At 69.8% G+C, this 56594-nt stretch carries 52 protein-coding genes, 1 tRNA gene and 3 pseudogenes (2 of these 56 only partly in view); 26 read left to right on the forward strand and 30 right to left on the reverse strand.

Translation table 11 applies throughout. The features are described from left to right. Nucleotides 1-300 carry the 5' portion of a (2Fe-2S)-binding protein gene (locus OG408_RS18570; protein WP_266780205.1) on the reverse strand. It extends 21 nt beyond the left edge of the window, so only the first 300 of its 321 coding nucleotides appear in the window; it begins with the start codon at nt 298-300; its stop codon lies off the left edge, out of view. 485 nt (nt 301-785) lie between these two features. On the opposite strand from OG408_RS18570, the gene OG408_RS18575 reads away from it, so the two are divergent. The 3 genes from OG408_RS18575 to OG408_RS18585 all read left to right on the forward strand — a co-directional run bounded on the left by OG408_RS18575 (nt 786) and on the right by OG408_RS18585 (nt 3803). Next, nucleotides 786-1634, forward strand: a complete 849-nt coding sequence (locus tag OG408_RS18575; protein WP_266786255.1) for a helix-turn-helix transcriptional regulator — start codon at nt 786-788, stop codon at nt 1632-1634. A gap of 181 nt (nt 1635-1815) precedes the next feature. Beyond that, on the forward strand, nt 1816-2796 hold the full coding sequence (locus OG408_RS18580; protein WP_266780206.1) for a helix-turn-helix transcriptional regulator: 981 nt from the start codon (nt 1816-1818) through the stop codon (nt 2794-2796). Continuing rightward, the gene (locus tag OG408_RS18585) at nt 2793-3803 is read left to right on the forward strand and encodes a helix-turn-helix transcriptional regulator (protein ID WP_285567342.1); all 1011 of its coding nucleotides are present in this window, start codon (nt 2793-2795) and stop codon (nt 3801-3803) included. Before OG408_RS18580 ends, OG408_RS18585 begins: the two co-directional genes overlap by 4 nt. A 30-nt stretch (nt 3804-3833) precedes the next feature. Here the strand turns inward: OG408_RS18585 and OG408_RS18590 are convergent, their stop codons facing one another. The 4 genes from OG408_RS18590 to dnaK all read right to left on the reverse strand — a co-directional run bounded on the left by OG408_RS18590 (nt 3834) and on the right by dnaK (nt 8102). Continuing rightward, nucleotides 3834-4280, reverse strand: coding sequence for a heat shock protein transcriptional repressor HspR (locus OG408_RS18590; RefSeq protein WP_250968879.1), 447 nt, complete (start codon nt 4278-4280; stop codon nt 3834-3836). A 1-nt stretch (nt 4281) separates the two neighbouring features. Then, the gene (gene dnaJ / locus OG408_RS18595) at nt 4282-5472 is read right to left on the reverse strand and encodes a molecular chaperone DnaJ (protein ID WP_266780208.1); all 1191 of its coding nucleotides are present in this window, start codon (nt 5470-5472) and stop codon (nt 4282-4284) included. A 123-nt stretch (nt 5473-5595) separates the two neighbouring features. Beyond that, complete coding sequence (gene grpE / locus OG408_RS18600) at nt 5596-6246, reverse strand: nucleotide exchange factor GrpE (protein ID WP_266780209.1); 651 nt, start codon at nt 6244-6246, stop codon at nt 5596-5598. Continuing rightward, nucleotides 6243-8102: a molecular chaperone DnaK gene (dnaK, locus tag OG408_RS18605; protein WP_266780210.1), complete on the reverse strand. Its 1860-nt coding sequence runs from the start codon at nt 8100-8102 to the stop codon at nt 6243-6245. The genes grpE and dnaK overlap by 4 nt, the downstream gene beginning before the upstream one ends. A 313-nt stretch (nt 8103-8415) precedes the next feature. Between dnaK and OG408_RS18610 the strand changes: the two genes are divergently transcribed. The 4 genes from OG408_RS18610 to OG408_RS18625 all read left to right on the forward strand — a co-directional run bounded on the left by OG408_RS18610 (nt 8416) and on the right by OG408_RS18625 (nt 13913). Beyond that, nucleotides 8416-9132 carry a sugar transferase gene (locus tag OG408_RS18610; RefSeq protein ID WP_326670869.1) on the forward strand — a complete coding sequence of 239 codons (717 nt, stop codon included), beginning with the start codon at nt 8416-8418 and terminating at the stop codon, nt 9130-9132. A gap of 104 nt (nt 9133-9236) precedes the next feature. After that, the gene (locus OG408_RS18615; RefSeq protein ID WP_326670871.1) at nt 9237-11504 is read left to right on the forward strand and encodes a (Fe-S)-binding protein; all 2268 of its coding nucleotides are present in this window, start codon (nt 9237-9239) and stop codon (nt 11502-11504) included. A gap of 200 nt (nt 11505-11704) precedes the next feature. Next, nucleotides 11705-12880, forward strand: coding sequence for an FG-GAP repeat domain-containing protein (locus tag OG408_RS18620; protein ID WP_326674558.1), 1176 nt, complete (start codon nt 11705-11707; stop codon nt 12878-12880). Between the two features lie 109 nt (nt 12881-12989). Then, nucleotides 12990-13913: a Yip1 family protein gene (locus tag OG408_RS18625; protein ID WP_266780213.1), complete on the forward strand. Its 924-nt coding sequence runs from the start codon at nt 12990-12992 to the stop codon at nt 13911-13913. A gap of 135 nt (nt 13914-14048) precedes the next feature. Here OG408_RS18625 and OG408_RS18630 read toward each other — a convergent pair whose 3' ends face one another. Both OG408_RS18630 and dcd read right to left on the reverse strand, forming a co-directional pair. After that, entirely contained in the window at nt 14049-14549 is a 501-nt protein-coding gene (locus OG408_RS18630; protein ID WP_266780214.1) for a phosphoribosyltransferase, read from the reverse strand. A 6-nt stretch (nt 14550-14555) separates the two neighbouring features. Continuing rightward, nucleotides 14556-15131: a dCTP deaminase gene (gene dcd, locus OG408_RS18635; RefSeq protein WP_266780215.1), complete on the reverse strand. Its 576-nt coding sequence runs from the start codon at nt 15129-15131 to the stop codon at nt 14556-14558. 487 nt (nt 15132-15618) lie between these two features. Here dcd and OG408_RS18640 point away from each other — a divergent pair. Together OG408_RS18640 and OG408_RS18645 are read left to right on the forward strand one after the other, a co-directional pair. Continuing rightward, nucleotides 15619-15692, forward strand: a tRNA-Gly gene (locus tag OG408_RS18640). Between the two features lie 231 nt (nt 15693-15923). Continuing rightward, nucleotides 15924-16220 carry a hypothetical protein gene (locus OG408_RS18645; RefSeq protein ID WP_326670874.1) on the forward strand — a complete coding sequence of 99 codons (297 nt, stop codon included), beginning with the start codon at nt 15924-15926 and terminating at the stop codon, nt 16218-16220. A gap of 109 nt (nt 16221-16329) precedes the next feature. Here OG408_RS18645 and OG408_RS18650 read toward each other — a convergent pair. Beyond that, nucleotides 16330-16643, reverse strand: a pseudogene (locus OG408_RS18650) (tyrosine-type recombinase/integrase); the annotation flags it as partial. On the opposite strand from OG408_RS18650, the gene OG408_RS18655 reads away from it, so the two are divergent. Further along, the gene (locus tag OG408_RS18655) at nt 16643-17008 is read left to right on the forward strand and encodes an NUDIX domain-containing protein (protein WP_326674559.1); all 366 of its coding nucleotides are present in this window, start codon (nt 16643-16645) and stop codon (nt 17006-17008) included. The pseudogene OG408_RS18650 and the gene OG408_RS18655 overlap by 1 nt on opposite strands. 686 nt (nt 17009-17694) lie before the next feature. Here the strand turns inward: OG408_RS18655 and OG408_RS18660 are convergent. Then, nucleotides 17695-18258: a hypothetical protein gene (locus OG408_RS18660; RefSeq protein WP_326670875.1), complete on the reverse strand. Its 564-nt coding sequence runs from the start codon at nt 18256-18258 to the stop codon at nt 17695-17697. Nucleotides 18259-18339: 81 nt separating this feature from the next. Between OG408_RS18660 and OG408_RS18665 the strand changes: the two genes are divergently transcribed. Beyond that, entirely contained in the window at nt 18340-19455 is a 1116-nt protein-coding gene (locus OG408_RS18665) for a toll/interleukin-1 receptor domain-containing protein (protein ID WP_326670876.1), read from the forward strand. Between the two features lie 256 nt (nt 19456-19711). Here OG408_RS18665 and OG408_RS18670 read toward each other — a convergent pair. The 5 genes and pseudogenes from OG408_RS18670 to OG408_RS18690 form a co-directional block, all read right to left on the reverse strand. Continuing rightward, a pseudogene (locus OG408_RS18670) lies at nt 19712-19999 on the reverse strand (hypothetical protein); the annotation flags it as partial. 32 nt (nt 20000-20031) lie between these two features. Further along, nucleotides 20032-20472, reverse strand: a complete 441-nt coding sequence (locus tag OG408_RS18675; protein ID WP_266780221.1) for a DoxX family protein — start codon at nt 20470-20472, stop codon at nt 20032-20034. 81 nt (nt 20473-20553) lie between these two features. Then, nucleotides 20554-20988 (reverse strand): YdeI/OmpD-associated family protein, encoded by a 435-nt coding sequence (locus tag OG408_RS18680; RefSeq protein ID WP_285567359.1) that lies wholly within the window; start codon nt 20986-20988, stop codon nt 20554-20556. Between the two features lie 328 nt (nt 20989-21316). After that, nucleotides 21317-21961, reverse strand: a complete 645-nt coding sequence (locus OG408_RS18685; protein WP_442806135.1) for a glyoxalase — start codon at nt 21959-21961, stop codon at nt 21317-21319. Further along, nucleotides 21961-22152: pseudogene (locus OG408_RS18690) on the reverse strand (AraC family transcriptional regulator); the annotation flags it as partial. The gene OG408_RS18685 and the pseudogene OG408_RS18690, both read right to left, overlap by 1 nt. Before the next feature lie 432 nt (nt 22153-22584). Between OG408_RS18690 and OG408_RS18695 the strand changes: the two are divergent. The 3 genes from OG408_RS18695 to OG408_RS18705 are packed head-to-tail and all read left to right on the forward strand — an operon-like array spanning nt 22585 to nt 23482. Next, the gene (locus tag OG408_RS18695; protein ID WP_285567363.1) at nt 22585-22767 is read left to right on the forward strand and encodes a type II toxin-antitoxin system prevent-host-death family antitoxin; all 183 of its coding nucleotides are present in this window, start codon (nt 22585-22587) and stop codon (nt 22765-22767) included. Nucleotides 22768-22796: 29 nt separating this feature from the next. After that, a complete protein-coding gene (locus OG408_RS18700; RefSeq protein WP_326670881.1) occupies nt 22797-23162 on the forward strand; it encodes a hypothetical protein in 366 nt (121 codons plus the stop codon). Then, on the forward strand, nt 23159-23482 hold the full coding sequence (locus OG408_RS18705) for a hypothetical protein (RefSeq protein WP_326670883.1): 324 nt from the start codon (nt 23159-23161) through the stop codon (nt 23480-23482). Before OG408_RS18700 ends, OG408_RS18705 begins: the two co-directional genes overlap by 4 nt. A gap of 536 nt (nt 23483-24018) precedes the next feature. On the opposite strand, the gene OG408_RS18710 is transcribed toward OG408_RS18705, so the two are convergent. Continuing rightward, nucleotides 24019-25659, reverse strand: a complete 1641-nt coding sequence (locus tag OG408_RS18710; protein WP_326670885.1) for an FG-GAP repeat domain-containing protein — start codon at nt 25657-25659, stop codon at nt 24019-24021. Beyond that, on the reverse strand, nt 25640-26278 hold the full coding sequence (locus OG408_RS18715; protein ID WP_326670887.1) for an SMI1/KNR4 family protein: 639 nt from the start codon (nt 26276-26278) through the stop codon (nt 25640-25642). The genes OG408_RS18710 and OG408_RS18715 overlap by 20 nt, the downstream gene beginning before the upstream one ends. Before the next feature lie 270 nt (nt 26279-26548). Between OG408_RS18715 and OG408_RS18720 the strand changes: the two genes are divergently transcribed. Together OG408_RS18720 and OG408_RS18725 are read left to right on the forward strand one after the other, a co-directional pair. Further along, nucleotides 26549-28324 (forward strand): PP2C family protein-serine/threonine phosphatase, encoded by a 1776-nt coding sequence (locus OG408_RS18720; RefSeq protein WP_326670889.1) that lies wholly within the window; start codon nt 26549-26551, stop codon nt 28322-28324. After that, nucleotides 28321-28785, forward strand: a complete 465-nt coding sequence (locus tag OG408_RS18725) for a response regulator (RefSeq protein WP_266780229.1) — start codon at nt 28321-28323, stop codon at nt 28783-28785. Before OG408_RS18720 ends, OG408_RS18725 begins: the two co-directional genes overlap by 4 nt. Here OG408_RS18725 and OG408_RS18730 read toward each other — a convergent pair. After that, entirely contained in the window at nt 28770-31079 is a 2310-nt protein-coding gene (locus OG408_RS18730) for an ATP-binding protein (RefSeq protein ID WP_326670890.1), read from the reverse strand. The two genes, OG408_RS18725 and OG408_RS18730, sit on opposite strands and share 16 nt — an antisense overlap. A gap of 357 nt (nt 31080-31436) precedes the next feature. Here OG408_RS18730 and OG408_RS18735 point away from each other — a divergent pair, with 357 nt between their 5' ends. From OG408_RS18735 to OG408_RS18745, 3 genes are all read left to right on the forward strand, one after another. Then, nucleotides 31437-31982, forward strand: coding sequence for a hypothetical protein (locus OG408_RS18735; protein ID WP_266780231.1), 546 nt, complete (start codon nt 31437-31439; stop codon nt 31980-31982). A 143-nt stretch (nt 31983-32125) separates the two neighbouring features. Next, nucleotides 32126-33232, forward strand: a complete 1107-nt coding sequence (locus tag OG408_RS18740; RefSeq protein WP_442806038.1) for a sensor histidine kinase — start codon at nt 32126-32128, stop codon at nt 33230-33232. Further along, nucleotides 33229-33903, forward strand: coding sequence for a response regulator transcription factor (locus OG408_RS18745; RefSeq protein ID WP_326670891.1), 675 nt, complete (start codon nt 33229-33231; stop codon nt 33901-33903). Before OG408_RS18740 ends, OG408_RS18745 begins: the two co-directional genes overlap by 4 nt. A gap of 56 nt (nt 33904-33959) precedes the next feature. Here the strand turns inward: OG408_RS18745 and OG408_RS18750 are convergent, their stop codons facing one another. The 3 genes from OG408_RS18750 to OG408_RS18760 are packed head-to-tail and all read right to left on the reverse strand — an operon-like array spanning nt 33960 to nt 39331. Beyond that, nucleotides 33960-34355, reverse strand: coding sequence for a DUF5979 domain-containing protein (locus OG408_RS18750; RefSeq protein WP_326670893.1), 396 nt, complete (start codon nt 34353-34355; stop codon nt 33960-33962). A gap of 58 nt (nt 34356-34413) precedes the next feature. After that, nucleotides 34414-36756 (reverse strand): protein kinase domain-containing protein, encoded by a 2343-nt coding sequence (locus OG408_RS18755; protein ID WP_326670895.1) that lies wholly within the window; start codon nt 36754-36756, stop codon nt 34414-34416. Between the two features lie 31 nt (nt 36757-36787). After that, complete coding sequence (locus tag OG408_RS18760; RefSeq protein ID WP_326670897.1) at nt 36788-39331, reverse strand: protein kinase domain-containing protein; 2544 nt, start codon at nt 39329-39331, stop codon at nt 36788-36790. A 283-nt stretch (nt 39332-39614) separates the two neighbouring features. Here OG408_RS18760 and OG408_RS18765 point away from each other — a divergent pair, with 283 nt between their 5' ends. The 5 genes from OG408_RS18765 (at nt 39615) to OG408_RS18785 (ending at nt 45011) form a co-directional block, all read left to right on the forward strand. Beyond that, on the forward strand, nt 39615-39959 hold the full coding sequence (locus OG408_RS18765; protein WP_326670899.1) for a hypothetical protein: 345 nt from the start codon (nt 39615-39617) through the stop codon (nt 39957-39959). 393 nt (nt 39960-40352) lie between these two features. Continuing rightward, on the forward strand, nt 40353-41933 hold the full coding sequence (gene dacB / locus OG408_RS18770) for a D-alanyl-D-alanine carboxypeptidase/D-alanyl-D-alanine endopeptidase (RefSeq protein WP_266780237.1): 1581 nt from the start codon (nt 40353-40355) through the stop codon (nt 41931-41933). Between the two features lie 229 nt (nt 41934-42162). Continuing rightward, a complete protein-coding gene (locus OG408_RS18775) occupies nt 42163-42747 on the forward strand; it encodes a TetR/AcrR family transcriptional regulator (RefSeq protein ID WP_266780238.1) in 585 nt (194 codons plus the stop codon). Between the two features lie 108 nt (nt 42748-42855). Continuing rightward, entirely contained in the window at nt 42856-44202 is a 1347-nt protein-coding gene (locus OG408_RS18780) for an MFS transporter (RefSeq protein WP_326670902.1), read from the forward strand. A 50-nt stretch (nt 44203-44252) separates the two neighbouring features. Next, nucleotides 44253-45011, forward strand: a complete 759-nt coding sequence (locus tag OG408_RS18785; protein WP_326670904.1) for an SDR family NAD(P)-dependent oxidoreductase — start codon at nt 44253-44255, stop codon at nt 45009-45011. On the opposite strand, the gene OG408_RS18790 is transcribed toward OG408_RS18785, so the two are convergent. Then, nucleotides 44939-46069: a protein kinase family protein gene (locus OG408_RS18790; protein WP_326674560.1), complete on the reverse strand. Its 1131-nt coding sequence runs from the start codon at nt 46067-46069 to the stop codon at nt 44939-44941. The genes OG408_RS18785 and OG408_RS18790 overlap by 73 nt on opposite strands. 335 nt (nt 46070-46404) lie before the next feature. On the opposite strand from OG408_RS18790, the gene OG408_RS18795 reads away from it, so the two are divergent. Beyond that, entirely contained in the window at nt 46405-47241 is an 837-nt protein-coding gene (locus tag OG408_RS18795; RefSeq protein WP_326670906.1) for a methyltransferase domain-containing protein, read from the forward strand. A gap of 71 nt (nt 47242-47312) precedes the next feature. On the opposite strand, the gene OG408_RS18800 is transcribed toward OG408_RS18795, so the two are convergent. From OG408_RS18800 to OG408_RS18820, 5 genes are all read right to left on the reverse strand, one after another. After that, the gene (locus tag OG408_RS18800; RefSeq protein ID WP_326670908.1) at nt 47313-48506 is read right to left on the reverse strand and encodes a serine hydrolase domain-containing protein; all 1194 of its coding nucleotides are present in this window, start codon (nt 48504-48506) and stop codon (nt 47313-47315) included. 136 nt (nt 48507-48642) lie between these two features. Beyond that, nucleotides 48643-49212 (reverse strand): ATP-binding protein, encoded by a 570-nt coding sequence (locus OG408_RS18805; RefSeq protein ID WP_326670909.1) that lies wholly within the window; start codon nt 49210-49212, stop codon nt 48643-48645. Next, nucleotides 49209-49415 carry a hypothetical protein gene (locus OG408_RS18810; RefSeq protein ID WP_326674684.1) on the reverse strand — a complete coding sequence of 69 codons (207 nt, stop codon included), beginning with the start codon at nt 49413-49415 and terminating at the stop codon, nt 49209-49211. The genes OG408_RS18805 and OG408_RS18810 overlap by 4 nt, the downstream gene beginning before the upstream one ends. A gap of 9 nt (nt 49416-49424) precedes the next feature. Next, entirely contained in the window at nt 49425-49934 is a 510-nt protein-coding gene (locus OG408_RS18815) for a GNAT family N-acetyltransferase (protein ID WP_266780245.1), read from the reverse strand. A 127-nt stretch (nt 49935-50061) separates the two neighbouring features. Further along, a complete protein-coding gene (locus OG408_RS18820; RefSeq protein ID WP_326670912.1) occupies nt 50062-51966 on the reverse strand; it encodes an alkyl/aryl-sulfatase in 1905 nt (634 codons plus the stop codon). A gap of 146 nt (nt 51967-52112) precedes the next feature. Between OG408_RS18820 and OG408_RS18825 the strand changes: the two genes are divergently transcribed. Continuing rightward, nucleotides 52113-52853 carry an HAD family hydrolase gene (locus OG408_RS18825; protein WP_266780247.1) on the forward strand — a complete coding sequence of 247 codons (741 nt, stop codon included), beginning with the start codon at nt 52113-52115 and terminating at the stop codon, nt 52851-52853. A 34-nt stretch (nt 52854-52887) separates the two neighbouring features. Here the strand turns inward: OG408_RS18825 and OG408_RS18830 are convergent, their stop codons facing one another. The 4 genes from OG408_RS18830 to OG408_RS18845 form a co-directional block, all read right to left on the reverse strand. Further along, nucleotides 52888-53691 carry a hypothetical protein gene (locus tag OG408_RS18830; RefSeq protein ID WP_326670914.1) on the reverse strand — a complete coding sequence of 268 codons (804 nt, stop codon included), beginning with the start codon at nt 53689-53691 and terminating at the stop codon, nt 52888-52890. 143 nt (nt 53692-53834) lie between these two features. Beyond that, nucleotides 53835-55253 carry a serine/threonine-protein kinase gene (locus OG408_RS18835; protein WP_326670916.1) on the reverse strand — a complete coding sequence of 473 codons (1419 nt, stop codon included), beginning with the start codon at nt 55251-55253 and terminating at the stop codon, nt 53835-53837. Next, on the reverse strand, nt 55250-56074 hold the full coding sequence (locus tag OG408_RS18840) for an FHA domain-containing protein (RefSeq protein ID WP_285567434.1): 825 nt from the start codon (nt 56072-56074) through the stop codon (nt 55250-55252). The genes OG408_RS18835 and OG408_RS18840 overlap by 4 nt, the downstream gene beginning before the upstream one ends. Before the next feature lie 193 nt (nt 56075-56267). Continuing rightward, nucleotides 56268-56594, reverse strand: the 3' portion of a protein-coding gene (locus OG408_RS18845) for a polysaccharide deacetylase family protein (protein ID WP_266780251.1). It continues 453 nt past the right edge of the window; only the last 327 of its 780 coding nucleotides appear in the window; its start codon lies beyond the right edge, outside the window; the stop codon is at nt 56268-56270.

Here is a 56594-nt window from a genome sequence, read left to right on the forward strand (position 1 = left end):
GGCGATGGTCTCGGGTTCGAACAACTGGTGGTCACGCTGTGCGAGGTTCACGAAAATCATGTCGTACCGGATGGTGCAGCGGACGGGCTGCGGTGCTCCACGCGGCTTGCGGAGGCACCGGTAGGCGCGCAGTTCCCCGTCGTCCTCGCGGGCGACGACGACGGGATCACCGAACAGAGTGACCATCAACGAATCACCACGATGGGGGAGTGCCGTGACGAGGTCGATGAAATGCCACCCTGAGCGGTAAGCGGTCGCCATCTCGCGTCTGAAGGTCCGGTCGTCCGGCGGGGTGGTCATGTCAGGAGCCCGCCGAAGTCGGCGTGAAGGACCACGTGATGTCACCCTTGGCATCCTTCGGCGCAACGCCGCCCCACGTGATGTCACCGGCGGGGATTGCCGCGACGTGACTCGATGCCGAGGGAGCGCCCCCCCACGTAATGTCCGTGGCACCCAGCACGCCGTAGGCCAAGGCCCCCGCAAACGCAGTGGCAAGCACCGAGCGAAGCATTCGCTTATACATTTCGGCTTCGTCCTCACTTGATGGGTCATCTCCCCCGCACGTAAGACGATGTCTCACCCAAGGACGCGAACACCACTGGGTCGATGCATCATGTTCCTGCTGGTTCAAGAACATGGGGGGTGGAGATATGGCCACAAGTAGACCCAATACCGGACATCCTCATGGGATCACCGACCTGTGCGAAGCAGGGCAGCGCCTTTACGCCAGTGCACTGCGATCCGGACGAATACCTCGCTCAGACGTGGCACCCGCACCCTGCCTGATGGACTTCGCCCTGCTGCACCCGGACCCCGACGACCCCGAGTGGCTCCGTCCCGTGCCGCCGTCGGCCGCGCTCGCCCAGCGTCTCCACCCCATCGAGCGGGAGATCCAGGACCGGCGCAGACGCTCCCTCGAACTGGCCGAATCCTTCGAACCGTTCATGGACATCAGCGCTCAGGACGCGCCGACCACGCACGCCATCACCGTGCTGGAAGGCAACGCCAGAATCAATGCCGCCATCGATGTCGCAACGGCAGAGTGCACCACCGAAGTACTCACCATCCAGCCGGGCGGTGGTCGCAGCGAGCTCATTCTGAGCAAGGGCGTCGAACGCGGACAGGCCGTGATCGACCGCGGCGTCAGCATCCGCACGCTCTATCAGCACACCGTCCGGCACCATCACGGAACGTACGCCTACGCCGAACGCCTGGCGGAGGGAAAGGTCGAGATCCGCACCCTCGAAGAACTCGTCGAGCGCATGCTCGTCTTCGACCACACGGTGGCCTTCATCCCGGCACAGGAAGATGGCGAAGTGGCACTGGAGTTGCGCCACCCGGGGCTCGTCGCATACCTGACCAGGGTCTTCGAACAACTCTGGCAGCGCGCCACCCCACTCCTCGAAGACGTGCGGTACGACCCCACCCCCGAAGGCATCAGCGGTGTCCAGCGCTCCATCGCACAACTCCTCGTAGAGGGACACGTCGACGACTCGATAGCCCGGCGCCTCGGCATGAACGTGCGCACCTGCCGGACTCATATCGCCAAACTCAACGCCGCCCTCGGCACCAAGAGCCGGGCGCAACTCGGCTATCTGATCGCCCGGTCAGGAATCCTGGAACAGGACTCCTGACCGGCCGGCACCCAAAGTCCCCACCCCCGGGCCGGGGGCACCGCCACGCAAGGGGGAGAGCATGGCCGTGCCCTGGATCAGCCGGGAGAGTTCCCGGCTCCCCCGACACGTCAACACTCCCTCGGTCGCTAGGGTTTCACCACCGTCATCTTGTTGCACTGCAAAGAATGGGGGGGTCCAGATGGGCACGGAAACGGGCATACCAGATCACCCGCACAGCGACTTCGAACTGTGCGAGCCGGCAATCCGGCTCTACTCCGAATCCCTGCGCCGAGGGCGTCTCCCACGAGCCGAGGTCGCACCGGCCCCCTGCCTCATCGAGATGGCACTGCTCCACCCGGACCCGCGTGATCCGGCGATGCTGCGCCCGGCAACACCTTCGGCCGTGCTCGCCCATCTGCTGCAGCCCATCACGCGCAACGTCCATGAACAGGTACGCCGCAGCGCCGCACTGGTCGAGTCCCTGGCACCCTTGGCGGCCATCGCGAGCGAGGACCCCAACCTCTCCATCACCGTGCTCGAAGGCAAACGGCTGATCGACTCCGCCCTGCACGAGGCGGCTGCCGCCGCCGAAACGGAGGTCCTGACCGCTCAGCCGGGCGGTCACCGATCACCCGAGCAGATCGAGCAGGGACTCGCCAACGGCCTGTCAGCTGTGGAAAGAGGTGCCAGGCTCCGCCACATCTACCAGCACCCGGCCCGCTACAGCGCCCCCGTCCGGAACTACCTGGAGCAGATGCCGCCAGGGCAGGTACAGGTCAGAACGATGGAGCTGACCATCGACCGGCTCATCATCTTCGACCACGCGGTGGCGTTCATCCCCGCGACGGCCGACCGCGATGTGGCTCTCCAGATCCGGCATCCGGCACTGGTCCGCTACCTGGTACAGGTGTACGAAGTCCTGTGGGCGCAGGCAACCCCGATCGCCGAACACCTGCAGACGGCCGCCCCAGGCACTCCCGTCACCGCCGTCCAGCACAGCATCGCCCGCCTCCTCGTCGAGGGACACCACGACGAGGCAGTGGCACGGAAGCTGGGCTTCAGCGTCCGCACCTGCCGCACCCACATCGCCAAGCTGATGCAGACCCTCGACGCCACCAGCCGCACCCACCTCGGCGCCCTCCTCGTCCAGTCCGGCATCGCCGGAGGCACCCAGGCATGACGGCGCCGCCCGTGCACGAACACAGCGACCGCGGACTGTGCGACGCGGCTGTCAGCCTCTACGCCGAAGCACTGGGCAAAGGCAGCCTCGCCCGGTCAGCCACCGAAGCAACGCCCTGTCTCGTCGATACGGCGCTCCTCCTGCCCGACCCGCACGACAGCGGGCTCCTGCGCCCCGTACCGCATTCGGTGGCCCTCGCCCGCCTGCTGGGCCCCCTGGCCCAGGGCCTGGTGGACCAGGTCCGGGCCTCCGACCTGCTGGCGAGGGCGCTGGTACCGCTGACGTCCTTCGGTGACGCCCCGCATCGCAGCATCGACGTCATCGTCGGGCCACCGGCCATCCAGGCGGGCATCGCCCGTTCACTGAGTGAGACACACGCCGAGATCCTGACGATTCAGCCCGGCAGCACGCGGTCGCCCGAAGAGCTCCGGACAGCGCTGGCCGGCACCCTGCCCACTGTTGAGCGAGATGTCCGGCTGCGCCACATCTACCAGCACTCCGCGCGCTACAGCCCCGCGCTCAAGGCGTACATGGGCCAACTGCCAAGCAGCCTCCTCCAGGTACGCACCATGGAGCAGGTCGTCGACCGCCTCCTCATCTTCGACCGCAAGGTGGCCTACCTCCCGGCCAGCCCCGACCGCAGCGCCGCCCTGGAGATCCGCCACCCCGCACTCGTCGGCTTCCTGGCCGGGATCTACGAGACGCTGTGGGAAGGGGCCACCCCGTTCACCCAGCAGCTCCCCACCACGCTGCCCGGCGTCCCGGTCACCGCCGTCCAGCACAGCATCGCGCGCCTCCTGATCGAGGGAAAACAGGACGAGGCCGTCGCCCGCACCCTCGGCATCAGCGTCCGCACCTGCCGCGCCCACATCGCCAAGCTCATGCAGATCCTCGGCGCCACCAGCCGCACCCACCTCGGCGCCCTGCTCGTCCGCTCAGGCATCGCCGAGCCCGTGCCGCCGGTCACGACGACGGAGAAGCCCGCCGCCCCTGACGTTCCGGGATGACGGGCTTCTCCGTGGCGGGGACGAATCCCCTCAGTCCTTCGGCCTCTTCGGCCGCCAGACCACCAGGGCGCTGGTCTGCTGCACGTCCTGGTAGGGCACCAGGTCGCGCCGGTACGAGGCGTGGACCTGCGCCTCGCGCTGCTGCAGCGCCGCATCGGCCCCGTCGACGGCCGCCGAGAGCTCGGCGATCCGCTGCTGGAGGGCCGCGACCTGGTTCTCCAGCTCGATGATGCGCTTGATACCGGCCAGGTTGATGCCCTCGTCCTGCGACAACTGCTGCACGGTGCGCAGCAGTTCGATGTCACGGGCCGAGTAGCGCCGGCCGCGCCCGGCCGTGCGGTCGGGCGAGACCAGGCCGAGGCGGTCGTACTGGCGCAGCGTCTGCGGATGCAGGCCCGAGAGCTGGGCCGCGATCGAGATCACGTACACCGGGGATTCATCGGTCAGTTGGTACGGATTACGTCTCCGGCCGTCCACCTCAAGCTCCCTTCGCTGCCTGGAACAGCTCCGCCCGCGGGTCCTGGTCCGCGGTCGCCTTCCGGTAGGTCTCCAGGGCCTCCCGGGCCTCGGGGCCCAGGTCCGTGGGGACCGTCACCTCGACGGTGACGAGCAGGTCGCCGCGGGTGCCGTCCTTGCGGACCGCGCCCTTGCCGCGGGCCCGCATGGTGCGCCCGCCGGGCGTACCGGCCGGAAGCTTCAGGGTGACCGGCGGTCCGCCGAGCGTGGGCACCTTCACCTCGCCGCCGAGCGCCGCCTCCGTGAAGGTGACGGGCACGGTGACCGTGAGGTTGTCGCCCTTGCGGCCGAAGACCGGGTGGGCGTCGACGTGGACGACGACGTAGAGGTCGCCGGCCGGTCCGCCGCGCTCGCCCTGGGTGCCCTTGCCGCGCAGCCGGATCCGCTGGCCGTCGGAGACGCCCGCCGGAATCCTGACCTGCATGGTGCGGGACGACTTCGCCCGGCCGCTGCCCTTGCAGACGTCGCAGGGGTCCTGGGCGATGAGGCCCCGGCCCTTGCAGTCCACGCAGGGATCGGTGAGCGAGAACCCGCCGCCGCTGCCGCGCGAGACCTGTCCGGTGCCGACGCAGGTGGGGCAGACCCTCGGGGTGCCGTTCTTGTCGCCGGTGCCGGAGCACGCCTTGCAGGGCGCCTGGCTGGACATCCGCAGCGGGACCGTGGCCCCGTCGACCGCCTCGGTGAAGCTGAGCGTCACCTCGGACTCGATGTCCTGGCCGCGGCGCGGCTGCACGCGTGTGCCTGCGCCGCCTCCGCCGCGGTTGAAGAGGCCGCCGAAGACGTCTCCCAGACCGCCGCCGCCGAAACCGCCGGCACCGCCGCCCTGGCCGCCGCCCGGGGCGCCTCCGAAGAGGTCTCCGAGGTCGAAGTTGAAGTTGCCCTGGGCCCCGCCGGGTCCGGCGCGGAACCCGCCGTTGCCGAAGAGGGCGCGGGCCTCGTCGTACTCCTTACGCTTCTTGGTGTCACCGAGGACGTCGTTCGCCTCGGAGATCTCCTTGAAGCGCTCCTCCGCCTTGTCGTCGCCCTTGTTGGCGTCCGGGTGGAACTCGCGGGCGAGCTTCCGGTACGCCTTCTTGATCTCGGCGTCGGTGGCGTCCTTCGGGACGCCGAGAACCTTGTAGTAGTCCTTCTCGACGAAGTCCTTCGTACTCATCGACGTCCCTCCTTCCGGACGACCGGCCGGGGGCCTCCCGTACGGATCAGGCCGGTGTGCGGCGTGCTCCGTACGCGAGGCCCGGTGGCCGGGCGATGTACTGCCAGGTGGTCGGACAGAATGTCAGACCTCCTCGCCGCCACCGCTCTCCTCGTCGTCTGTCTTCTCTTCCTTCGCGGTCGCGGGTGCCGCCCCCGGCTGGGGTTCGGCCACCGCCACCCGCGCGGGACGGATGGTGCGCTCGCCGATCCGGTACCCAGGCTGCAGGATCGCCACGCAGGTGTCCTCGGTGACGTCCGGCGCATACGAGTGCATCAGGGCCTCGTGGATCGTCGGGTCGAAGGGCTCGCCCTCCTTGCCGAACTGCTGCAGTCCGAGCTTGGCGACGACCGTCTCCAGCGATTCGGCCACCGACTTGAACCCGCCCACGAGCTCACCGTGCTCACGGGCCCGGCCGACGTCGTCGAGCACGGGCAGGAGCTCGGACAGGAGACCCGCGACAGCGATCTCCTTGACCGTGACCCGGTCCCGCTCCACACGGCGGCGGTAGTTCTGGTACTCGGCCTGGAGCCGCTGGAGGTCGCCCGTGCGCTCGGAGAGCGCCGTGCGGACCTGGTCCAGCTGAGCGGTCAGACCGGCTGTCAGGTTCGCGTCCCCGGCCGGGGCCGCCTCCTCCTCCGAAGAGGGGGTGGCGGCCTTCGGCTCGGCGTCGTCAGGGGTGGCGCCGGAGGGGACGTCGGGCTTCTCCTCGAAGCCCGGAGTCTCCTCGGTCACGCCGCACCGCCCTTGGAGTCCTTCTCGTCGTCGACGATCTCGGCGTCGACGACATCGTCCTGGGCGTCGGCCTGGGCCTGCTCGGCACCCGGCTGGCCCTCGGCCTGCGGTCCGCCCTCGGCCTGGGCGTTGGCGTACATCGCCTGGCCCAGCTTCTGGGAGACGGCCGCGACCTTCTCGGTGGCCGTGCGGATCTCGGCGGTGTCCTCGCCCTTGAGCTTCTCCTTCAGCTCGGTGAGCGCGGTCTCCACCTCCGTCTTCACGTCACCGGGGACCTTGTCCTCGTTGTCCTTGAGGAACTTCTCCGTCTGGTAGACGAGCTGCTCGCCCTGGTTACGGGACTCGGCGGCCTCGCGACGGCGGTGGTCCTCGTCCGCGTACTGCTCGGCCTCTTCGCGCATCCGGTTGACCTCGTCCTTCGGCAGCGAGGAGCCACCGGTGACGGTCATCTTCTGCTCCTTGCCGGTGCCGAGGTCCTTGGCAGCGACGTGCATGATGCCGTTGGCGTCGATGTCGAACGCGACCTCGATCTGCGGCACACCGCGCGGGGCCGGCGGCAGACCGGTCAGCTCGAACATCCCGAGCTTCTTGTTGTACGCCGCGATCTCGCGCTCGCCCTGGTAGACCTGGATCTGCACGGACGGCTGGTTGTCCTCGGCCGTCGTGAAGATCTCGGAGCGCTTGGTCGGGATCGTGGTGTTGCGCTCGATGAGCTTGGTCATGATCCCTCCCTTGGTCTCGATACCGAGGGACAGCGGGGTGACGTCGAGGAGCAGGACGTCCTTGACCTCGCCCTTGAGGACACCGGCCTGGAGCGAGGCGCCGATGGCGACGACCTCGTCCGGGTTCACACCCTTGTTGGCGTCCTGGCCGCCCGTGAGCTCCTTGACGAGCTCGGCGACGGCCGGCATACGGGTCGAGCCACCGACGAGAACGACGTGGTCGATCTCGGAGAGCTGGATGCCCGCGTCCTTGATGACGTTGTGGAACGGGTTCTTGCAGCGGTCCAGGAGGTCAGCGGTGAGCTGCTGGAACTGCGAGCGCGTGAGCTTCTCGTCCAGGTGCAGCGGGCCCTCGGCCGACGCCGTGATGTACGGCAGGTTGATCGAGGTCTCCGTCGAGGACGACAGCTCGATCTTCGCCTTCTCCGCGGCCTCGCGGAGACGCTGGAGAGCCATCTTGTCCTTGGACAGGTCCACGCCGTGCCCGTTGGCGAACTGCTTCACCAGGTAGTCGACGACGCGCTGGTCCCAGTCGTCACCACCGAGGTGGTTGTCACCGTTGGTGGCCTTCACCTCGACGACGCCGTCGCCGATCTCCAGGAGGGACACGTCGAAGGTGCCGCCACCGAGGTCGAAGACGAGGATCGTCTGGTCGTCCTTGTCGAGCCCGTACGCCAGCGCGGCGGCCGTCGGCTCGTTGACGATACGCAGGACGTTCAGGCCCGCGATCTCGCCGGCCTCCTTCGTCGCCTGACGCTCGGAGTCGTTGAAGTACGCCGGGACGGTGATGACCGCGTCGGCCACCTTCTCGCCCAGGTAGGACTCGGCGTCACGCTTGAGCTTCTGCAGGATGAAGGCGCTCATCTGCTGCGGGTTGAAGCCCTTGCCGTCGATCTCGATCTTCCAGTCAGTGCCCATGTGGCGCTTGACCGAACGGATCGTCCTGTCGACGTTCGTCACTGCCTGGCGCTTGGCGACCTCGCCGACCAGCACCTCGCCGTTCTTCGCGAAAGCGACGACGGACGGCGTGGTCCTGGCGCCTTCGGCGTTGGTGATGACGGTGGGCTCGCCGCCTTCGAGAACGCTGACGACGGAGTTAGTCGTGCCCAGGTCGATGCCGACCGCACGTGCCATTTCAATTCCTCCAACTGACTACTTGAGTGGATCTGACTCAAGGATGCATGACACCCGCCCCAGAGTCAACAGACCTGAGTCGAGTCGACTCAACTATTGTGCACGCACCGGCCGCCACCAGCGAAAACACCGCCATGCGTGACGGCGGACACACGCCGTTCGGCCCACTTACGGGCGGCACCCGGGCGACACCGACCCGCCCCACGGGCCACACGGCCCTCCCCATCATCGCCTCATGGGATCGTTCTGTCACAAAATGCCGTGAGCCGCGCAAAACCGGCACACGAACCGCCGAACCAGGCAGGTGCGAACGATGCAGACGCAGAGGCAAGGCCGGCATCACGGGCCGCGGCAACGACGAGGCCCGGCAAGGCGCGGCAGCCGCCCGTACCTCGCGGGAACACTCAGGACGCCCAGGGCTTCCGAAGCACTCAGGGCACTCAAGCGGCTCGCCCCACTGACGCGCCTGCCCCGCCCCACGGCCGGACGAACCCTGGACCTGGCCCTCGGCTCGGCCCTGCTGCTCCTGGCCGCCCCCCTGCTCGCCGCGGCCGCCCTGGTCCTCGCCGTGCAGCGCGGCCCCGGGGGCGTACTGACCCGATCCACCCGGGTGGGAGCGGGCGGCCGGCCCTTCGTGCTGCGGTCGCTGCGCACCCGGCGGCTGCGGCTGCACGTCATCTCCCGGCTGCCCCATGTCGTACGCGGAGAGCTGGCGCTGGTCGGACCGGCGCCGCTCACGCCGGCCGAGGTACGGAAACGGGCGACCGGTGCGCGAGACTGGCGGCAGGAACTGAAGCCCGGCCTGACCGGCCTGGCCCAGGTGCGCCACCGTTCGACGATGCCGTGGGACGAACCGGCCCTCCTCGACCAGCACTACGCCGAGCACCACCGCCCGGCGCTGGACCTGGCGATCCTCGCGGAAGCCGTCGGCGCACCCCTGCGCGAAGCGGCCCGTGGCCTTGTGCGGCACGGCAAGGCAGACCTGAGCGACACAGATCACCGCCTGCCCGGCTACAGGACGGCGGAATAAGTGGATAGTGTCAGCACAGACTGATTAAGTTACTGCTTAGTAATCACCTGAGTAATCAGCGACCACCGCTGAATCCCACCCTCGCAGGCCCGAGGAGCCCCCAAATGCAACTCGCCGCGATCATCGTGTCGCTGGTGCTGACCGTCGTCGGCGTTGCGCTCATCGCCCGAGCCGTCGCGCAGATCTACCGGTTCGTCCGCCTCGGACAGCCGGTACCGGCAGGCAGTCGCACCGACGACCCCAAGCAGCGCACGATCACCCTGGTCAAGGAGTTCCTCGGCCACACCCGGATGAACCGGTGGGGCATCGTGGGCTTCGCGCACTGGTTCGTCGCGATCGGCTTCCTGACGCTGCCGCCGACGCTGCTCCAGGCGTACGGACAGCTCTTCAAGGCCGACTGGGTGCTGCCGATCATCGGCGAATGGCTGCCGTTCGAGCTGTACATCGAGTTCATCGGCCTGATGACGACGGTCGGCATCCTCGTGCTGATCGCCATCCGGCTGCTGAACCTCCCCTCCCGGGCCGGCCGCAAGTCCCGGTTCGCGGGCTCGAAGGCCTGGCAGGCGTACTTCGTCGAGTACGTCATCCTCGTCATCGGCCTGGCCATCCTGACCCTGCGCGGTCTCGAGGGTGCGATCCACCACGTCGGCGGCTACGAGGCCGCGTACTTCGTCTCGTACCCGCTGGTCCTCGCCTTCAAGGGACTCGCGCTCGGCACCCTGCAGAACCTCATCTACTTCACCGCGATGATCAAGATCGGCGTCTCGCTGATCTGGATGATCACGGTCTCGCTCAACACCAACATGGGTGTCGCCTGGCACCGCTTCCTCGGCTTCCCGAACATCTGGTTCAAGAGGAACGCGGACGGCGCGGTCGCGCTGGGCGCGCTGCAGCCGATGACGACGGGCGGCCAGGAGATCGACTGGGAGGACCCGGCCGAGGACGCCGTCTTCGGTGTCTCCCAGGTCGAGCAGTTCTCCTGGAAGGGCATCCTCGACTTCTCCACGTGCACGGAGTGCGGCCGCTGCCAGTCGCAGTGCCCCGCCTGGAACACGGGCAAGCCGCTCTCCCCGAAGCTCCTGATCATGTCCCTGCGCGACCACGCGCACGCCAAGGCCCCGTACCTGCTGGCCGGCGGCGGCAAGGACATGGAGGGCAACGAGAAGGCGACGGAGGAGCAGCTCAAGGACGTCCCCGCGGCCGCCCTCGCGGAGGCCGAGCGCCCGCTGATCGGCACGGCCGAGGAGAACGGCGTCATCGACCCGGACGTCCTCTGGTCCTGCACCACCTGCGGTGCGTGCGTGGAGCAGTGCCCGGTCGACATCGAGCACATCGACCACATCGTCGACATGCGCCGCTACCAGGTGATGATCGAGTCCGCGTTCCCGTCCGAGGCGGGCACGATGCTCAAGAACCTGGAGAAGAAGGGCAACCCCTGGGGTCTCGCCAAGAAGCAGCGCGTCGAGTGGACCAAGGAGGTCGACTTCGAGGTCCCGATCGTCGGCAAGGACGTCGAGGACCTCACCGAGGTCGACTACCTCTACTGGGTCGGCTGCGCCGGCGCCCTGGAGGACCGCGCGAAGAAGACCACCAAGGCCTTCGCCGAGCTGCTCCACATCGCGGGCGTCAAGTTCGCGATCATGGGCGGCGACGAGAAGTGCACGGGTGACTCGGCCCGCCGCCTGGGCAACGAGCCGCTGTTCCAGCAGCTCGGCCAGGAGAACGTCGCGATGCTGAACATGGCCTTCGGCGAGGACGACGAGGACGACTCGACGAAGAAGGCGAAGGCGACGAAGAAGATCGTCGCGACCTGCCCGCACTGCTTCAACACCATCGCGAACGAGTACCCGCAGCTCGGCGGCGAGTACGAGGTCATCCACCACACGCAGCTGCTCCAGCACCTCATCGACGAGGGCAAGCTGATCCCGGTGACGCCGGTCGAGGGTCTGATCACGTACCACGACCCCTGCTACCTGGGCCGTCACAACAAGATCTACACGCCCCCGCGCGAGATCATCGCGAAGGTGCCGGGTCTGCGGAACGAGGAGATGCACCGCCACAAGGAGCGCGGCTTCTGCTGCGGTGCCGGTGGCGCCCGGATGTGGATGGAGGAGCGGATCGGCAAGCGCATCAACAACGAGCGCGTCGACGAAGCCCTCTCCCTCAACCCGGACATCGTCTCCACCGCCTGCCCGTTCTGCCTCGTCATGCTGACCGACTCGGTCAACGGCAAGAAGAACGACGGCAAGGCGAAGGAGTCGATCCAGGTGGTCGACGTGTCGCAGCTGCTGCTCGACTCGGTGCGTACCCCGGCTGACCCGGCGGGCGAGCCGGATACGGCGGACGCGCCGGAGCCGGAACCGGTGAAGTAACGGGTAACCCGTCACGCGCCACCGCGTTGCACAAGCGGCCGGACCTGCCTCGGGGGCAGGACCGGCCGCTTCTGTTGTACGGCCCCGGTGGCGCATCATGTGGGACGGCCGTGGGGCGCGTGAGCCCCGCCGGACGGCCGAGACCGACGAGACGTACGAGGTGTCCCCACGGGGATACGCATCGGAGGTATCCCGTGCGGATACGCATCGCCAGGACACGCGCGAGAACGGCGGCGGGCCCCCGGGGCGCGGCCGGACCGACGGCGGCCACCGCGCTCGGCTGCCTCTGCGCGCTCCTGCTGACGGCCTGCGCGGGCTCCCCGGACCCCGCGTCCCCGAAGAACGGCGACGCCCCGCCCACCGCGCTCTCCGGCCTGGCGGGCGCCGAGCGCCACGCCGTCCCGCACGGCACCGGCAGCCACACCCCGGACGACTTCAACGGCGACGGCCTCCGCGACCTGGTCCTCGACGACCTGGTGAAGCCGGCCGCCGACAGCCACGGCGACGACGCCGGCATAGGCATCGTGTACGGCTCCGCCACCCGCGGCCTCGACCCCTCCGTACGCCAGCTCCTCAGCGCGCGGGCGAACGCCGCCAAGAGCGGTGACACCCTCCCGTCGGCGTTCGACGCCGAGGCGTCGTGCGACCTCGACCGGGACGGCTTCACCGATCTGATCGTGGCCACCGACCCCCCGTACAACGGCATCGGCCGCCCGCCCGTCCCGCTGCAGATCCTCTTCGGCTCCCCCGCGGGCCTCACCGGCAAGGCCGTCACGCTCCGCATCCCGGACCGGGCCCGCTTCGGCAACGAGTGGCCCGACCACCCCGTCTGCGGCGACTTCGACGGCGACCGGAAACCGGACCTGGCCGTGACGGCGAGCGCCGGCCGGCTCAGCTTCCTGCGGGGCCCCTTCACCCGCGACGGCCGCCCGCACGCCGCCGGCGGCACCATCCCCGGCGCGGGCCCCGCCCTGTCCGCCCCCGAGCCCCGGGCGGACACGGACAAGGACGGCTACGACGACCTGGTGTACACCACCCTCCCCCACGAGCCGGGCACCGCGGGCAAGGGCACGCTGCTGCTCGGCACCCCCGACGGACCGGCCCGCCCGGGCGGCGCGTACCGCTTCCGCGCACCGGCCGGAAAGCTCCCGGCAGCACCGCTGCGCACGGCGAAGGGCAGCGGATCGCCCGCGGCGACGACCGGTGCGGAAACGACCCTCCTCCAGCGGTACGGGGACTTCGACGGCGACAAGAAGCCGGACACGGTGGTCCGTACGCACCGGGGCGAGACGGCGGACCTGATCGCGCTGTACCCGGCCGCCACGCCGGACCGCCCGCTGATCACCTTCACCAGCGCGCTGTTCACGGCGGGCTGAGGACAACCCCCCAGGGTTCCCTTAGGGGATGTCACAGCTAGGCCGCAAAGGCGGTCCAGTTCCCCCGCCCCTCCCACCCGACCCGCGCGGACCAGGTACGTTCGATTACGTGGCTGGATTCAGGATCGGACGCGGCCGGGACAACCGCACCCCGCAGCAAGCGCGACAACCGCGGCAGCAGCCGTACGGCACTCAGGCACCACCGCCGTACGGACAGCAGCAATGGCCGCCGACGGGAGGCAACACGGGCCCGCCCAACGGCGGCCACCACAACAACTACAACGGTGGCGGCGGCTACCAAGGCGGCGGGCCGGACGAGCCCGAGTACTTCGCCGACCCGTACCCGCAGCAGCAGGGCCACGCCCCGTACCCCCAGCAGGGCGACCCGTACGCGAACAGCCCCGGACACACCCAGGCCTTCAGCATCAACGAGGACCCGTACGGAGACGGCAACACCTACCGCGCCGGCCAGGCCCCCGCCCAGCCCACGGGCCCTCGCCTGCACTGGAAGCAGCTGCTGAGCGGCATCGTGACGCGCCCCGGCCCGACGTTCTGGCAGATGCGCGACTACCCGGTCTGGGGCCCGGCCCTGATCGTCACGTTCCTCTACGGCCTGCTGGCGCTCTTCGGCTTCGACCAGGCCCGCGACGACGCGATCCACGCGCCGGTCTCCTCGGCCGTCCCCTACGTCATCCTCACGGGCGCGTGCTTCGTGCTCGGCGGCCTGGTGCTCGGCGCGGTCACCCACACCCTCGCCCGCCAGCTCGGCGGCGACGGGGCGTGGCAGCCGACCGTGGGCCTCTCCATGCTGATCATGTCGATCACGGACGCCCCGCGCCTGATCTTCGCGCTCTTCCTGGGCGGCGAGAACTCCCTGGTCCAGATCCTCGGCTGGATCACCTGGCTGGCGGCGGCTGCCCTGTTCACCTCGATGGTGAGCAAGTCCCACGACCTGCCGTGGCCGAAGGCCCTGGGCGCGTCCGCGATCCAGCTCCTGGCCCTGGTCTCGATCCTCAAACTGGGCACGATCTGAGCACAGCACCACAGCACCACAGCACCAGGAACGACAGAACCCCCGGGCCGCCCTCACCAGGGCCCGGGGGTTCTTCTCTGCACGCACACGCACACGCACACGCGACCGGCACGCACCCGATCGCCACCCGACCGCTCAGGCGTCGAGAACCTGTCCGCTGCGCCGCACGACGGGCTTCTCCACACTCCACGGGAAGTTGATCCAGCTATCGGTCTTCTTCCACACGTACTCGCACTTCACGAGCGAATGCGACTTCTCGTAGATGACGGCTGAGCGCACCTCGGCGACATGATCGATACAGAAGTCGCGGACCAGCTTCAGCGTCTTCCCGGTATCGGCGACATCGTCGGCGATCAGAACCTTCTTGTCGGAGAAGTCGATGGCATTGGGCACGGGCGCCAGCATGACGGGCATTTCGAGTGTGGTGCCCACCCCGGTATAGAACTCCACATTCACCAGGTGGATGTTCTTGCAGTCCAGCGCGTACGCCAGCCCGCCCGCGACGAACACCCCGCCGCGCGCGATGCTCAGCACCACGTCCGGCTCGTACCCGTCATCGGCGACGGCCTGCGCCAGCTCCCGCACGGCGTGCCCGAAACCGTCGTACGTCAGATTCTCCCGCACGTCATCACTCACCCGGCATCACACCTGCGTCCGGTGGAAGTTCATGAAGGACCGCGACGCGGTGGGCCCGCGCTGCCCCTGGTACCGCGACCCGTACCGCTCGGAGCCGTAAGGGAACTCGGACGGAGAACTCAGCCGGAACATGCACAGCTGCCCGATCTTCATCCCCGGCCACAGCTTTATCGGCAGCGTGGCGAGGTTCGACAGCTCCAGGGTCACGTGCCCGGAGAACCCGGGATCGATGAACCCGGCGGTCGAATGCGTCACCAACCCGAGCCGGCCGAGCGAACTCTTGCCCTCCAGCCGCGAGGCGAGATCGGCGGGCAGCGAGATGACCTCGTACGTCGAGGCGAGCACGAACTCACCGGGGTGCAGGATGAACGCCTCGTCCCCGTCCGGCTCGACGGTACGGGTCAGATCGGCCTGTTCGACGGCCGGATCGATATGCGGATAGCGGTGGTTCTCGAACACCCGGAAATAGCGGTCGAGCCTCACATCAATGCTCGACGGCTGCACCATCGACGCATCGAACGGATCAATACGTACGCGTCCGGCGTCGATCTCGGCCCGGATGTCCTTGTCTGAGAGAAGCACCCACCGAGGATACGCAGAACGCGCGGGCCCACCCTCATCGGGCCGCCCGCGCGCCTGTCGCCACCTGCCCGGAAGCCCTACCGCTCCTCGAACACCACGGGCACGGCATGCCGCAACCGGGCGCAGCGAGGACAGCGGATAAGCCGCCCGGGACCGATCCGCCCGGACCCGAGCTGCTGCATCGGGAACGAGGCGGTAGCGAAAACGTGCCCTTCGGCACAGCGGACGACAGTGCGCTCCATGGAGTCCATCAAGTCCCTTCCCCATCAAGCCGTGGACGAGAAAGCCACATTAGGGGATGAACAGGACGCCACTCCACGCGGCACTCCGACCACTCACGCTACGCCCCCAACTCCCGCCCACCACAACCGCGTCCACCCCCCGACACACCCCACGTCCATCACGACCCGCACCGGGCCGCGGCCTCGGGGGATCGGCGATGGGGTACAGTGTGGGACGATGCGTCGCTGGTCAGCCAGTGCGTTGTGCGGGTGTAGTTTAATGGTAGAACATGAGCTTCCCAAGCTCAGAGCGCGAGTTCGATTCTCGTCACCCGCTCCATGAAAAAGCCCCAGGCCAGCGGCCGGGGGCTTCTTTGTTGTCTGGACCAGTTCAGGGGTCCCGCACCAGATCCGTGCCAGAAGGCTTCACCTCTGCCCTTTCACGGCGCTGCGGCCCTGCTACACCGGAGCTCCTTGAGATCTTCCTCGCGGCACGCGCGACTGCCACGGTTAACCCCATGAGCCGGGCGAGCGGGATCGACACAGCGGACTCTGAGCAAAGAGGAATCTGATGATCAATATGCAGGTGCGAGGAGAGACCGGTGACATCGTGGTGAACGGTTCGTCCAGACTGGACTGGATGAGCGCGCTTCAGCATGTGGATGCTGACAGGTATCCCTTTCTTGGAAGTCTGCTGCCGTACGCGGACACAATGTTCAATTCGCGCCAGACGGTGAAGCTTCGACAGGAAGTTTCCGACCAGTCCGTGCGTGAGCTCCTTGGGCATGAAGCAACGGCGGAGATCGAAAGGCTCTGTCTCCAGGTGGAGGGCGGGTCGCACCTCTACCTTTGGTTCCTCGGGGACTAACACTCCAGCCAAGCTCGGAGCGCGAGTTCGGTTCTCGTCACCGACTCCATGAAAGAGCCCCAGGCCAGCGGCCCGGGGCTTCGTTGCTGTCTGGACCAGTTCAAGCGCCCTACGCCAGATCCGTACCAGAAGGCGTCTCCTCGGCCTTCTCGCGGGCGGTGCGCACAAGGCCGTCCAGACCGCTCGCGACCCCCTGCCGTCGCTCAAGGTCCGAGTGCTGGTAGATCAGCGCGGCCTTCTCCGACGACCGGCCGGCGCGGACCATTATGTCCTTGAGCGTGGCCCGGGCCGGGTCGTCAGCGTGTGCCCGGTGTGACGAAGATCGTAGAAGCGGAAGCCGTCCGGCAGGCCAACGAGCACGCGGGCCTTTCGCTACTTCCGTCCGAAGGTGGAGCGTCGGAACGGCTTGCCTTTCTCCCCCAATCCGCCGAGCGGACAACGGGACATGGGAACTGCCGGGCGGAGTGCTGGAACTGGAGGAGTCCCCGGAACAGGGCGTCAGCCGCGAGGTCTGGGAAGAGACCGGCATCCGCGTCGAGGTCGCCGAGCTCACGGGCGTCTACAAGAACACGGCCAGAGGCATCGTCGCCATGGTCTTCCGGTGCAAGCCCGCTGGGGGCACCGAGCGCACATCAACCGAATCAACCGCGGTCGACTGGCTCACCCCGGAGCAGATCACCGAGCGCATGTCCGAGGTCTACGCAATCCGCCTACTCGACGCCTTGGACGGGGCCGGCCCCCACGTGCGGAGCCACGACGGTCACTGCTTGGTAGAGGCATCAGCATGACCAGCGGTAGAAAACTCCCCCAAGCCCAGACCACTGGATGAGCTCGACAGCGTGCACGACTTCCTCGACGACGTGCGCCTACGGCCAAGCATGTACGTGCGAGGCCGTTCCGTCCTGCACCTCCAGTCGATCCTGTTCAGGTACAGCGTCGCCTGTGAGATCCATGGAGTTCCGGCGATGACACACTTCGTCACACCGGGCCGTTCAGCGAGTGGCTGTGGCCTCGACTCGACATGCAGTACCCAAGCGCGCTCGGCTGGGCTGTTGAGATCGAGCGGGCAGCTGAAGCAGCAGACATCGCACCTCTGGACATGTTCGACCTCTTGGACGAGTTCCGCCTGGCGGCACGAGGGCACCCAGAAAGCCACGCGGTAAAAGTTTCTCTACTTCATCAAGGCGGCTCGCTCCGCTCGCCGCGCGCTCCCCGGCTACGCCGGTCGCGCGGCTGGAGCGAGCACCATGGTGGGGAAGAACCCGCTGCGGCTGGGGCGGTCGGCTCCACGGCTTTACCCACCTCCCCGGTTCGGGTCCCGCGTCGAGCAAGACCAGGGGGCCACTCGTTCAAATTCCGGGCAGGATCACAGCCTGCCCGAGTTGCCGGCCAGCGTACGGCCCCCTGATCATGCTCGACCCCAAACCGGGCAGGCCACCGGCCAAACCCGCTCCGCCGACCTTCGAACTGGCCGCTATCCGAGACGTCTGCGGCTACGCCAAGCCCTTCGATTTTGGAGTGAAGCGTCGTCAATCACCTGCTGCATGACCGAACTGCGCGCCTTGCTCAAATAGGCCAGTGCGGCCCCCATACCCACCTCGTCCCACAGCTCCAAGGTCCTGCCAGCGGTAGCTGGCTCAGTCAGTAGCTTGCCCAACATCGCCATGGATGAGTGCACTTGCTCCATACCCTCGAAGTCCGGCAGTGCGCCGACTTCAGCCCTTGCCCGCCCCAGAGAGTCAAGGATGGGAAACAGAAAGGGCTCCCGCTCCTCGAAGGCCGCAGGATCGATCGTGCCTACGGACGCAAGGTATCGGTTCGCTGCATCAGCAGCTTTGGTCAAATGATCTTGGGCAGTCTCGAAGCGTGTCGCGTGAAAGCGCGCGTCTTCCAACCGCGCCTCCCACCTGACTCGGTCGCGGGCCAGACCGAGCTGGGTCCAGCGCGTGACCACACCCACAATGATGGCTGCCCCACCAGCGAACAGCGGAGCCAGTACAGCAGTCGAAGCGAAGTTCATCACCGCATCATCGCCCATGGCCCAGCGCGCCCCACGTGATCGATGATCGATAATTACGATCTGGCTGAAAGACGCCCTGATATCTCCTAACATGCGCATATGACCCCTGATAGCGGCGCTGCCGGATTCTGGAGCTACACCCACCGTGACGACGAAATTGAAGAGGGAAGAATTCGACGACTGGCCACCAAAATCGCAAACGAATTCGAAGCAATAACCGCCGAAGAATTGCATGTTTTTCTAGACAAGAACGACATTAAGTGGGGCGACGAATGGCGCGCCAGAATAGATAGCGCCTTGACAGGGTCGACTTTGTTCATCCCTGTAATTACCCCTAGGTTCTTTAAGAGCGACGAGTGCCGAAGAGAGGTTCTGACTTTCTCCGGACACGCAGCCAGCCTTGGACTGGATGAACTACTCCTTCCGATTCTATACATTAATGTTCCGGGAATAGGAAAAGGGGAGCAGTCCGACGACGTCATGGCACTAATCGCCAAAAGGCAGTACGTGGACTGGACGCAACTTCGACTCGAAGACGAAAACTCCCCGACTTACCGTCAAGCCGTTCACAGCCTAGCGGTACGTCTGGTTGAGATTCTCGAACGTACAGCAGAGGTTGACCCTCCGCCCATCGCCCGGATCGAGGACCCCGAATCGGACGACGAGCCTGGCATGCTGGAAATGATGGCTGACGCGGAAGCCGCCTTGCCGCGATGGAATGAAACCATGGTTGAATTCGCGCAAACAATCGCCGTGATCGGTGAGGCAGTAAGTGAAGCTAACGCGGAGATGGAACTGTCTGACGCTCGTGGCGCAGGATTCGCAGGGCGACTTCGTGCAACTCATAAATTGGCCGAGCGAATCAAGCCATCCGCAGAAAGGCTGAGTGGACTCGGAGAGCAGTACTCAGCCGAATTGGTCAAGGTCGATCCTGGAGTTCTGGGAATTATTCGCCAAGTCGAATCCGAGGGACCCGAAGCGACCGAAGCGGAGCAAGCCAAAGAGTTCTTCGAAACGGTTCGAGACTTTGCTCGAAGCGGTCGAAAGAACATGGAGGCATACCAAGAATTCTCAGACACTCTTCAAGGCCTCTCAGGCATGAGTAAATCGATGCGCCCGTTGATGGGAAAGATGAGAGGTGCGGCACAACAAGTAGTGGACGGGCAGGCAGTCATCGATGAGTGGGAGCGCCGAATCGACGAAGTGACCTCCTGAGACCTACACGGACCCGGTGGCACATTGACCAGCGTGCCAGTGGTGTGCCAGAAGCTCCGGAGATTCACGGTCAAGCATGGGGCATCGAACGCGGCTTACAAGGGTCCTTGAAGGATGTAGGTGCAGTTCAGATGCCCCACGACAGTGGGGAGCACTGCTGATTCCCAAGCTCAGAGCGCGAGTTCGATTCTCGTCACCCGCTCCATGAAAAAGCCCCAGGCCAACGGCCCGGGGCTTCTTTGTTGTACGGACCGGTTCAGGGGCCCCGCACCAGATCCGCCCGCAAGTTGTCCAGACCGCTCTCGACCTCCTGCTGCCGCTCAAGGTCTGAGTGCTGATGGATCAGCGCGGCCTTCTCCGGCGACTGGCCGGCGCGGACCATCGTTTCGCCCGCCTCCGACTTGGCGTCGCCAGGCGCACGACGACCGGTGATCAGTTCGGGCGCCGCCATGCGGACCCGGATGGTCATCTCGTCGAGGGCCACGTCCTTGCGGCGGAGCTCCGCCTGTTCCTCCGCCCTCATGGGACCGTACGCACCGAAGAAGAAGTCATCACATTTGGATGGCTTCCAAGGTGCTACGGCATTGTCATTTCGTTGGATGGACGTGGTGTTCTGGCTGTCGGCGCGGCAGAAGCCCGCAGGAGGTCTCGCCAGTCGGCGGGCCAGTTGGCCAGCGCGAGGATACCCATGATGACGAGGTGGGTCGGCGCAGCCCAGCTTTCCACCGCCGGGTCATGGTTGACGATGTGGGTTGTGACCGCGCCGGTGAGCACGAACATCAGCGTCGTGGCGCCCAGGAAGCGTGTTCGCTTGTCAGGGATCACCAGCAGGACGGCCGCCGCACCTTCCAGGGCACCGACCACGAAGCGCATCCAGGACGGGTATCCCCACTCGGCGAACTTCACGGAGTACGCCGAGCTGAATACCGTGTCGCCCGGCCAGTACTTGGTCACGGCGCCAAGCGCGAACTCAAAGGCCAGGAACCAGTACAGACCGGTCATGAGTCGCTTCGACATGATTGTCCCTTCAGGAGGAATTGGGCAGGGCGATGCCTTCGCACGGCGATTACGTTGCCGCCGGAGTCTTGCTTTCGGGGGTCAGCCCCGCAGAGTGGCGATGGCCTTCTCGATACGCCGCTGGCGCGTCTCGGGCTTCTTCGCGCTCTCGATGGCGCGCACGTGCTCGCGCTTGCGGCTGTAGGCAAGATTGTCGTACGCGGCACGGGCGGCCGGTTCGTCGTCCAGAGCCTGGGCGAAGTCCGCAGGCTCGACGACGACGCGAGGCTCGGTGTCGAGCTCCAGCTCGACCTCGACCTCCTCGCCGATCTCGACACCGGCGGCCTGCCGGTTGGCGTTGCTGAGACCGAGCAGGTGGCGGCCACGCAGGAGGGCGACCCGGCTCTTCCAGGAATGCCCGTTGACCGTGATGGTCACCGGCGGCCGCGCGCCCCCGTCGAGCGCCGCTACCACCTCGGGCGGAACTTCCAGGCCCCGCATGGGCTCAGGTGGCTCGACGTGTGCCCGGAACTTCATGGTGTTTCTCCTGTTGTTCTGCCGGTGTTCTGCCAACTCGCCACGGTTCCGTCCCGCCCGGCTCCGGGTACCCGCTCCCCCTTCCCCACCCGGACCATCGCCATTTCCTGGACGACCACGGCAACGCCACGCCGCCCTGGGCGGCGGTAAGGCAAGAGATCACGACTGCTCGGCGTAGGGCTGTCCGGTTCCTCGGGTGCTGTGGCCGAGGCTCCAGATGTAGCCGTCCGGGTCGGCAAAGGTGCCGCCGTACCCGCCCCACGGCAGAGTGCCGGCCGGTTTGAGGACCGTGGCCCCGTGGCCTGCTGAGCCTCCGCGCGGGGACGCGCTACGCGACGGCCTCCCAGGCGAACCCGTCCAGGTCGGTGAAAGCGCCGGCGGTGCTGCCGAGGACGATGCGGTGCGAGCCTGTGCCGTCGACGGGAACGCCGAGGTCCTTGGCCAGGGCGCGGCGCTTGTACAGCGCCAGTTTGACGGGGCTGGACTGACCGGCGGCGAACTCGGCGTACTTGCCGCCGAAGCTCTTGGCCACGGTCAGGCCCCGGCCGACGTAGAACTGTCTGGTGGCCTTCACCGACTCGACGCCGATCAGCAGGACGACCTCGTCGATCTCCCGAGTGTCGGGGCCGGTGTCGTTCTTATCCGAGGTCGCGATCTTCCAGATCGTCCCGTCCGGGGCCTGGACGACGCCGCTGTAGCCCCACAGCGACTTCGCGGCGGGCTTCAGGACGGTGGCGCCGGCGTCCACGGCGGCGCCGAAGAAGCCGTCGACGGTGGCCGGACCGGACACCGTGAGCGCCAGGGTGAAGCCACGGAATCCGGTGGAGTGCGCCTCGGACGCCCGCAGGCTTATGTACGTGTTCACGCCGAGGGCGCTGTAGAAGCGGCGAGCGTCCTCGAGGTCGGCCACCTCAAGAGTGACGGACGCAAGGGACGTGACGGCTGCGGTGGAAGCGGTGGTTGCCATGACCATCACGCTAGGGGCTGTGCCGAGGCCGGTGCTTCTCGATTCCTGACCGGTCTTGAGACCAGCTTCGCCACGCACGCCGGCATCCCCTCCACCGTGATCGCCGGCCCCGCATCACGGGCCGCACCCGCAGCCTCGAACCGGTCGGCCGCCGCATCCGCCGCCTGGAGCCGGAAGGCCCCGGGCAGCATGCCGACCCGACGCCCGCTCGATGCGACGCGTCATCAGGCGCGCATACGGCGACTCGGTGTCCATAAGCAGCAGCAGCCCCTTCTCCTCCTGTGGCGGGCCGTGCCACAACGTGCCAGTAGCGGCGGTGAACAGCGGTCACCACGGGGCCGGACGAAGCAGTCAGGATGAGGCCCTCGCCGAACGTTCGCGCAGTTCAGTGGCCTTACACAGGCCCAGTCGCAGGGTGATTCCCAAGCTCAGAGCGCGAGTTCGATTCTCGTCACCCGCTCCATGAAAAAGCCCCGGGCCAGCGGCCCGGGGCTTTTTGTTATTGCTCAAGCTCGGTCGAGCCCCCTGCACCCAACGCGCCCGTCGACACGCGCCCGTCGACTTCCTCCGGTCACCAGAACCCCACGAGCACATATGGCAACTATGATAGTTGTTATACCCTTCAGTGCATGGAGACGAAGACGTACACAACCATCGACCTACGCCGGGGGATGGGCGAGATCCTGGACCGGACCCGCATCGCCGGCGAGGCCGCCGCCATCACCCGCAAAGGGAAGACGGTCGCCTACCTGGTGCCGGCCGAGTGGTTCGAGCAGATGGCCTCTCGGCAGCAGTCGCACGAGGCCGCCTGACCACCCTCCACTACCAAGGAGCCCGAACCATGCCCGCCCATGCACTTCACTTCGATGGGTACGAGGGGGAACCCCTGCGGTTGCCGCCCATGCCCGAACGCACGCCCCAAGCACTCCGGTTGGCCATTCAGGAGCACGCTCCTCACCTCCTCCCGGACTTTGAGGCTCACTGGAAGCGCGTCATCGGCGATGCCTTCAACATCACCCCCGTACCGGCCTTCATGCGCCTGTGGTGGACGCAGTACGCCATCGCGCGAAATCCCGTGCTCGACTCACACCTTCGCGACCTCGAAACCCGCGCCGCCAAGTCCGAGGACCCCGAGGAGTCCACCCGGCTTCTGGAGGAGTACAGCCGCCTCCGGCACGAAGCCGCTGAGAGGAAGCCCGGAGAGTGATCGACGAACCACTCCGGCCGCCTTGGCAGATGGACTGGACGAAGGAGGCGCAGCACGACTTCCAGGACATGCCCGCCGAAGGCAGTGACCTGGTCATGAGTGCCCGTGCGGAACTGATTACTGCCGAAGACCCGTACTTCCGGGGAATCGACGCCGATGCCTCGCTCCCGCACTGGATGACCGTCCGACCGCTGGCCTCCACGAGCCCCGGCGGCCCCCACATCGTGGACCTGGCCGGTGGACGCGGCTGGCTCATCTACACCTTCATGCGCCGCCACGCCGACCCACAGATCGTCGTCACCGAAGCCTTCTGGGCCTGACTTCTGCGCCACCGCAATGTCGCATCACGTGCGGCGTGCCCCATCCATGCCCTTCGGAGCGGACAACAGCGCTCAAGGACGGCGCCCATAGGCCACGCCAGCCTCGACCGATCCAGCCAAACATGCAGGTCAGGACCAGTACGATCGTTCGAGCGCCGTTGATTCCCAACCTCGGAGCGTGAGTCAGCTTCTCGTCACCTTCTCAATGAAAGGGCCCCAGGCCAGCGGCCGGGGGCTTCTTTGTTGTCTGAACCAGTGAGGGTCGCGCACCAGGTCCGCACCGAAGATGCCTTCTCGCGGGCAGCATGATGCACAGAGCGTCAGGCCGCTCGCGACTTCTGTCTGTCACTCAGGATGCGAGCACTGCCCGCTTGTAACGAGGACGCGGGAGCCCGGCCCTGCTGCACCCGCCACTGCGGGACAGCGTTCGGCCGGACTTCCGCACGCTGCGGCTGGTGGGCATGGCGGCGCCCCTGACGATAGGTATATCGATGGTCTCCCTAACCGACTTCCACCCGCCGCAGCTGTCCGCGGCCTCAGCTGAGGTCGCGGTACGTGTTCCAGCCGCCGCCGACCAGGGCTCGGGCGCGGAAGGTCCCTGATCCAGGGGCGGCGCCGGTCGAGGAGTAGCGGTATAGGTGGCCACTGCGGTCGGCGGCGAGGAGGTCACCTCTGCCGTCACCGTCCACGTCCCCAATCGCTGCGAGCTTGCTGTAGATCTGCCAGCCGGGTCCCACCCGGACACGGGCCCTGAACGGGGCGGAGGTGTTGCCCGTCCCGGAGTACAGGTACAGCTCTCCCGCCGGCGTGCGGGCCACGATGTCGGCCCGCCCGTCTCCGGTGTAGTCCCCCGCGCCGACGAGCCGGTCGTAGAGGCCCCAGCCTCCGCCGACCTTGACCCGGGATGCGAAGGACGGATCGGATGGGAGAAACTCGTCGGATGTGCTTCGGTAGAGGTAGAGACAGCCGGACGAGTCCCGGGCAAGCAGGTCGCCCTTGCCATCACCGGTGAGGTCTCCGGGGCCGACCAGTGTGTTGTAGATACCCCACCCCTCACCGATGGACCACTGCCCTTCGGAGCCACCGGTCAGCGTTCCGCTGTTGCACAACGCGAGCATCTCGGGGCGATTATCGAGGGCAGTGTCGGAGGCAAGGGTAGTTATCCTCGTGCCGGCGCCGTACGTGAGGTTGCACTTGTAGGGCGAAGGCGCCTGTCGGCGCGGAGCCAGCAAGCCGTTGCCGAGCGACTGGTATGTGTAGAGCTGCTTGCCGTCGGCGGCGAGAGCCTGGATGCGGGACTTGCCGTAGGCGGGATTCCCGCCGGCACCGACGATCACATCTCCTCTCTGCCAACCGCTGCGCGCCGGGCCCTGGGTCCGCTGCGCGAAACGGCCCTGGCCGAGCCCCTTGTAGATGTAGAGCGACCCATCGACCGTCCTGGCCGCGAGGTCGCCGTTGCCGTCACCGTCCATGTCGTCGCCACCGGCGATCTGGTTGTATACGCCCCAACCGGAGCCCAGCTTGACGGGCGCCTTGAACGCCGGGGTCACGCCTGCGATTCCGGAGTGGAAGAAGAGCTGCCCCGAGGGCGTACGGGTGACGACGTCGCCGACACCGTCACCGTCGTTGTCGGTGACACCGACGAGTTGGTCATAGACCTGCCAGCCGCCGGCGATTTTGATGCGCGGCCCGAACGGCGCGGCCTTGACCCCGGTGGAGGCGTAGAAGTACACGTCGCCGCCCGGAGTGCGGGCCAGAACATCCGCCCGAGCGTCACCGTTGAGGTCGCCCGGCGAAAGCACCTTGTTGTAAATCTGCCAGCCGGACCCCACGCGGGTGTTCTCCCCTACGTAGGCCACGTTCGAATCCGGCTGGGTACGCACCATGCTGAGCGTCCCGGTAGTCGTGAGCAGGAGAAGTTCCGGAGCACCATTGCCGTCCTGGTCGCCGACGGGGACGTAGTCCTTGAAGGAGACCTCTCCCGGCCGTTCCCGCAGCTCGGAGTCAGGAAAGCCCGGCCAGGCAACGTTGACTCCCCAGCTCGGAGCGCGAGTTCGCTTCTCGTCACCCCTCCCGGAAAGAGCCCGGGCCATCGTGTCCTGACCGTCGTTCCGCAGTACGTCGTGAACGTGCCCGCCATCCCCTGCCGCACCGTGGCTAAAGCACGTTCCGGCCACTGCGCAGCGGTATGTAGTCCCATTGCAGTCGCTGCTCGTCATCGACCACGGGCATGTTGTCGCCGAGGGGCTGGCCGGTCTCCAGAGCCGTGGCGACCGCCTCCATGAGCACGGGCAGGGACGTCCACCTATCGTGCGAGCCGCGCATGATGCCTTCCGTGACCTCCGCTTCATGGACGCGTCCCTGGTCGGTCTCGGGACGGTGGTCCAGCACGAGGTAACCCCCACCGAGGTCCCGCGCGAAGGGAATCAGCTGCGGGTGGCCGTACAGGACGCTGCTGACCCCGATCCTCATGAAGTCGTACTCCGCCTCCTCTCCCTGCTCATCCGCCGTGCGCTTGTCGTAGAAGCCGGTGAAGAGTTTCCAGTCAGCCGCTATCCGACCTGCGCTCATCGGCCCGTAGGTCCCCGGCAGCAGCGAACTCCGCTGGTCCAGAAGCCCGTTGTGCCGCAGCAGCGACGTCACCAAGGGCTTGAGGAGCGGCCGGCCGATGACGCGTTCGGTCGCGGCGATGTCCTCCGGATGCGCGGGCGGCGCCAGCGCAGCGTGGGTCGCCGGCGCATGCTCGGACAGCCAGTTCTCGATGCGCGTCCACGACTCACTGATCGATACGTTCATGGACGGCACCCTGCCACCTGGTGCTGACAGTCTCCGGGCACGACCAGCACGCCTCCGCACCCGCGATCCACCGCGATCCACAGGGTGACGGTGCGAAGCTGCCCGGAGGCGCCCGGGCGGACGGAACGGGCGACGGCTGTGGCGGTCGGCCTCTCGCGTCTCCCGCCGAGCGCCACCGGGACCGCGCCTGGAGGCGCTCAGTCGCGGGGTGGCATAGCGTTTCCCATGACGGGCCGGGGCCGAGTGGTGATACGGGACGGCGGATCAGCGGTGGAGCAGCACGAGGGCAGGGCTTCACGTCAGGCGGATGATGACGGATGGTGGTCGGGCCGTCTGCACGAGCTCTGGCGCGTCGCCGAGAACGCGCAGGACGTGACGGGGCTGGCCGACTCCCTCTACGACATGCTGCTCCGCATGCCCGGTGTACTGGCCGTCGTGGGTACCCGCTGGAGCGGCGGGCTGCTGCACTATCTGCGGAGTGTCAGCGTGGCGGAGCCGACGTCATCGCTCGTGGAAATCGAACGTAATTACGGCGAATCCGGCGCAGCCGGGGCTCCGGACGGTGATCCGACTGTCACGGTCCACGAAGTGTCGGAGCTCGACGGCACCATGCCGCACATCCAGGCGCTGGCGGCGGCCGGCACGCGGAGCCTGGCCGAGTGCGCCGTGCCGCTGGGGCAGGACGGCTGGGCCTCGTTCATGGTCGGTACCGCGGACAGGGACACCATCGATGTGACGCTGCGGACCCGGTTGAAGCAGGTGGCCGAGGTTGCCATGGTCTCGGACAGGCGCATCACGGCGCGGCGCGCCGACGAGGTGCGTCAGGTGAGTGACGCCTTTCTGGCGGAGGCGTCGTTGCAGATGGATTCGAGCCTTGATGTGAAAAGCACCTTGCAGCGGGTGGCTCGCACGGCCGTTCCCGCCATCGCCGAGGGGTGCGTTCTACATCTTTCTCTTCCCGAAGGACTGAAATCCGTTTCCTTCGCGCACATGGACGCCGGTGACCAGCAGTGGCTCGGCGAGGTTGCCGCCGAGGACGCCTGGCTGACGGAGATGCTGCGGCAGGTACTCGGCAACGGGCAGGCGCTGGCGCTGAAGGGTGAGGGGTTGCGAGGGGGGCCCTTCGGGCCCGCGTCGTCCGGGGCGGGACGCGCCGTGCGGGCGATCAGTGTGAACCCGCTCAAGGCCCGGGGCCGGGTCCTGGGCACCCTGACGTTTCTCTACCATCGGGCGGTCGTGGCCGAGGGGGCCTCACAGTTCCTTGCGGGTCTGGCCGACCGGGCGGCGTTGGCCATCGACAGCAGCACCCTGTACGAACAGCGGCGCCGCCACGTGGTCTCTCTCCAGCGGCATCTGCTCCCGAGCGAGCTGCCGCTGATTCCGGGAATCACTCTGAGTTCCGCGTACGAAGTGGGTGACGTCTCGCTCGACGTGGGCGGTGACTTCTACGACGCCGTCCCGAGGGCGCAGGGTGGTGTGACCCTCCTCCTCGGCGACGTCTGCGGTCGCGGGGCGGAGGCTGCGGCACTGACGGGTCTGGCCCGCCACACCCTGCGCACCCTTCTCGAGGACGGCAGCACGCCCGAGCACGCGCTGGAACGGCTGAATCAGGCCCTGGTCAGGGAGGGCACGACCCGCTTCGTGACGGCGCTCGTAGTGGTACTGGTACCGGACGGAGGGGGGTTTCGTGCGCGCTACTGGAGTGCCGGGCATCCGGCGCCTCTGCTGCGGCGTGCGGATGGCACCGTGGAGGAACTCGTCGCCCACGGGGATCTGCTGGGCGTGCTGGAGGACATCGAGTACGGATCCGGGTCGGTGCGCCTGGCGCCGGGGGACGCGCTGGTGATGTTCACCGACGGAGTGACCGAGGCGAGAGCGGCCGACGGGATGTTCTTCGAATCGCGTCTGCGGGACGAGGTCGCGCGGCAGGGTGCCGGCGGGGCGGGGCGGTTCGCCGAGCGGCTGGCCGAGGCTGTGGTGGAATTCCGGGCGACGGGTGCGGACGACATCGCCGTGCTCGTCGCACGGGCGGAGTCCGTCGGATGAGCGGGCCTGCCGGGGAGCAGAGGATCGATCACGACCTCGTCTGGGTGGTCGAGGATTCGGCGGAGGACGCCGAGGCCATCGCGCGGGCGCTCCGGCGCACCCATCCGGGTCTGGCACTGGACTTCACCGACCGGGGGACGGGATTCGTCGAGCGGTTGCTGGAAGCCGCACGCCGGCCGGGGCTCGTCCTTCTGGACCTGAAACTGCCCGGTCCCAGTGGAGCCGATGTGCTGCGGTCGATCCGTTCCCGGCCGGAACTGGACGGCGTGGCCGTCGTGGCCTTCACCTCGTCCACCGGACCGGACGAGGTGGACACGACCTATGCGGCAGGCGCCGACAGTTACATCTACAAGCCGGTCAACTTCGAACTCTTCAGCGCGGTGCTGAAAGGGGCTGTCGACTACTGGCAGAGAAAGGCGAAGGGCGGGGACGAGGGCCCGGCCGCTCAGCCGCCCTCCTGACCCAGGGTGAAGAAGAAGGCCGTCCCGCGGCCCGGTGCGCTGTCGAGCCACAGCTCGCCGCCGTGGCGCTCGACGATCCGCCTGACGATCGCGAGCCCCACACCGGTGCCGCCCCCGCGCTCACCCTGTCCGTGCAGTCTGCGGAAGAGCTCGAAGACCTGGTGCTGCTGGTCGGGGGGAATGCCGATGCCGTTGTCCCGGACCACGACGGTCTGCTGTGGAGGCCCGCCGGCCGGTGGGCGGAGCGTGGCGACCAGCACTTCGACCGTGCGATCGTCCTGGTCGGAGGCGTACTTGGCCGCATTCACCAGGAGGTTGACCAGCACTTCGTAGAGCCGGTTCTCATCGGCGTACACCTCGGGCAGGTCGTGTCGGACGACCCGCACACGGGCTTCGGCCAGGCGTTCGCCGGCCACGTCGAGCGCGGAATCCAGTACGCGGTCCAGTGGGACACGGGCGCGGTGCAGCCCGCCTCGGCCCAGTCGGGCGAAGTGCAGCAGCGAGTCGAGCAGGTCGTCCATCCGGCCGGCCAGCCGTCGCACGGTGTGCATCCGGCGGACGGTGGTCGCGTCGAGCTCCGCGGCGGCGTCCTCGATGGCGAAGGTCGCGGCGTTGGAGATGCCTCGCAGTGGTTCCTTCAGGTCGTGAGCCGCCACGTGAGCGAATGAGTCGAGGTCGGAGTTGGTGATGCGCAGCTGCTCGTTCAACGCTGCCAGCTCCGCCTCGTGCCGGAGTACGAGCCCTGTCAGCGTGCGCCAGAGCTCCTGTGCGGTGGCACGGTCGGTGGGCGTCCAGGGCAGGCTCTGTCCTCGTACCACCGCGCGGTACACGGCACCTGAGCCGCGCGGGGTGAGCCGTTCGCCACGTGGTCCGACCTGGACGGGCATGGAGGGGTCGGTGGCCCATTGGCGGGCGGTCGGACGGGCCTCGCGGAACCAGGCGAGGAAGTCACCCGAGCGGCTCAGCGTGACCATCAGGGCCCCTGCCGGGCCGTCTTCCGCCAAGCCGTCCGGATCGTCCGACACCTCCGACACCTCCGACACCTCCGACACCTCCGACAGGCGGTCCGTACTCCAGACCGTGCCGGGTGCCGGCCCTGCCGCGCGTGCCTGAAGGGCCTCCAGCAGGGCGGGGGGAACGCTCATTCCGCTGATGGTGCTCTGGCCGCCGCGGCAGAGCACCGCACCGTCGGCGTGCAGCAGATGTCTGAGGGCGTCGTCGCCTGCCAGGAGTGAGCCCTCCAGGTCCGGCGTGACCCGGGAGATGATCCGGTCGAGGCGCTCGCGGGATGCGGTGAGCGCCTCGGCCTGCTCCCGTTCCTCGATGACCGCGAGTTGGAGGGAGAAGGCGACGCCGAAGAACTCGCACGCCGCCCGCATTTCCGGGGGGACGGTGACAGCTGCGTAGCCGTGGCAGGCGATCAGCCCCCAGAGCTCGCCTTCCCGGAGGACGCTCACCGACATCGACGACTTCACACCGATGTTCCGCAGGTACTCCAGGTGGAAGCCGGACACCGTGCGCAGCACGGAGTTCGACAGGTCCAGTGGCAGGCCCGAACCGGCTCGGAGCGGAGGGTGCAGACCCACGCTGGTGTCGTCCACGTCGGCGATGACCCGGATCCAGTTCTCGCGGTAGAGCCGCCTTGCCTGGGGCGGGATGTCGCTGGCGGGGAACCAGAGTCCGAGCCAGGGCTCGCGGCCCTCGACGAGGTCCTCGGCGACCACCTCTCCCGGCCCGTTCTCCCCGTCGAAGCGGTAGCCGACCACGCGGTCGAAGCCGGTCAGCGCCCGGATCTCACGGGCGGCCGCCTGGCAGCATTCGACCGCTGTCGTCGAGGACCGCAGACGCGCCAGAGCGCGCCGGACCCCCTGGTAGAAGTGCGGGAAGTGGGGCGCCGCGACGGTGCGCGACTCGTACTCCAGAACGACCAGAGGCCCGTGCCGGTGCGCGGTCACGTCGAACATCCGGGGGGCGCCCGCCACATCGACGGAGACGGGGAGAACCAGGCTCGCCGCATCGTGCTGAGCGCTGATCTGGAGCGCCTCGGCCCAGTGGTCGGGGGACAGCACCCGCGTGACGGGCCCTCCGACCAGCTCCTCGGCAGCGATCCCCAGCAGGCACAGCGTGTTCAGTGCCGCGGTGTCCACGGTGCCGGTATCGGCCTCCACCGCGAGCAGGGTGCCGTGGGACTGGATCATGCCCAGCCGGTGAATGGGCTCCCGGACGCATTCGCTGAGGTCGAAGCCGATGGCCGCCGCCGCTTCGGCCTCGCGTTCCGGTTCCGGTAGGGACATCGCTTCTCCCCCGCGCAGAGTTCTCGAACCGGCCAGATCGATGTCCGGTTTGCCGCGATCCTTCCACGGCGCCCTGCGGCGGATGAGCTGCTGCGGGTGTGTGTCGCCGCTCCCGGCGGCGGCCGTCCGCCGCGGGCGCTCGTTCGGTTCTCGTCACCCGCTCCACAGCTCGAACCCAAAGCCCCGGGCCGGCGGCCGACCGTGGCGGACCTCCGCACCCGCCTCGCCGAGCCGTACGGCGCAGAGGCGCAGGGAGCAGGAGCAGGTGGGGTGGAGGTCTGCGGGGCGCCGATCTCCACCCGTCGTTCCACCCATGGGTCCAGGTGCGCGAGGCCCTGCGCCAGCAGGCTTGGGAGCATGACAACGACCGAGTGGATCACCGACATCGCCCTCGTCCTGATCGTCTTCCGGCAACTGCGGGAAGGCCGTCTCGACCTCAAGACCTTCCTGATCCCGCTGGGGATCGTGGCCTTCGTGGCCCACACGTACCTCGACAGCGTGCCCACCTCGGGCAACGACCTGGTGCTGATCGGCGCGCTCGTGGCCGTCGGCGCGGCGCTCGGCATCGCGGGCGGCGTCTACACCCGCATCCGGGTTGCGGGCGAGCACCTGCTGATCAAGGCCGGTGCGGTCTCCGCGATCCTCTGGGTGCTCGGCATGGGCGCCCGTATGGGCTTCCAGTTCTGGGTCTCGCACGGCGGCGGCGACAACGTCGCGCGGTTCAGCATCGCCCACCACATCACCACCGACCAGGCCTGGGTCGCGGCCTTCGTCCTGATGGCCCTCACCGAGGTCGTCACGCGACTCGCGACGATCTTCGTCCGAAGCCGGATGGTGAACGGCAAGCAGGCGCGGACGGCCGCGGCGACGCACCCGGCGCCCTCTCTCGACCGCGCGGCCTGACCGTGGACTATGGTCACGCCGTGCCCGAAGCACAGAGCGTCCCGGAGAAGCAGAGCACTCCCGCAGAGGAGAGCGCGCTCGATACGGGCCCGGCCCCGTATCGAGCGTCCGGCCCCCTGGCCTTCACAGGTCACGATCCTCGCGTGGGCTGGGTCCTGACCCTGTTCGTCATCGGCTCCGCGTTCCTCACGGTGCGGCCGATCGGTCTCAGCGGCCGGGGCCTCGCGGTCGCCGTGCTCATCGTCGTCAACTCCCTCGCCCTCCTCGCCCGGCACCTGCCCGAGCGCCGGGTCCCGCCCCGCGTCGCCTTGGTCTGGCTGACCCTCGGCATCGTCGCCGCGGCCGCCCTGATCGCCGTCAGCCGCAGCGGATCGAGCTACCTCTTCGCGTTCTTCATCGTCGGCCACGCCGGATACCGGCTGCAGCCCAGGCAGGCCCTGGCCCTCGCGGCGTTCTGCGGCCTGCTGTGCGGCGGAGTCCTGTACTTCCGCATCGGCCCCGGCCACCACCTGCTGCCCTGGGCGGTCGGTCTGGCCACCGCCACCCCGGTCGTCCTCGGCATCATCAACCGCAGCCGCCGGCGCGCCGTCCAGGCGGTCATCGAGGCCGCGGAGTCCGCCGAGCGGGCCGCCCGCGCCGAGGCCCAGGCCGCCGTCCTCACCGAGCGGGGACGGATCGCCCGCGACGTGCACGACGTCCTGGCCCACTCCCTCGCCGGCATCAACATGCAGCTGGAACTGGCGGACGCCCTGATCGAAACCGGTGACCTGGAGAAGGTCCGTGAGGCGAACCAGAAGGCGCACAGCATGGTCAAGGAGAGCCTGAAGCAGGCCCAGTGGACCGTCCATGCGCTCCGTGAGGACTCCCTGCCGCTGGTGGGCAGCCTGACCGCGATGCTCGACTCGTCCGGCCACCGCGACGCCCTCGTCCTCACCGGCACCGTGCGCGACGTACCGTCCCGGGTCACGCAGAACCTGCTGCGGATCGCGCAGGAGGCGCTGACCAACGCCGTCCGGCACGCGCCCGGCGGCGAGGTCCGCGTGGAGCTGACGTTCGACGCCGCGTCGACGACACTGAGGATCCGTAACAGCGCGGCCACCCGTGCGGTGCGCGCGGGCGTCGGCAGCGGAATGGGGCTGATCGGCATGCGGGAACGGGTCGCCCTGCTGGGTGGCACGATCACTGCGGGCCCGGTCACCGAAGGACCGGACGAGGGCGGCTGGCAAGTGGAGGCAGTGATTCCGGGATGAGTGAACCGACGCAGAATCCCCAGCGGCTGCGGGTGATCGTCGCCGACGACCAGGCTGCCGTACGGGAGCCGCTGGCAGCGGTCCTCGGGCTGGCCGAGGACATCGACGTCGTCGCCTCGGCCGCCGACGGCACCGAAGTGCTCGCCGCAGTCGCCGCAGGACCGGTCGACGTGGTCCTGATGGACCTGCGGATGCCCGTGATGGACGGCACCGAGGCGACCCGGCGGCTCACCGAGGAGCACCCCGGGGTCGCCGTGGTCATCCTGACCACGTTCGCCGACGACGACTCCATCCTCGCCGCGCTGAGCGCCGGCGCCATCGGCTACCTCACCAAGAACGCCGGGCGCCAGGACATCACCCGCGCCATCCGCGCCGCCGCCGCGGGACAGTCCGTCCTCGACCGCGAAGTCCAGAACCGCCTCCTGGCCACGGCCCGCACCAGGCCCCCGGCCTCCGGATCCGCAGGACAGCCGCTGCCCGGTGACATCACCCCGCGCGAACGCGAGGTCCTCGCCCTGATCGGCCAGGGCCTGCCGAACCGTGCCATCGCCGAGAAGCTCTTCATCAGCGAGGCCACGGTGAAGACGCACATCAACAACCTCTTCGCCAAGGCGGACATCAAGGACCGCGCCGACGCCGTGCGCCGCGCCCTCGGGGCAGGCCTGGCCTGAGCCGTCGAGACGCTGCGGCCTCCTCGCGCGGCGGCCTCTCCGCGCATCTCAGCAGGTCAGAGTGGGCGTCGCGCTGGGTGGCAGCCTCCACGGCAGCCCGCGCACTCCGCGCTCTCGGGCACGCTGATTTCGCGCTCCTCGCCGCCCTTCAGGGAGAAGGCGCTGTCGTCCGCCGCGAGGGCCACGTCGCCCTGGTCCGTGGTGCAGTCGGGACCGAAGCCGTACCGGCCCGATCCGCCGTTGACCACGTGCTTGGTGACGGTCAGCCTCGCCGCCGGGAAGGTGTTGGTGACGGTGATGACCGCGCCCCCGCCCTCCGGGCCGTCGGCCGTGACCGCCACCGGGTTCTCGGGCGAACCGTGGTCGACGACCGCCTCGGACGCGCCACCGGTGTCCACCTCCCCGGCCCAGCAACGGGTGTTGACCGGAAGGGGCTTAGCGCCCGTCGCCACTTCGTGCCTCCGCTCATGTCCCTGCTCCGGGCGGCACCGATGCCACCCTCGGCCCTCGCTAACCCTTCGGCACAGCCGCACCAGGTGCCGCGATCGAGCCCGTGATTCCCGTCTGTGCCGTGAGGTACAGGACGCCGCCCAGCCACAGTGGCTCGGCGAGTGGGCCGAGGTCCAGGCGGAGACCCTCGGGGGTGGGGAGGCGTGTGGTGCCCGCTGTGGAGCCGTCGGTGATGTCCAATGTGCGTAGCTCTCGTCGTCCCACCGCCAGGACGCGGGTGTCGGCGAGGGCCAGGCCGGTGGTCGACGTCGGTGCGGGGCGGTCCCAGAGGGGCTTGCCCGTCGGCCAGTCGAAACCCTTCAGGCGTCCGCTCGTGTCCCGTAGGACAAGGATGTCGCGGTCACCTGCCACCGGCGCGGCGGCGGGAGTGGCCGACGGGGCCAGGGTCCGCCGGGTCGCGAGCGTGTCCGGGGCGAGGAGGAGGACGCCGCTGCGCCGGGTCGACCAGCACAGCAGGGTGTCGTCGTGCGCGAGCAGGCCGGAGCAGTCGATGTCGTCGCGGATCCGCGGCGACGGCACGGCTGCGGTGGTGTCCAGAGCGGCCACCGATCCGTCGGCCAGGGGCAGATAGAGCTGCTCGTCGTGGACGATCAAGGGGCCGTTGGCCTCCGGCAGGTGGCCGGTCCACTCCTGGGCGCCGTCCTTCGTGCGCAGTGCCTGCACTTCGACGAGTTCGGCATCGGAGGTCGCCTGGTCGTCGATGTGCGCGACGTACAGTCGGCCGTCCGCGTAGGTCAGCGCCCGAAGCCCTGTGTAACTCGCGCGCTGGTAACGCCACTTGACCAGGCCCGTCGCCGCGTCCACGGCGCTGACCCCGGCCTCCGCGGGCACGAAGAAGAGGGTGCCGTCCGTGACGGGGGCGATGGCGGGGTCGCCCGGCGGCGTCTCCGGGAAGCTGTCGTCGGCCGTCCTGCTCTCGTCGAAAGCCTCCGTACGCCACTTCTCCTTGCCGGTGGCCAGATCGAGGGCGCGGGCGGCTCCGTGGCCGTCTCCGCAGACGAGCAGCCCCGCAGCGGCCGTGCAACCACCGGTCGCTCCGGCGCCCTTGACACTGCGGGCCCAGGGGCGCCAGCCGTCAGGTCGCTGTTTCCCGTCGAGTGCGGCAGCGGTGAACTCGCCGCTGTGTGCGGCGTCCCCGTCCGGAACGGCGAACGGGCCGGTCTGCTTCACCTTCGGTTTGTCCTCCGCCGCCGGAGCCGGGGTGCGTGTGCTGTCGTCGGGCAGCACCACGGCCAGCGTGACGGCGAGCGCGGCGACCAGGGCCGCGGCCGCCGCGGCCAACGGCCAACGCCTGGGCGTGGCGGGTGGCGCCGAAGACGGCGGCCCGGGACGCCCGGAGACCGCCGTCGGCGAGGGCGGCGCGACGAGGGGCGGAGCCGGGGTGGCGGCGGAGGTGGCCGCCTGCTCCAACGGGACGGTGCCCGAAGCCTGTTCGCAGCGTTCCACCGCTTCGCGGTGCGCGGCGAAGAGAGAGAGGTAGGAGGCCGGCCACAGCGGTCGGCCGGGGGTGGTGCGGGACGGCTCCGCCGACAGCTCCGCCGCCAGTTCCGCAGCCGTGGGGCGCGCCGCAGGATCGGGCTGCAGACAGGAGTTGATCACATCGCGCAGCGCAGGTGGCAGCGCCGACAGGTCCGCGGCGCCGGACGCGATGCGGTACAGCACCGACGCCGGTTCCTCGTCGTCGAAGGGGCCACGGCCTGTCGCGGCGAAGCACAGGACCGCGCCCAGGCAGAACACGTCCGACGCGGGCACCTGCCCGCTGGTGCCCGTCAGCACCTCGGGTGCCATATAGCCCGGGGTGCCGATGAGCAGGCCCGTCGCGGTGAGGGCCGTCGCGTCGAAGGCCTGCGCGATGCCGAAGTCGATCAGCCGCGGCCCGTCGGCGGTGAGCAGCACGTTGCCGGGTTTGAGGTCGCGGTGCAGGACACGCGCGGTGTGCACCGCGTCCAGCGCCCGGGCGAGCCCCGCGCCCAGGGTTCGTACCGCCGGGACCGGCAGCGGGCCGCAGCGGACCACCGCGTCGCCCAGCGCGGGACCGGCGACGTACTCCATGGCCAGCCAGGCGTCCTCGGCATCGGCGTCGCCGTCGAGGAGCGCGGCGGTGTACGGCCCCGTGACCGCGTGCGCCGCCCGGATCTCGCGGCGGAAACGGGTCCGGAAGTCGGAGCCGGTCTCGTCGGCCGGCGCCGTCAGGGTCTTCACGGCGACGAGTGGCCCGGCCACGACACCGCCCGCGGCCTCCCGGCGCGCCAGGAACACCTCGCCCATTCCGCCCGCGCCGATCCGGCCGATGAGCCGGTAAGGGCCGATGCGCCGGATCGGCCCCTGCCAGGGGGTCAGCACGGCGAGTCCTTGTCCGCGGTGCGGGCCCCGCTCACGGCAGCTTCACCGAGGAGATCGTGCCGCGGTCGAAGACCACGTGGACCACACCCCCCAGCATCAGGACCTGCGGCGGCCGGATCTGGTCCCGGATGACGAATCCGTTCCCGTCGTCCGGGGTCTCGCTGCGGTCACCGGGCGCACCCGGCAGCGGGATGGCCTTCGGCTTGCCGAGGCGGCCGCTCTTCCGGTCCAGGGGTGTCACGTAGAGGGAGTGGTTGTCGGCGAACACCGCCTGCCCGTCCGCCAGCAGCGGGGTGGACACACTCGGCCCGCTCACGGGGGCCTTCAGAGTCTGCGTCTGCTTGCCGGTGCGCAGATCCGTCAGAACGATGAGGCCGGTGTCCTTGTCGTCGTCGCTGCGCCGGGCGAGGGCGTACGTGCTGTCGGTCGCCGTCACGCTGATGTCGACGCGTGTGGCCTTCTCGTCGAGCAGGTACGCGTAGTGGCCCGCGGGTTTGAGGCTGCGGGCCTCGTAGCGGTCGACCCGGACCTCGGCCCTGCCCTCGTCCGCGCTCGGCTGCTCGTCGTCCACCCTGCTCTCGCACAGGATCGTGCCGCCGCCGGAGGACACGGTGCGGCAGCCGCTGTCCGAGGCGGGCGACGCGTGGCCGAGGACGTCTCCCTTCCGGGCGTCGACCGCGAGGAGCCCGTCGGGCGTCTGCGCGTACACCACGCCGTCGATCAGCGCCCGGGCCGCGTACCTGCCGTCCTCGGCATGGCTCGGGCTGTCGCCCTTGTCGAGTGTCAGGTCCCACCGGGTGCTGCCGTCGGTGATGTCGTACGCGCGCATCGAGGCGCCCTTCGGCTCTGCGCTGAGCGACTTCCCCTCCATGGTGGCGATGACCGTGTCATCCGCCAGCAGCGGCTGCTCGCTCAGCTCCCCCCGTCCGGAGGGAGGCTGGGCCCGCCAGCGAACGGCACCGGTGCGCGAGTCGCGCAGTTGCAGTTCGCCGTCCGACGCGATCAGGGCGCGCCCGCCTCTCACCTGTGGGGCGAGGGAGTCTCCCGGCATAAACAAGGTGCCGGTGCTGGGCCCGCGATAGGCCTCTCCGGTGCCGTTCTCGACGACGGACTGGCCACTGGCCACCCACAGCCGGTGCCCGTCGACCGTGGACACCGCCTCGTACGTGCCGTTGGTCAGCAGGCACACGAGGGCCCGGGTGTCCGCGGCGCAGCTCATGCGCGCCCTGCTCAACCGTCCCTGCCAGGGCTTCCAGCCGGGGGCCCGCTGCGCGGCGAACTGCGGTACGTAGCCGCTGCGGTCGACCGTGCCGGTGTCGTCGACCCCTGCCTGGGCGACCAGTTGTGCGGGTGTCAGGGTCGTCGTCGGGCCGGGTACGCCACCACCGTCCCCGGATCCGTCACCCCCGCCGCGCAGGGCCAGATACGCCCCCACTCCCGCCCCGGCCACAGCCACTGCCGCGATGACCGCGAGCACCCGGAGCCGCCCGCGGCGGCGGGTCGTCGGGGGCGGGGCGGATGCCGGCGGGGTGGGGCCCAGGGTCGGGAACTGATGCGGAGCCAGGGTGCCTGCGCCGAGCGGGCGACCGGCGTACGGATCCTGGGCGGTGTCGGGATTCGTCAGCGGCAGCAGCGGGGAACCGGTCGCGCAGAGCGCCGTCACGTCGCGGTACTCGTCCTCGATGTCCCGGGTCACGGGGTCCGGCCAGCCCGTCCCGGAGCCGTCCCCCGCCTCGTCGTGCGCCGCGCGCAGTGCGGCGAACCGCTCCACGAGCTCCTCCGCGGTCGGCCTCGACGCCGCGTCCTTGGCCAGGGACGCCGAGATCAGCGGAACCAGCCCGGCGGGAAGCCCGTCGAGTGAGGCGTCGGCCTCCGCCACCCGGTAGAGCACCGCCGCGACCGGCCCGTTCCCGAACAGGTCCCGGCCGGTGGCCGCGTACGCCAGGACCGAGGCCAGGCAGAACACGTCGGACGCCGCGACCACGTGCCGCCCACCGGCGATGTGCTCGGGTGACGTGTAGGCGGGCGTGCCGACCAGGTGTCCGGTCGCTGTCAGGGTCGTGGCGGTGCTCGTACGGGCCACACCGAAGTCGATCAGCCGCGGGCCGTCCGCGGCGAGCAGCACGTTCGCCGGCTTCAGGTCGCGGTGCGTCGCTCCCGCGGCGTGCACGGCCACCAGGGCGCGCGCCATGCCCTCACCGAGCCGGGCGAGCGACCCGAGCGGCAGCGGGCCGTGCCGGCCCACGGCCTGGGCCAGGGTCGGCCCGACCACGAACTCGGTGGTCAGCCAGAGCGGTTCCGCCGTCACCTCGCTGTCGGTGAGGCGCGCCACGTAGGGGCTGGTCACCGATGCCGCGACGACGACCTCCCGCGCGAAGCGCCGCAGATACGCCTCGTCCCGGGCCACCTCGTTGCGGATCACCTTCATGGCCACGAGGTCCGCCGGGCCGTACCCGGCGCCGAGGCGCTCCGGGCGGGCCAGGAAGACCTCGCCCATGCCTCCCGCGCCCAGCCGGGCCAGCGTCACATACGGTCCGACGGCGCGCGGTGACGTCCCACGCAGTTGCCCCAGCATCCGCCGCCCCCAACTCCCCTGACCAACACACGCGTTGCGACAGTCTGTCACGCGGCCGCACGCAGTGGTTGCGGGCGGTCAGAGGTGGTCGCGGTGCGTGGCCCGTCCGAAGGCGCGAGGCCACTGCGGGCGCCCGGGGCGGAATCAGCGGGCCGATAGAGCCGAACGCGCGAGAGGAACGATTCCTCACCCCTCGTTCGGGCGACGCGGGGCCTACCTCCCGTCCGGGGCGGGCAGCGCTTGCCGTGATCTTCGTACGCCCACGAGATAAAGGGAACACGTCATGCGTCTCCGCTCCGCCATGGCCGCTTCGGCCGGCGCCCTCGTACTGCTCCTCACCGCCCCCGGCTCCGCTTCGGCCGCCGACGGCCAGTTCCGTTACTCGTACACGACCTCCGACGGCTACGACGCCGTCGGCTTCATCAACGACCCGCCCAGCGGTACGTGCATCAACATCCAGGGACCCGGATCCGAGCCGGGATCCGCCGCCTACGCGCCCAAGAACCGGACCGACGCGACGGCGACGGTCTTCCTCGAAGCCGACTGCACGGGCGGCGCCTACTTCACCCTGCGCCCGGGAGGCGGCGCATCGGACCGGCTCCTCGTGCGCTCCGTCGTCTTCTCCTGAACCCGTCACACGCTCCGGAGCGCAGCCCCAGGTCAGTGGCCTGGGGCTGGTTCGTCCTGCGGAGTCACCACACCCGCCGCGGATGACCGCGCTCGTGCCGGAGGCCTCCCCCGCGGAACCGCCGTTGAGAGGGCCGAGGGCTGAATCGGGCCGCAGCCGCAGCCGCTGCCCGGCCGTCCCGGCGGATGCGGGCAGCGGCTGCGCCCACCGTCCCGGCCGCGCGTTCGCTGCGCATTTCGACGAATGCGCCGTGCCGTTCAGGTGACACCCGTTCGCGCCGCCCGTGTTCCGTGCCCACCGGGGTCCATACCTGACCCCATGAACAGCAACCTGCCGAGACGAACGGTGCGTGGTGCAGTGCGAGGAGAAGACTTCCGGTCCCTTCGGCGTCGTGTGGTCGCCGGATGCAGTGCGCTGCTGCTCCTGGCCCTGACATCGGGCGCCGCCGCCCAGGCGGTCTCGTCGCCCGACGCCGCCGGTCCCGACCGGCTCGACCCGCGGATCACGGAGATCATGCGGAAGCCGGACTACCCCCACGCCCAGTGGGGTCTGCTCCAGCAGGACCCGGACAGCGGGCGGGTCGTCCACAGCCGGTTCGCCGATCAGTTCTTCATCCCCGGTTCCGTGGCCAAGCTGTTCGGGACCTCCGGGGCGTGGGACGCACTCGGTGGCGACCACCGCTTCAGGACGCCCGTGTACGCGATCGGCGAGCGCCGCGGCAGCACGCTGAACGGCGATCTCGGCCTGGTCGCCCAGGGCGATCTCACCATGGGCGGCAGGACCCGTCGGGACGGCACGGTCGACTACACCGATCTCGACCACACGTACGCCGACGACTTCCCCGGCGCCACGCTCACCCCGGAGAACCCGCTCGCCGGGATCGACAAGCTCGCCCAGCAGGTGCGGCTCTCCGGCATCACCCGTGTCGCGGGGAACGTGATCGTCGACGACCGGCTGTTCCGGCCCGAGCCGGTCTTCGACCCCGTCCCGACCCCGCTGATCATCAACGACAATCTCATCGACCTGCTGACCACCCCGGGCGCCCGTCCCGGCTCGCCCGCCCGGCTGGACTGGCGGCCGAAGGTCTCCCCGTACCGCGTCACGTCGACCGTGCGGACCGTGGCTGCGGGGCAGCCGACGGACATCCAGGTGACGGCCTCCGCCGACGGCACCCGGATCCGGCTCTCCGGCACCATCGCCGCCGGCTCCGAACCGGCGCTGAAGGTGTCCCCGATCACCGACCCGGCGGCCTTCGGGCGCACCGCGCTGATCGAGGCGCTGGAGCGGGCCGGGGTACAGGTGACGGCGAAGGCGACCGGCGCCAACCCGGTCGGGCAGCTCCCCGGCTCGTACGCGGGCCGGCCGCGCGTGGCCCTGTACACCTCGCCGCCGTTCTCCCAGTACGCCAAGCTCATCTTCAAGGTCAGCCACAACCTGGGCGGCAACCTCGCCATCTGTCTGATGGCGGTCACGGCCGGCAGCAAGGACTGCATGGACGGCTTCCCGGTGCTGGCCGACTTCCTGGACCGCGCGGGCGTCGACCGCAAGCAGGTCCAGCTCCTGGACGGCCGCGGCGGAAACCCCGTCGACCGGACCACGCCCAGGGCCGTGGTGCAGCTGCTGACGTACTGGCAGCACACGCCCGAGGCGAAGGTCTTCCGGAACGCACTGCCCATCCTCGGCGTCGACGGTCTGCTGGCCGAGAACTGCACCCACTGCCCGGCCCGCGGAAAGGTGTTCGCGAAGACCGGGGCCGCGGTCGGGCTCGATGCGCTCAACAACCGGCTGGCCGTCGGCGCCATCACGATCGCCGGCTACCTCGACAAGGGCCACGGCCGCTTCGACGCCTTCTTCGCGGGCGTGAACGGCGCCTCCACCCGGACCACCGACGTCAACGAAGTGCTGGACATCGCCGACGACCTCGCCATGATCTCCGCGTACTTGCAGGAGGACGCGGCACGGCGCGAAGGCTGAGCGCTCACGGGGCCGTCCGCGACGGGTACGCCGTCGCGGACGGCGTACCCGTCGTCCGCGCACGCGCACCTCGTCGATCACCTGCGCGGCTCCGCGCCGGATCCCCCTCCTGCTCGACTGCTGTTCGCCAACTCCAGGTCCAGCCGGACCTGGAGTACGGCTCTGCAGCGGCTCCCGGGCGGAGCACATTTATTGACCGATCGTTCCGCAATGGCTTACGGTCTCGGATGTGGCCAGGACCAAGGAATTCGATCCGGACGCCGCGCTGCAGTCGGCCCTTGAGCTGTTCTGGCGGCGCGGCTACGAGGCGACGTCGATCGCCGATCTCGTCGAGCACCTCGGCATCGGCCGCGCCAGCATCTACGCCACCTTCGGCAGCAAGCACGAGCTGTACCTGAAGGCCATGGACCGGTACTCCGAGGGCCGCGATCCGTTCCTCCTCACCGAGCTGTCCCAGCCGGGGCCGGCCCTGCCCGCCGTACGGGCGGTGGTCCGCCGCTTCGCCTCGGAGGCCGCCTCCCCCGAGGACCGGCTGCACGGCTGTCTCATCACCAACACGGCGGCCGAACTCGCGCCGCACGACTCCGCGGCGGCCCGCCGGGTCGAGATCAGCTGGGAGCACCTCGAAACGCTGCTGCACTCCGCGCTCGTCCGGGCACGGGCGCAGGGCGAGCTGCCCGCGGACCGCGATCCGCGCGCACTGTCCCGCATGCTGCTCGTCCTGCTCCAAGGCGTACGGATCGTCGGCAAGGCGTCCGACGATCCCGCCCGGGTGCGGGACGCGGCCGAGCAGGCGCTCACCCTGCTGGACTGAGTCACGGGGCGCCGGGGTCATCGGCGCCCTCCACCCCCATACCGCATACCGCGTGCCGCACGCCCAGATAATGGACCGATCGTTCAAATATTGCGTAGGAGGAGGGGTATGACCGCCGGGGGAGCCGCCCACGTCGTCGACGTGCAGCACCGCTACGCCTTCGCCCTTCTCGGCAGCGTGCAGACCACGCTGATCTTCACGCTCGCCGCGATCGCCGTACCGCTGCCGGTCATCGGGCGGGAATTCGGCTTGCAGCGGGCCGACTTGATCCTGCTCAGCGCCTCGTACGGACTGACCTTCGCCGGGCTGCTGCTCTTCGGCGGCCGTCTGGCCGACCGCTACGGCGGGCGGCGCACCCTCGCCTTCGGCCTTCTTCTCTTCGCCGCCGCCTCGGCCGCCGCCCCGTTCGCTCCCGGTGTCGGGGCCCTGCTCGCGGCCCGTTTCGCGCAGGGCGCCGGTGCGGCCCTCGTCGCGCCCGCCGCCATGGCGGTGCTGCGTGCCGCCCATCCGTCACCCGCCGCGTACGGCAGGGCGATGGCCACCTGGGGCGGCCTCTCCGTGCTCGGCGCGACCGCCGGGAATCTGCTCTCCGGCGTCATCCTGACGTGGCTCTCGTGGCGTTGGACGTTCGTCGTGCCGCTCGTGGTCGCGGTCGCCGCCCTGGCGCTCGCGCCCCGGCTGCTGCCGCACACCGCTCCGCACCGCGGCAGGACGCTCGACCTGCCGGGCGCTCTGCTCGCCACGGCCGGGATCACCTTCGCCAGTTACGGACTCGTCGTCACCGACGTCCGGCCCTGGTTGTCGGCGGGCGTGCTCGTGCCCCTGCTCGGCGGGACCGTCCTGCTCGTCGTGTTCCTGTGCGCCGAGCGCCGCGCCGGCGACCCGCTGCTGCCGCCCCGCTTCCTGCTCGACCGGCGGCGGGGCCTCGCCCTCACGGCCATCGCGCTGAGCGCCTGTGCGACCGCGATGACCTCCGTGGTCCTCTCGCTCCACCTCCAGCAGACACGCGACTGGTCACCCCTCCGGACCTCGGCGGCCTTCGTGCCGTTCGCCCTCGCCCTGATCACATCCGGCCGGGCGGCAGGGCCGCTCGCCGTGCGGTACGGGGCCGGAGCCGTCACGACCGCCGGACTCGGCACCGGCGCGGCCGGGCTCGCCCTCCTCGCCGGCCCCGGACTCCACGCGCACACCCCGTACGCGTACGGGCTGCTGCCGGGACTCGTGCTGCTGGCGGCCGGTACCGCCGCCGCGTTCGGCGGGGCCGCCGTGCTCGCCACCGCAGGTGTGCCGCCGCACCGGACCGGGCTCGCGGGCGGCGTGCTGAACAGCGCGATGGAGCTCGGCCCGACCGTCCTGTTCGCCCTCCTGCTCGCGCTCGGCAGCGACTCCCTCTCGCTGGCCGCGACGGGGTGCGCCCTCGCCGTCACAGCCGTCCTCAACCACCGCACCCACTGAACCAGCACCTACACGCCAACTGAGCCATTCATCAGAGGAGTTACCGGACCATGAACCGCTTCACCGGCAAGACCGTGCTCGTCACCGGCGCAGGCTCCGGTCTCGGCCGCGCGATCGCGCTCGCCTTCGCCGCCGAGGGCGCCTCCGTGATCGCCGCCGGTCGCACCGCGGCCACCCTGGACGAGACGGTCGGCCTCATCGAGGCGGCCGGCGGCACGGCTGCCGCCCGTACGGTCGACGTCACAGACTCCGGCCGGCTCCAGGACCTCGTGCGCGAGAGCGTCACCCGCTTCGGCGGGCTCGACATCGCGGTCAACAACGCCGGGATACTCCGCGGCGCCGGCCCGGTCGCGGACGTGAGCGAGGAGGACTGGGACGCGGTGCTGCGGACCAACGTCACCGGCGTCTGGCTGGCCATGAAGCACGAGATCGCGCACATGAGGGAGAACGGCGGCGGGGTCATCGTCAACGTCTCCTCCAACCTCGGCGCCCACCTGCGCATCCCGAACGCCGCCGCCTACATCACCTCGAAGGCGGCGGTCTCCGCACTGACCCGCGCCGCCGCGCTCGACCACATCCAGCAGGGCATTCGCATCAACGCGGTCAGCCCGGGCGCCTCCGCCGCGCCCATGTCGCTCCGGCCCGGCGAGACCGAGGCCGGCCGGACCGAGCGGGTGAAGTCGGAGAACCCGCTCGGCCGGGTCGCGGCGGCCGAGGAGGTGGCGGCCGCGGTGCTCTACCTCGCGTCGCCCGCGGCCGGATCGGTGGTCGGCACCGACCTGGTCGTCGACAGCGGTTCATCGGCCTGAGGCCTCGGCCGCGCTCCGTCGGCTTCGAGTATCCGGCGGAGCTCGGCCGCGGGGTACGGGGTCTCCCTGTCCCCGTCCTGGACCTTCAGGTAGAAGTCCGTCAGCTCTGCGGCGAGCGGCGCGTGCCGGGAGAGGACGGCCCTGGCCTTCGGCGGCCCGGTCAGCGGGTCCTCTCCCCGGCCGCATGCGCGGATGAGTGCGATGCGTTCGTCGCGCTCATATCCGTACAGGGCGGTGATCAGCCAGTTCACCAGCCAGCTGACCGTGTAGCAGCGGTCGTAGGTCCGGTGCAGGCCGAGGAAGCCGGCCTCGGAGGGTGACAGGTCGAACAGGGAGGACAGGGCGAGGCCGAAGTCCGTGAAGTAGAGGCGCCGGCCGTCGGTGAGGATGTTCTGGAAGTGGGCGTCGAAGTGCAGGAGCCCGTGCGCGTTCATGAAGGACGTACCGGCCTCCAGTTCGCGCTCCACCATGGGGAGGACCTCGTCGGCGGCCTCTTCGCCGGTCTGCGCCAGCTCGGTGAGCCAGTCGTGGAGCGTGAGGGGGATGTACTCCAGGAACAGCGTGAGGCTCGCCGAGGACTGCTGAAGGCCCTCGATGCGGCGACGCACCTCCGGACTCCCTCCCCAGAAGGCCACCACCTTGTCCACGTCCGCGAGGTCCTCGGGCAGTACGGCCGTCTCCGGCAGCACGCGCCAGTGGTACATCATCGGGAACCCCGGGTACGCGCCTTCGAGCACCCAGTTCGTCGTCATGGTGTGGACGGCGAGCTCCCGCCACGCCCCGAAGCCGGGCCCGCCGACGCCGTACTGACAGCACATGGGCAGCCCGTACAGGTTGGCCGTGGACCGTACGTTCTCCGGCAGCAGCTCCAGGTCCGTGAGCGGCACCCGCTTCACGAAGACCTGCTTCCCGTCGACCTCCAGCAGCGCGGACCTCCCGCCGATACCGGAGCCGAGCGGCGGGGCGGCGTCCACAAGTGCGGCCAGCTCGTGGTCACTTCGCAGGGCGAGGGCGGTGGAGACAGTGCTGTGGGCGGCCAGACGCGCCGCGGCCGCCATGTCGGGGTGCCCGGCTGCGCCCTGCGTCGAGACGTCCGTCGGAGTGTGCGTCGAGGCGCTCTTCGGGTCATTCGTCGGGCCGTGTGTCGGGTGATTCGCCGGGGTGTTCACCGGGGTGCTCATCGCAACGCCGGTTTCTTCTCCACTGCCCACAGGCCTCCGCCTTCCGTGAGTCGCTCGGTCGATCGGTCGCTGCCTCTCCGCACTGTAGGCGCAGGTCCGATCGGCTCAGGCGCGGCGAGCCTCGGCCGGGCAGCGGCCCGGCCGCGGAGGATGGGTGGGGCGACGGCCCCGGGCCGGGCCGCGAACCCGCCCCGCAGTGGAGAAGCCTGGTGATGAAGATGCCCGACGATGCGCCGTTCCCCGGCGGCGGCCGCTACGGCGAAGCCTTCTTCCGTCCCGAACAGGCGGGGGAGGGCGAGCGGATCGACTTCGGGGCGCTCGCCTACGACGACATCACGATGGCGAGGCTGCGGGCACTGGGAGCGGGTCCGGGCTGGCGCTGTCTCGACGTGGGGGCCGGCACCGGCACGGTCTCCGGCCGGCTGCTGGGCGAGGCCGGGGTGACGAGCGTGCTCGCGGTCGACCGCGACGTCCGGTTTCTCGCCGAACGGTCGGTCCCGGGGCTGGAGGTCCTGGAGGCCGACATCGCCGCCCCCGGCTTCGCCACCGGGCTGCGCGGTCCCTTCCACCTCGTCCACGCGCGCTTCGTGCTGATGCATCTGCCGGATCGTGAGCGTCTGATCGCGGCACTGGCCGGCCTCGTCGCGCCCGGTGGTGTGCTGGTGCTCAGTGACGCGGTCGACCTGACGAGCGACCGGGCGCCCGGCACGCCGTACACCGCGGCGATGCGGGCGATGTGGCAGGGCCTGGGGGCCACCATCGGCACCGATGTGTCCTGGGTACCGTCGTATCCGCAGTTGCTGCGCGGGGCGGGGCTCGGATCCGTCGCCGCCGAGATCCATGTGCCCCCGCTGCTTCCGCGCAGTGCCCTCAGCCGATTCTGGGCGGAGACGTGGGAGCGCAGCAGGGAGGCGATGATCGCCACCGGCCTGGTCGACGACGCGGGTGTCGACGCGGCGGTGCGCTACCTGGAGTCCGAGGAGTGCGCGGCGTTGTCGGCCGGGATGCTCACCGCCTGGGGACGGAAACCGGGTGGGAGCCCTCGCTGACGGGGCCCTCACCCGGCTGATCCGCTCTGCTCCGGCGGCACGGCCCGTGGGGCCGGCCGACGGGACGCCCGCTACGTCGGGGAGACCCCGCCGTCGTAGACATTGTCCGGGGTGGCGATCCGCGTGATCGCCCGGGCGAGCAGCGTGGAGGGCTCCTGGGTCCCGCTGAGGGAATCCGTGTTGATCATGATGACCAGGGTGGCCTTGAGCGGGGGCAGGTAGACGGTGACGGTCTCGTACCCCGGCAGGGAGCCGTTGTGCCCGATCCAGCCGCCGGTCTCGAAGATGCCGAGGCCGTAGCTGAGACCGGGAACGCCGGTCGGCAGCGTCTTGAGCCGCTGCGCCTGCGTCCTGGGGCTGAGCAGTTCTCCGGTGGCGACGTTCCTGGCCCAGCTGCGCAGGTCGTGCAGATCGGAGATCATCGCGCCGGCGCCCCACGCCCAGCTGGGGTTCCAGCAGGTGGCGTCCGCCGTCTCGCCGCTCAGCGTCTGGTCGGTGTATCCGTGCGGGTGCGGTGCGGGGAACTCGGGCCCCGTCGGGAACAGCGTGTGGCGCAGACCGGACGGGCGGAGCACCCGGTCGTGGATGAAGTCGCCGAGCCGCTGCCCGCTGACCTTCTCGATCACCAGGCCGAGCAGGATGAGGTTGGAGTTGGAGTACTGGAACTCCGCGCCCGGCGCGAAGGTGTTCTTGTGCTTCATGCCGTACGCGAGCAGTTCCCGCGGGGTGAAGTAGCGCTGCGGGTCGCTCAGCAGGTCGTGCTCGAAGTCCGCGTCGGCGGTGTACGGGAACAGGCCGCTGCGCATCTCGGCGAGCTGGCGGAGCGTGATCCGGTGTCCGTTGCGCACGCCGGGTACGTAGTCGGAGATCGGGTCGTCGAGGCCGACCCGGTGTTCGTCGACGAGTTCGAGCAGGGCGGTGACCGTGAACGTCTTGGTCTCGCTGCCGATCCGGACGTACGAGTCGGCGGCCATCGGCTCACCGGTGGCGGTGTCGGCGACGCCTGAGGCGCGGACGTAGTTCCCCTTGCCCGGCATCCACAGGCCGACGACGGCGCCGGGAATGCCGGCCTGCTCGCGCACGTCCTCGATGGCTCTGTCCAGCCGGGCTCTCAGCGCGGGATCGAGGCAGTCCCGGGCGCAGCTGTCGTGCCGGTCGATGCCCGCGGCCTGGACCGGCGGCGAGCCGGCCAGGGTCATCGGGGCCAGCACAGAGGCCACGAGCAGTGTGGCGGCGAACAGCCGTCGGGCGGGGGTGCGTCGCATGTCGGAGCGCCTCTTCCGGGGTCGGGGGAACGGAGCGCCACATCACCATCCGGACCGCGGGGGCGGGGCACCGTCCGACGCGCGCTCCGGCGAGTCCACCCGTTCGGGGTCCGGCCCACGTCCGAGCAGCCGCGGTTCAGGCCCGGCGGAAGGTGAACCGCCGGGCGGCCTCCGCGGGCGTGACCCCTTGTCCCCGCCCGGGGACGTCGTACACGAAGGCGGCGCCCTCCGCTCGCAGCCGGGCCTCGTTCGCGTCCTGCCTCATGAGGGCGGCGTAGGCCCTGACGTCCGCGGCGGAGACGTCGTCCCGCGGCCGTTCCGCGTTCTGTCTCAGCAGGTCCGCCTCGCCCTGCGGGAAGCGGAGCACGGTCACCGGCGCACCGAAGCGTTCGGCGAGGGCCGCAAGGCGTGCGCGTGCCCGCGGCGTGACGTTCGTCGACTCGGCGACCGCGGTGCGGCCCGCGGCGAGTCTGCCGGCGATCCGGCGGTCGCGTTCGTCGAAGATCCGCGCGTCGGCCGCGTCGCAGACGGCATCCGCTCCCTCGTCCCCGAAGAGCTCCGCACGGATCGCGTCGCTGGAGACGACGGCCTCCGGGTCGAGACTCCCCCGGGCGACCAGCTCACGGACGAAGGCGGTCTTGCCCGAGGCGGGCGGTCCGACGAGTACGACGAGTCCCGCGGGGACCGGCATCTGCTCGGCGCTCATGATGCCTGGCCCGACAGGGCGGACAGCGCGGCGCGGGCCGCGGACATGAAGGCGGCCTTGCGTTCGTCCAGGTGCTCCCTCAGCCGCCGCTCCTCGGCCCGGTCGGCGGACCGCTGGGTGGCGCGCTGGGACAGGGCCGTCAGCCCGCCGCCGAGCGCGACGCCCGTGAGCGAGAGGACCGAAGTCCACACCTCCGAGGCCATGCTGTCCCCCTACGACAGGTCCTTGCGCATCAGCGTGCACATGGTCTCGTACCGGCGCAGCGAACCGTCCGGCGCCTCCACGTCCCAGGAGTCCGGTTCGCTCCCGTAGGCCTCGTACCCCAGGCGTTCGTACAGCGCCCGCGCACGCGGGTTGCTCTCCTCCACCCCGAGTTCCGCCCGCCGCAGGCCGCGTGACCTGATGCGGTCCTCCGCGGCACGGATGAGCACGGTGCCCAGACCGCACGACTGGAGAGCCGGCAGCACCCCGAGCTGCCACAGCGTGCCGGCGCCGGCCGCGACCCGGTAGTCGACGCCACCGATCGCGACGGGGAGATCCGCCGGCGTACAGACCGCGAGATAGTCCACCTCCCCGGCCGCCGCACGCTCCAGCTCATGCGCCACGTGCGCGAGATGAAGCGGCGTGCCGGACCAGGCGCAGGACGGCAGATCGGCGGGCACCAGGTCACGGACGAGGACGGGGACGACGATCTCGTCCGCCGCGGCAGGCAGGAGGCTCATGTCCCCATCCCAGCAGGCGGAGGGAGATCCGCACAGGGGATTTCGGCGCAGGGCACGAGCCCCGCGCCGACCGGTCACCTCTCACCGCGACAGCAACAGCAGCCCCTGTAAAGGGCCTTCAGGGCCTTCAGGGCGTGATCATCGGGAAGTTCGGGTCGAAGTCGTCGAGGAGTCCGGCAAGGGTCCGCAGGACGGTGTCGTCGCCGTCGAGGGTGATCTTCCCGGCCTCGGCGAGCCGGTGCGCCTCCCCGGGCTTGAGGACGGTGGCGACGAGGGCGGCCTTGGGGCCGCGGGCGGTGAGCTGGGTCCCGGGGTGGGCGCCTAGGCGGGCGTTGAGGACTCCTCGCCGCACCCACATGGTCCAGGTCTCGTCGGTGTCCGTGAAGTGGAAGTCGATGCGGAGGTCGGCGTCGGCGGCCTTGTCGCCGATGAGGTGCACGGCCGCGAAGTCGAAGAGGATGCCGACCGGCATCGCGAGGATCGAGTCGGGGCTCGCCGTGGCGAACGCGGCCGGTACGACGCCGTCGCGCAGTTCCCTGGCGGCGGTGAGGAAGATGCCGCGCCACTGCGGGCCCTCGGCCTGGTAGCCCATCTGCTCGTACGCGTCCGCCTGGAGGTTCTTGGCCTCGGTGTTGCCCGGGTCGGCGAAGACCAGGGCGTGCAGGATCTGGACGGCCCAGCGGTAGTCGCCGTCCTCGAAGGCGCGGCGGCCCTCGGCGAGGATCTGTCCGGGGCCGATCAGGTCCGTGAGGCGGCGGGCGGTCTCCGCCGGGGTGTGCGGGTGGAGGGTGGCGGGGTCGCCGTCCCACAGGCCCAGTTCCTTGTGGAAGACGGCACGGACGTCGTGGTGGAGGGTGCCGTGGTAGCCGCGGCTGGCCCAGTTCCTGCGCAGCTCCTCGGGGAGCTCGACGGCCTCGGCGGCCTCCAGCGGGGTGTAGCCCTTGTTCGCGAGCCGCAGCGCCTGGTCGTGGATGTACTTGTACGTGTCGCGCTGGGACTCCAGGAACGTGGTGATGTTCTCGTTCCCGAACACCGGCCAGGTGTGCGGCCCGTAGTGCACCTCGGCCTCGTCGCCCCAGCGTTCCAGCGTCTCGTCGAGATAGCGGGCGAAGTTGCGGGCGTCCCGCGTGCGGGCTCCGCGCAGGGTCTGGATGTTGTGCAGGGAGTGGTTGGCGTTCTCCGCGCAGGTCAGCGCCTTGAGCTGCGGGACCCAGATGTGCATCTCCTCGGGCGCCTCGGTGTCCGGGGCGTAGAGGAACTCGAATTCCAGGCCCGCCAGTTCCCGCTTCTCCCCGGTCCTGGTCACGGAGTCGGTCGGGGAGATGTACGAGATGGTGCTGCCGGACGGGGCGTAGATGCCGATGCCGCTGGTGACGCAGCCGCAGGAGTTCCGGTCGAGGAGGCTGCCGAAGGCGTATCCGGCCCGGCGGGACATGGCGTTGCCGGCGATCACGTTCTCGCCGATCGCATGCGCGTCGAAGGAGGCGATCGTGCCCGGGGCGATGATCGGCACCTTGCCCGACGCGACGTCGTCCGCGCTGACGACGCCCTTGACGCCGCCGTAGTGGTCGATGTGCGTGTGGGTGTAGATGACGGCGGCCACGGGCTTGTCGGAGACGTGTTCGCGGATCATCCGCATCGACATCGTCGCGGTCTCGACCGAGGCGGTGCAGTCGACCACCACCAGGCCGGTGTCGCCCTCGATGACGGTCAGGTTCGCGATGTCGCCGTTGCGGACCTGGAAGACCCCTTCGGCGATCTTGTACAGGCCGCCCTTGCGGATGAGCTGCGACTGCCGCCAGAGACTCGGGTTCACCGTGTCCGGAGCCGGGGTGTCGTCGCCGATGTAGTCGAACCACGCCGGGTCGAAGATCACCCGCCCGTCCCGCGTCTGCACCGTGCCGGGGAACGGGGCGAGGAATCCGCGGTCGTTGTCGGCGAAGTCCCGCCGGTCCTCCATCGCGTACCTGGAGACGGCCTCCCGGTTGATCGCGGCGGTGGCGGGGGTGGCGGGCTTGGGCGCGTAGGCCATGAGAATTCCCTCTCGTTCGCCGGCCGCACCGGCCGGCTCGGCGCGGCCCTGCCCCCAGAGCCTCACCCGGGCCGGAACGGCCTGCGAGCCGATGGGGCCGTTCGGGTGACGGCCGGTCTTCCTGACCGGAGCAGGATGATGGGCCCATGACAGACGTGGTCTTCTTCGATCTGGACGGCACCCTCGTCGATCACCGGAGCGCGGTCTTCGCGACGATCGGCCGGATCATCCGTTCCGCGCCGAACGCGACCGCGCCGCCCGAGGAGTTGGCCGCGTCGTGGTGGGCGCTGGAGGCGCGCCACATGCGGGAGTACCTGGCCGGTCAGTGCTCCTTCGCCGAACACCACCGGCGGCGGATCCGGTCGTTCCTGCCGATGCTCGGGGAGCCGGTGCCCGGGAGCCCGGCCCTCCTGGACTCCTGGATCGCCGAGCGCTACCTCGCCCCGTTCGAGGAGTCCTGGACGTGCTATCCCGATGTCCGGCCCTGCCTGGAGACGCTGAAGGCGCTCCCCCGGGGGCCGCGTCTGGCCGTCCTCACCAACGGGGACCCGGGACAGCAGCGCGCGAAGCTCGCCCGGTTCGGACTGCTCGGCTGCTTCGAGGCCGTCCTGACCCCGGCCGAGCTCGGCGCGGCCAAGCCCGCCGCCTACGCCGCGGCCTGCCGGTGGATGCGTACGGACCCGGCGCGGGCGGTCAACGTGGGCGACATGCTGGGCAGCGATGCCGACGCGGCGGGCCTCGCCGGGCTGACGGGCATCTGGCTGGACCGCGGCATCGACTTCGTCACCGGTGGGCCGTCGCCGGCGGCGGACGCGGCGGTGCTCCGCATCGAACGGCTCACCGACCTCCCCGGCCACGTGGCGCACACCGACAGCGGGAACGGCTGACCGGACCCGCCGCAGGTTCGGTACCGGTGGCCGGTCAGTCGTCCCGGCCGTGGCGCATGAACCAGTGGGTGTCGAAGTAATGGGCCAGCGTGAACGGGTGGGACCGGTCGGTGAGGGCGCGGCAGACGAACTCCGCGGCCCGGCAGCCGAAGGGGACGTCCTCGCCGTCGAAGGTGCGCACCACGACGGTCCAGCGGTCCGGGTCGGCGTCGTCGGTCCGCCAGCAGTACAGGTCCTCGTGCTCGGTGCCCGCCCAGATGAGCAGACCGTCGTCCCTGAGGTGCGTCCACGGCTCCTGGTTCAGGTCCAGGAACGCGTCGAACGACCCCGCGCCGAACGTCTCGACCATGCGCCGGTAGTCGCCCGGCAGTGCGGTGCCCAGGCGCGACTCGATCTCGGCCCAGTCCACATCCGGCCGTTCGTCCGGCCCGCTCCAGCCCGTGATCCGCTTGAGCCGCTCCATCCAGTCGAGGTCATCGCCCTCGTGCGGAGCGAGCGCCAGGACTTCCGGCACGTCCCTGCGGACGACCACCAGCACCGGCCGCACCTCCCCTCCGGCGTCGCGCACCGTCCCCGTGCCGAACCACTGGTCCCCGTACGCCCACGCCCTCATCGTCACGGTCCGGTCCCCGAAGGGGGCGAGCAGAGCCGCTCCCCCGCAGTCGCCGGCCGTCGGATCGGTGAAGCCGTCGAGGGCGAGGGTGCGCGGCGTCCCGAACCGGTTGGCGAGCAGGCCGGTCAGCGCCTCCGGGTCCAGGTCACCGGGCAGGAACAGGTGGGTGTGCTCCGGGCCGAGTCGGGCCAGCAGGTCATTGACGGTCAATTGCGTGAGCTCCATGGCGGCAGTGAAGCGCACCGCACTGACAGTCGGGGACGAACGGGCGGCCGCCCGGACAACACCTCCGTGGCGCCGGGGGTCCGCGGCCGTTCCGCCCGTCCCGGTCCGGCCCCTCGGGTCCCGGGTTCCCGGTGTCCCGTACGTCATGGGGTGCAGGTCTTCGCCCAGGTGTGGGAGTGCACGAACCGCCCCGGGGCGAGGTTGCGGCGTTGCCCCCGCTCGACGCAGCCGATGCGTCTGCGCAGGCCGGCCTCGGCGAAGTACGCGACGTCGACGAAGCCCTTCGGGTCGGCCACTCCGTTGTTGTATATCGAGCCCGGCGTGCCCGCGATCGCCCAGCTGCAGTCGTGCTGGCCGTCGGTCCAGTCGGAGTCGTCCCCCGACCAGGCGCACATCTGCCCCCCGCCGTCCGCCGCCGAGAAGAAGCAGACGGAACCCGGGGCGCAGCGGTCGTAGCCCGTGGCCGTCCCCGTCGGCCCGGGGCTCCGGCCCGCACGCGCGTCCGCGCCTGCCCCGGCCCCGGCTCCCGTCCGGGCCTCCGGCCTCGGCGCCGGGTCGTCGGTCAGCAGGGTCCGGACCCCGAGGCCGGCCACCGCCAGTACCAGCACGCCGGCCGCCGCCGCGAGCAGGGGACGGCGCGCGCGTCTGCGGCGCGGCGGCCGGCCCGCCGCCGCCTCCGAGGTCCGCCGCAGCAGCGAGGCCGCGTCGTACGGGGCCCGTTCCTCGTGCGTACGGGAGAGGCAGTCCGCCACGATCTCCCGCCAGGCGGTGGGGAGTTCGGAGGAAAGGCGTAACTCCTCCTCACCGCGGGCGTAGCGCACCGCCGCGTCCCGCCGGGCCGTCGGGGTACCGCCCGGCAACGGGAACGAACCGGTCAGGACCACGTGCGCCAGCACGCCGAACGCCCAGACGTCCGTGGTCCTGCGGATCTGCATGCCACGCTCGCCGACCTCGGACCACAGCAGCTCGGGCGGGGTGTAGTCGGCCGTCGCGAACCCGGGGGAGTACGCGTGCGTGCCCTCCAGTTCGGCCGCCATGTTGAAGTCGCCGAGCCGTGCCGTGCCGTCCTCCATCAGCAGCACGTTGCCCGGCTTGAGATCGCCGTGCACCCAGCCCGCTTCGTGCAGCTGGTGCAGCCCCTCGCAGATCTGCACGAGCAGGCGCGGCCCCTGGCGCGGCGGCCGGTCCGCCGCCAGCAGCGCGTCGAGGGAGCCGCGTGCCTCCTCCAGTACGAGGACGGTCGCGCCGTCGAGTTCCGGATGGGCCGGGTCGTCCACCGTCAGCGCGTCGTGCATCCGGATCAGCCGGGGCGAACGGAGCCGGCTCAGCAGGTCGACCTCCCGCTCGGCCAGCTCCCGGAGGTGGTGCAGCTGGCGCGGCGTACGCGTGCCGGTCGGGAGGAACTTCAGGGCGGCACGGGGCAGTTCCGCGGCGCCGTCCTCGTGCCGCGCGGCGTACACATGGCCGAAGGCCCCCGCGCCGAGGGGCTCCTCGACGATCCAGGGACCGACCCGGTAGCCGGGCGGAACGGACGCGACGGCGTACGGCTCCGGCCCGCTCACCGGCCCCCGCCGCCCGCGCAGAAGGCCGGCGCCGCGAGATCGTCCTCGCGCACCAGGTCGAAGCGGAGCGCGAGGGAGACCAGCATCTCCTTCTTGCCGTTGAGACGGGGTCCGGGTTCGCAGGAGTCGGGGCCGGGCTTGAGCCGCAGCTTCACGGCCAGATAGTCGATGTTCCACTGCACCGCGGCCCGGTTGGCCGCCGGCCAGCACGGGCGCAGCCGTTCGACGACCTGTTCCACGGTGGGCAGCGGGGCGTACGGCTCACCGCGCAGCCGGGGCTCGCACAGGGCCGCCAGCACGGTGAAGTACCGCTTCGAGCGGTCCAGGGGGAAGGCCAGCGCGGTCGGCTCCCCGCCGCGGCCCCGAACGGGCTCGTTCCGGCCCCGACGGCCCGCACCGTCCGGTCCGCCCGGCCGTTCCGGCTGCTCCGCGCCCTCCGCCGGGGCGGCGTAGTCGTGCCGGGGCGCCCAGACGTCGAAGCTGAGCAGGTCGGTGCCGGCGGGCAGGACCACCCGGGAGAACTCGAACGCCACCGGGGCGCCCAGTCGCCTCGGCGCCACCTTGATGTGTTCCCCCGCGCCCTCCGGGTTCTCGACGGCGTAGGTCGCCGCACGGCTGAAGTTGCTGAGCGACCAGTAGGTGTCCGTCGCGGTGATCTCGCCCGCGGAACGCGAGACGCCGTCGTGCGGAATGGTGAGGAGGGTCTGTGCACCGGTGGATGCCGATGCCTCCCGGCCGAAGCGGAGGGTCTCTCCCGGGGCCAGCCGGAGCTTCTCGCAGGGGGCCATCCCGGGCCCCGGAACCACGATAATGGTGTACATGAGCTGATTCCTTCCCCCGAAGGTCTCCCTTGAGGGTAGGAAACGGCGATAAACATCCGCATGACGCGCAGGCCGGTACGGCGTCACGCCCGATCGCGCTCGCCGTACCGGTCCAACACACCTTGTGCTACTGCCGGTTGCCGTCGGACGGTACGGCGGCCTCGTACGTACCGGGGCGGGGCGGCCCCGGTCCCTACCGCACCGGGAAACCGAAGGAGTACCCCTCCTGCCGCAGCCACGGCAGGACCTGGCCCAGGGCGGCCAGGGTCTGGGAGCGGTCGCCGCCCGCGTCGTGGAAGAGCACCGTCGGTCCTTCGGAGATCTCCCGCTTCACGGTGGCGACGATGGTGTCCACGCCGGGGTGCTCGAAGTCCTTCGTGTCGACGTTCCAGCCCAGCGGCCGCATCCCCCGGGACGCGGCGAGGTGCCGGCTGAAGGGGGTGAAGGCGCCGCCCGGGGCCCGGTAGTACTGCGGCCGGACACCGCCGGACGCCTTGGTGATCATGCGTTCGGCGTCCAG

Source organism: Streptomyces sp. NBC_01257 (assembly GCF_035917255.1).
GTDB lineage: Bacteria > Actinomycetota > Actinomycetes > Streptomycetales > Streptomycetaceae > Streptomyces.

Coding starts and splice junctions, on each gene's coding strand:
- OG408_RS18575 (WP_266786255.1), top strand. CDS start 786: ATGGACTTCGCCCTGCTGCACCCGGACCCCGACGACCCCGAGTGGCTC.
- OG408_RS18580 (WP_266780206.1), top strand. CDS start 1,816: ATGGGCACGGAAACGGGCATACCAGATCACCCGCACAGCGACTTCGAA.
- OG408_RS18585 (WP_285567342.1), top strand. CDS start 2,793: ATGACGGCGCCGCCCGTGCACGAACACAGCGACCGCGGACTGTGCGAC.
- dnaJ (WP_266780208.1), bottom strand. CDS start 5,472: ATGAGTACGAAGGACTTCGTCGAGAAGGACTACTACAAGGTTCTCGGC.
- dnaK (WP_266780210.1), bottom strand. CDS start 8,102: ATGGCACGTGCGGTCGGCATCGACCTGGGCACGACTAACTCCGTCGTC.
- OG408_RS18610 (WP_326670869.1), top strand. CDS start 8,416: ATGCAGACGCAGAGGCAAGGCCGGCATCACGGGCCGCGGCAACGACGA.
- OG408_RS18615 (WP_326670871.1), top strand. CDS start 9,237: ATGCAACTCGCCGCGATCATCGTGTCGCTGGTGCTGACCGTCGTCGGC.
- OG408_RS18645 (WP_326670874.1), top strand. CDS start 15,924: ATGATCAATATGCAGGTGCGAGGAGAGACCGGTGACATCGTGGTGAAC.
- OG408_RS18660 (WP_326670875.1), bottom strand. CDS start 18,258: ATGGGCGATGATGCGGTGATGAACTTCGCTTCGACTGCTGTACTGGCT.
- OG408_RS18665 (WP_326670876.1), top strand. CDS start 18,340: ATGACCCCTGATAGCGGCGCTGCCGGATTCTGGAGCTACACCCACCGT.
- OG408_RS18675 (WP_266780221.1), bottom strand. CDS start 20,472: ATGTCGAAGCGACTCATGACCGGTCTGTACTGGTTCCTGGCCTTTGAG.
- OG408_RS18680 (WP_285567359.1), bottom strand. CDS start 20,988: ATGAAGTTCCGGGCACACGTCGAGCCACCTGAGCCCATGCGGGGCCTG.
- OG408_RS18685 (WP_442806135.1), bottom strand. CDS start 21,961: ATGGTCATGGCAACCACCGCTTCCACCGCAGCCGTCACGTCCCTTGCG.
- OG408_RS18695 (WP_285567363.1), top strand. CDS start 22,585: ATGGAGACGAAGACGTACACAACCATCGACCTACGCCGGGGGATGGGC.
- OG408_RS18700 (WP_326670881.1), top strand. CDS start 22,797: ATGCCCGCCCATGCACTTCACTTCGATGGGTACGAGGGGGAACCCCTG.
- OG408_RS18715 (WP_326670887.1), bottom strand. CDS start 26,278: ATGAACGTATCGATCAGTGAGTCGTGGACGCGCATCGAGAACTGGCTG.
- OG408_RS18725 (WP_266780229.1), top strand. CDS start 28,321: ATGAGCGGGCCTGCCGGGGAGCAGAGGATCGATCACGACCTCGTCTGG.
- OG408_RS18730 (WP_326670890.1), bottom strand. CDS start 31,079: ATGTCCCTACCGGAACCGGAACGCGAGGCCGAAGCGGCGGCGGCCATC.
- OG408_RS18735 (WP_266780231.1), top strand. CDS start 31,437: ATGACAACGACCGAGTGGATCACCGACATCGCCCTCGTCCTGATCGTC.
- OG408_RS18745 (WP_326670891.1), top strand. CDS start 33,229: ATGAGTGAACCGACGCAGAATCCCCAGCGGCTGCGGGTGATCGTCGCC.
- OG408_RS18760 (WP_326670897.1), bottom strand. CDS start 39,331: ATGCTGGGGCAACTGCGTGGGACGTCACCGCGCGCCGTCGGACCGTAT.
- OG408_RS18765 (WP_326670899.1), top strand. CDS start 39,615: ATGCGTCTCCGCTCCGCCATGGCCGCTTCGGCCGGCGCCCTCGTACTG.
- OG408_RS18780 (WP_326670902.1), top strand. CDS start 42,856: ATGACCGCCGGGGGAGCCGCCCACGTCGTCGACGTGCAGCACCGCTAC.
- OG408_RS18785 (WP_326670904.1), top strand. CDS start 44,253: ATGAACCGCTTCACCGGCAAGACCGTGCTCGTCACCGGCGCAGGCTCC.
- OG408_RS18790 (WP_326674560.1), bottom strand. CDS start 46,069: ATGGCGGCCGCGGCGCGTCTGGCCGCCCACAGCACTGTCTCCACCGCC.
- OG408_RS18795 (WP_326670906.1), top strand. CDS start 46,405: ATGAAGATGCCCGACGATGCGCCGTTCCCCGGCGGCGGCCGCTACGGC.
- OG408_RS18800 (WP_326670908.1), bottom strand. CDS start 48,506: ATGCGACGCACCCCCGCCCGACGGCTGTTCGCCGCCACACTGCTCGTG.
- OG408_RS18805 (WP_326670909.1), bottom strand. CDS start 49,212: ATGAGCGCCGAGCAGATGCCGGTCCCCGCGGGACTCGTCGTACTCGTC.
- OG408_RS18810 (WP_326674684.1), bottom strand. CDS start 49,415: ATGGCCTCGGAGGTGTGGACTTCGGTCCTCTCGCTCACGGGCGTCGCG.
- OG408_RS18815 (WP_266780245.1), bottom strand. CDS start 49,934: ATGAGCCTCCTGCCTGCCGCGGCGGACGAGATCGTCGTCCCCGTCCTC.
- OG408_RS18820 (WP_326670912.1), bottom strand. CDS start 51,966: ATGGCCTACGCGCCCAAGCCCGCCACCCCCGCCACCGCCGCGATCAAC.
- OG408_RS18825 (WP_266780247.1), top strand. CDS start 52,113: ATGACAGACGTGGTCTTCTTCGATCTGGACGGCACCCTCGTCGATCAC.
- OG408_RS18830 (WP_326670914.1), bottom strand. CDS start 53,691: ATGGAGCTCACGCAATTGACCGTCAATGACCTGCTGGCCCGACTCGGC.
- OG408_RS18840 (WP_285567434.1), bottom strand. CDS start 56,074: ATGTACACCATTATCGTGGTTCCGGGGCCCGGGATGGCCCCCTGCGAG.